The 55,736-nt window shown below is 70.7% G+C and carries 55 protein-coding genes and 2 pseudogenes (1 of these 57 running past the window's edge); 21 read left to right on the top strand and 36 right to left on the bottom strand.

Going from position 1 to position 55,736, the window contains the following annotated elements; genetic code table 11:
- Positions 1–509 precede the first annotated feature (509 nt).
- The 9 genes from ACJ9NR_RS41385 to ACJ9NR_RS41345 are packed head-to-tail and all read left to right on the top strand — an operon-like array spanning position 510 to position 12,388.
- Positions 510–1,370 (top strand): conjugal transfer protein, encoded by an 861-nt coding sequence (locus ACJ9NR_RS41385; RefSeq protein ID WP_412512959.1) that lies wholly within the window; start codon positions 510–512, stop codon positions 1,368–1,370.
- Positions 1,367–1,699 (top strand): hypothetical protein, encoded by a 333-nt coding sequence (locus ACJ9NR_RS41380; RefSeq protein ID WP_412512958.1) that lies wholly within the window; start codon positions 1,367–1,369, stop codon positions 1,697–1,699. The genes ACJ9NR_RS41385 and ACJ9NR_RS41380 overlap by 4 nt, the downstream gene beginning before the upstream one ends.
- Before the next feature lie 26 nt (positions 1,700–1,725).
- Entirely contained in the window at positions 1,726–2,268 is a 543-nt protein-coding gene (locus ACJ9NR_RS41375) for a hypothetical protein (RefSeq protein ID WP_412513010.1), read from the top strand.
- The gene (locus ACJ9NR_RS41370) at positions 2,265–4,943 is read left to right on the top strand and encodes an ATP-binding protein (protein ID WP_412512957.1); all 2,679 of its coding nucleotides are present in this window, start codon (positions 2,265–2,267) and stop codon (positions 4,941–4,943) included. Before ACJ9NR_RS41375 ends, ACJ9NR_RS41370 begins: the two co-directional genes overlap by 4 nt.
- A complete protein-coding gene (locus ACJ9NR_RS41365; RefSeq protein ID WP_412512956.1) occupies positions 4,940–5,332 on the top strand; it encodes a hypothetical protein in 393 nt (130 codons plus the stop codon). The genes ACJ9NR_RS41370 and ACJ9NR_RS41365 overlap by 4 nt, the downstream gene beginning before the upstream one ends.
- Positions 5,333–7,996, top strand: coding sequence for a hypothetical protein (locus ACJ9NR_RS41360; protein ID WP_412512955.1), 2,664 nt, complete (start codon positions 5,333–5,335; stop codon positions 7,994–7,996).
- Positions 7,997–8,031: 35 nt separating this feature from the next.
- Positions 8,032–9,150 (top strand): C40 family peptidase, encoded by a 1,119-nt coding sequence (locus ACJ9NR_RS41355; RefSeq protein WP_412512954.1) that lies wholly within the window; start codon positions 8,032–8,034, stop codon positions 9,148–9,150.
- Positions 9,147–9,782, top strand: a complete 636-nt coding sequence (locus ACJ9NR_RS41350) for a hypothetical protein (protein ID WP_412512953.1) — start codon at positions 9,147–9,149, stop codon at positions 9,780–9,782. The genes ACJ9NR_RS41355 and ACJ9NR_RS41350 overlap by 4 nt, the downstream gene beginning before the upstream one ends.
- Entirely contained in the window at positions 9,758–12,388 is a 2,631-nt protein-coding gene (locus ACJ9NR_RS41345; RefSeq protein ID WP_412512952.1) for a type IV secretory system conjugative DNA transfer family protein, read from the top strand. The genes ACJ9NR_RS41350 and ACJ9NR_RS41345 overlap by 25 nt, the downstream gene beginning before the upstream one ends.
- Positions 12,389–12,426: 38 nt before the next feature.
- Here the strand turns inward: ACJ9NR_RS41345 and ACJ9NR_RS41340 are convergent, their stop codons facing one another.
- Positions 12,427–13,671 carry a serine/threonine-protein kinase gene (locus tag ACJ9NR_RS41340; RefSeq protein ID WP_412512951.1) on the bottom strand — a complete coding sequence of 415 codons (1,245 nt, stop codon included), beginning with the start codon at positions 13,669–13,671 and terminating at the stop codon, positions 12,427–12,429.
- 386 nt (positions 13,672–14,057) lie between these two features.
- On the opposite strand from ACJ9NR_RS41340, the gene ACJ9NR_RS41335 reads away from it, so the two are divergent.
- The 12 genes from ACJ9NR_RS41335 to ACJ9NR_RS41280 all read left to right on the top strand — a co-directional run bounded on the left by ACJ9NR_RS41335 (position 14,058) and on the right by ACJ9NR_RS41280 (position 25,498).
- A complete protein-coding gene (locus tag ACJ9NR_RS41335) occupies positions 14,058–14,591 on the top strand; it encodes a hypothetical protein (RefSeq protein ID WP_412512950.1) in 534 nt (177 codons plus the stop codon).
- On the top strand, positions 14,537–15,436 hold the full coding sequence (locus ACJ9NR_RS41330) for an ATP/GTP-binding protein (protein WP_412512949.1): 900 nt from the start codon (positions 14,537–14,539) through the stop codon (positions 15,434–15,436). Before ACJ9NR_RS41335 ends, ACJ9NR_RS41330 begins: the two co-directional genes overlap by 55 nt.
- 32 nt (positions 15,437–15,468) lie before the next feature.
- Complete coding sequence (locus tag ACJ9NR_RS41325) at positions 15,469–16,176, top strand: SAF domain-containing protein (protein WP_412512948.1); 708 nt, start codon at positions 15,469–15,471, stop codon at positions 16,174–16,176.
- 2 nt (positions 16,177–16,178) lie between these two features.
- Positions 16,179–17,081 (top strand): hypothetical protein, encoded by a 903-nt coding sequence (locus tag ACJ9NR_RS41320; RefSeq protein WP_412512947.1) that lies wholly within the window; start codon positions 16,179–16,181, stop codon positions 17,079–17,081.
- Between the two features lie 205 nt (positions 17,082–17,286).
- On the top strand, positions 17,287–18,678 hold the full coding sequence (locus ACJ9NR_RS41315) for a TadA family conjugal transfer-associated ATPase (RefSeq protein WP_412512946.1): 1,392 nt from the start codon (positions 17,287–17,289) through the stop codon (positions 18,676–18,678).
- Positions 18,675–19,598, top strand: coding sequence for a type II secretion system F family protein (locus tag ACJ9NR_RS41310; protein ID WP_412512945.1), 924 nt, complete (start codon positions 18,675–18,677; stop codon positions 19,596–19,598). Before ACJ9NR_RS41315 ends, ACJ9NR_RS41310 begins: the two co-directional genes overlap by 4 nt.
- A complete protein-coding gene (locus tag ACJ9NR_RS41305) occupies positions 19,595–20,494 on the top strand; it encodes a type II secretion system F family protein (RefSeq protein ID WP_412512944.1) in 900 nt (299 codons plus the stop codon). Before ACJ9NR_RS41310 ends, ACJ9NR_RS41305 begins: the two co-directional genes overlap by 4 nt.
- A gap of 23 nt (positions 20,495–20,517) precedes the next feature.
- Complete coding sequence (locus tag ACJ9NR_RS41300; protein ID WP_412512943.1) at positions 20,518–20,754, top strand: hypothetical protein; 237 nt, start codon at positions 20,518–20,520, stop codon at positions 20,752–20,754.
- A gap of 2 nt (positions 20,755–20,756) precedes the next feature.
- Entirely contained in the window at positions 20,757–21,170 is a 414-nt protein-coding gene (locus tag ACJ9NR_RS41295) for a TadE family protein (RefSeq protein ID WP_412512942.1), read from the top strand.
- Positions 21,167–21,619, top strand: coding sequence for a TadE/TadG family type IV pilus assembly protein (locus tag ACJ9NR_RS41290; RefSeq protein WP_412512941.1), 453 nt, complete (start codon positions 21,167–21,169; stop codon positions 21,617–21,619). Before ACJ9NR_RS41295 ends, ACJ9NR_RS41290 begins: the two co-directional genes overlap by 4 nt.
- Positions 21,620–21,672: 53 nt before the next feature.
- A complete protein-coding gene (locus ACJ9NR_RS41285) occupies positions 21,673–22,059 on the top strand; it encodes a hypothetical protein (protein WP_412512940.1) in 387 nt (128 codons plus the stop codon).
- 109 nt (positions 22,060–22,168) lie between these two features.
- Positions 22,169–25,498 (top strand): AfsR/SARP family transcriptional regulator, encoded by a 3,330-nt coding sequence (locus ACJ9NR_RS41280; RefSeq protein WP_412512939.1) that lies wholly within the window; start codon positions 22,169–22,171, stop codon positions 25,496–25,498.
- A 27-nt stretch (positions 25,499–25,525) separates the two neighbouring features.
- Here ACJ9NR_RS41280 and ACJ9NR_RS41275 read toward each other — a convergent pair whose 3' ends face one another.
- The 35 genes and pseudogenes from ACJ9NR_RS41275 to ACJ9NR_RS41105 all read right to left on the bottom strand — a co-directional run.
- Positions 25,526–25,966, bottom strand: a complete 441-nt coding sequence (locus ACJ9NR_RS41275; protein WP_412512938.1) for a hypothetical protein — start codon at positions 25,964–25,966, stop codon at positions 25,526–25,528.
- A gap of 1,383 nt (positions 25,967–27,349) precedes the next feature.
- Positions 27,350–28,013 (bottom strand): annotated as a pseudogene (locus ACJ9NR_RS41270) (DUF2637 domain-containing protein); the annotation flags it as partial.
- Between the two features lie 260 nt (positions 28,014–28,273).
- A complete protein-coding gene (locus tag ACJ9NR_RS41265) occupies positions 28,274–29,122 on the bottom strand; it encodes a ParA family protein (protein ID WP_412512937.1) in 849 nt (282 codons plus the stop codon).
- Positions 29,123–29,137: 15 nt separating this feature from the next.
- Complete coding sequence (locus ACJ9NR_RS41260; RefSeq protein ID WP_412512936.1) at positions 29,138–30,391, bottom strand: ParB/RepB/Spo0J family partition protein; 1,254 nt, start codon at positions 30,389–30,391, stop codon at positions 29,138–29,140.
- A gap of 423 nt (positions 30,392–30,814) precedes the next feature.
- Positions 30,815–31,756, bottom strand: coding sequence for a DUF1643 domain-containing protein (locus tag ACJ9NR_RS41255; protein ID WP_412512935.1), 942 nt, complete (start codon positions 31,754–31,756; stop codon positions 30,815–30,817).
- Positions 31,757–32,083: 327 nt separating this feature from the next.
- A complete protein-coding gene (locus ACJ9NR_RS41250; protein WP_412512934.1) occupies positions 32,084–32,278 on the bottom strand; it encodes a hypothetical protein in 195 nt (64 codons plus the stop codon).
- A 222-nt stretch (positions 32,279–32,500) separates the two neighbouring features.
- Entirely contained in the window at positions 32,501–33,388 is an 888-nt protein-coding gene (locus ACJ9NR_RS41245) for a DUF5131 family protein (RefSeq protein ID WP_412512933.1), read from the bottom strand.
- A complete protein-coding gene (locus tag ACJ9NR_RS41240; RefSeq protein ID WP_412512932.1) occupies positions 33,381–34,004 on the bottom strand; it encodes a hypothetical protein in 624 nt (207 codons plus the stop codon). Before ACJ9NR_RS41240 ends, ACJ9NR_RS41245 begins: the two co-directional genes overlap by 8 nt.
- Positions 34,001–34,399: a DUF4326 domain-containing protein gene (locus ACJ9NR_RS41235; protein ID WP_412512931.1), complete on the bottom strand. Its 399-nt coding sequence runs from the start codon at positions 34,397–34,399 to the stop codon at positions 34,001–34,003. Before ACJ9NR_RS41235 ends, ACJ9NR_RS41240 begins: the two co-directional genes overlap by 4 nt.
- A 225-nt stretch (positions 34,400–34,624) precedes the next feature.
- Positions 34,625–35,757 (bottom strand): annotated as a pseudogene (gene dnaN / locus ACJ9NR_RS41230) (DNA polymerase III subunit beta).
- 102 nt (positions 35,758–35,859) lie between these two features.
- Positions 35,860–36,276: an ASCH domain-containing protein gene (locus ACJ9NR_RS41225; protein WP_412512930.1), complete on the bottom strand. Its 417-nt coding sequence runs from the start codon at positions 36,274–36,276 to the stop codon at positions 35,860–35,862.
- Positions 36,277–36,403: 127 nt separating this feature from the next.
- Positions 36,404–37,192, bottom strand: a complete 789-nt coding sequence (locus tag ACJ9NR_RS41220) for an NUDIX domain-containing protein (RefSeq protein ID WP_412512929.1) — start codon at positions 37,190–37,192, stop codon at positions 36,404–36,406.
- 118 nt (positions 37,193–37,310) lie between these two features.
- Positions 37,311–37,661 carry a hypothetical protein gene (locus ACJ9NR_RS41215; protein WP_412512928.1) on the bottom strand — a complete coding sequence of 117 codons (351 nt, stop codon included), beginning with the start codon at positions 37,659–37,661 and terminating at the stop codon, positions 37,311–37,313.
- 32 nt (positions 37,662–37,693) lie between these two features.
- Positions 37,694–38,089, bottom strand: coding sequence for a hypothetical protein (locus ACJ9NR_RS41210; RefSeq protein WP_412512927.1), 396 nt, complete (start codon positions 38,087–38,089; stop codon positions 37,694–37,696).
- Positions 38,086–38,238, bottom strand: coding sequence for a hypothetical protein (locus tag ACJ9NR_RS41205; protein WP_412512926.1), 153 nt, complete (start codon positions 38,236–38,238; stop codon positions 38,086–38,088). The genes ACJ9NR_RS41210 and ACJ9NR_RS41205 overlap by 4 nt, the downstream gene beginning before the upstream one ends.
- Positions 38,235–39,371 (bottom strand): GGDEF domain-containing protein, encoded by a 1,137-nt coding sequence (locus tag ACJ9NR_RS41200; protein ID WP_412512925.1) that lies wholly within the window; start codon positions 39,369–39,371, stop codon positions 38,235–38,237. Before ACJ9NR_RS41200 ends, ACJ9NR_RS41205 begins: the two co-directional genes overlap by 4 nt.
- On the bottom strand, positions 39,368–39,625 hold the full coding sequence (locus ACJ9NR_RS41195; RefSeq protein WP_412512924.1) for a hypothetical protein: 258 nt from the start codon (positions 39,623–39,625) through the stop codon (positions 39,368–39,370). Before ACJ9NR_RS41195 ends, ACJ9NR_RS41200 begins: the two co-directional genes overlap by 4 nt.
- A gap of 175 nt (positions 39,626–39,800) precedes the next feature.
- Complete coding sequence (gene kilB, locus ACJ9NR_RS41190; RefSeq protein WP_412512923.1) at positions 39,801–40,250, bottom strand: plasmid transfer protein KilB; 450 nt, start codon at positions 40,248–40,250, stop codon at positions 39,801–39,803.
- Positions 40,251–40,321: 71 nt separating this feature from the next.
- Entirely contained in the window at positions 40,322–40,642 is a 321-nt protein-coding gene (locus ACJ9NR_RS41185) for a hypothetical protein (RefSeq protein ID WP_412512922.1), read from the bottom strand.
- A 108-nt stretch (positions 40,643–40,750) separates the two neighbouring features.
- The gene (locus ACJ9NR_RS41180; protein ID WP_412512921.1) at positions 40,751–41,611 is read right to left on the bottom strand and encodes an AAA family ATPase; all 861 of its coding nucleotides are present in this window, start codon (positions 41,609–41,611) and stop codon (positions 40,751–40,753) included.
- A gap of 193 nt (positions 41,612–41,804) precedes the next feature.
- Complete coding sequence (locus ACJ9NR_RS41175) at positions 41,805–42,407, bottom strand: hypothetical protein (protein WP_412512920.1); 603 nt, start codon at positions 42,405–42,407, stop codon at positions 41,805–41,807.
- On the bottom strand, positions 42,404–42,997 hold the full coding sequence (locus ACJ9NR_RS41170; RefSeq protein ID WP_412512919.1) for a hypothetical protein: 594 nt from the start codon (positions 42,995–42,997) through the stop codon (positions 42,404–42,406). The genes ACJ9NR_RS41175 and ACJ9NR_RS41170 overlap by 4 nt, the downstream gene beginning before the upstream one ends.
- A gap of 323 nt (positions 42,998–43,320) precedes the next feature.
- On the bottom strand, positions 43,321–43,959 hold the full coding sequence (locus ACJ9NR_RS41165) for a hypothetical protein (protein ID WP_412512918.1): 639 nt from the start codon (positions 43,957–43,959) through the stop codon (positions 43,321–43,323).
- Between the two features lie 383 nt (positions 43,960–44,342).
- Entirely contained in the window at positions 44,343–46,934 is a 2,592-nt protein-coding gene (locus tag ACJ9NR_RS41160) for a DNA translocase FtsK (protein ID WP_412513009.1), read from the bottom strand.
- Positions 46,935–47,027: 93 nt separating this feature from the next.
- Entirely contained in the window at positions 47,028–47,522 is a 495-nt protein-coding gene (locus ACJ9NR_RS41155; RefSeq protein ID WP_412512917.1) for a Pycsar system effector family protein, read from the bottom strand.
- The gene (locus ACJ9NR_RS41150; RefSeq protein ID WP_412512916.1) at positions 47,519–47,746 is read right to left on the bottom strand and encodes a hypothetical protein; all 228 of its coding nucleotides are present in this window, start codon (positions 47,744–47,746) and stop codon (positions 47,519–47,521) included. The genes ACJ9NR_RS41155 and ACJ9NR_RS41150 overlap by 4 nt, the downstream gene beginning before the upstream one ends.
- Positions 47,747–47,974: 228 nt before the next feature.
- Positions 47,975–48,586 (bottom strand): hypothetical protein, encoded by a 612-nt coding sequence (locus ACJ9NR_RS41145; RefSeq protein ID WP_412512915.1) that lies wholly within the window; start codon positions 48,584–48,586, stop codon positions 47,975–47,977.
- Between the two features lie 44 nt (positions 48,587–48,630).
- Positions 48,631–48,984, bottom strand: coding sequence for a hypothetical protein (locus tag ACJ9NR_RS41140; RefSeq protein ID WP_412512914.1), 354 nt, complete (start codon positions 48,982–48,984; stop codon positions 48,631–48,633).
- The gene (locus tag ACJ9NR_RS41135) at positions 48,981–49,340 is read right to left on the bottom strand and encodes a hypothetical protein (RefSeq protein WP_412512913.1); all 360 of its coding nucleotides are present in this window, start codon (positions 49,338–49,340) and stop codon (positions 48,981–48,983) included. Before ACJ9NR_RS41135 ends, ACJ9NR_RS41140 begins: the two co-directional genes overlap by 4 nt.
- A 186-nt stretch (positions 49,341–49,526) precedes the next feature.
- A complete protein-coding gene (locus ACJ9NR_RS41130; protein WP_412512912.1) occupies positions 49,527–50,207 on the bottom strand; it encodes a hypothetical protein in 681 nt (226 codons plus the stop codon).
- 199 nt (positions 50,208–50,406) lie between these two features.
- Positions 50,407–50,931: a hypothetical protein gene (locus tag ACJ9NR_RS41125; RefSeq protein ID WP_412512911.1), complete on the bottom strand. Its 525-nt coding sequence runs from the start codon at positions 50,929–50,931 to the stop codon at positions 50,407–50,409.
- An 85-nt stretch (positions 50,932–51,016) separates the two neighbouring features.
- On the bottom strand, positions 51,017–51,244 hold the full coding sequence (locus ACJ9NR_RS41120) for a hypothetical protein (protein ID WP_393804519.1): 228 nt from the start codon (positions 51,242–51,244) through the stop codon (positions 51,017–51,019).
- Between the two features lie 39 nt (positions 51,245–51,283).
- Positions 51,284–53,848: a hypothetical protein gene (locus ACJ9NR_RS41115; protein WP_412512910.1), complete on the bottom strand. Its 2,565-nt coding sequence runs from the start codon at positions 53,846–53,848 to the stop codon at positions 51,284–51,286.
- Between the two features lie 83 nt (positions 53,849–53,931).
- Positions 53,932–54,324 carry a hypothetical protein gene (locus ACJ9NR_RS41110; RefSeq protein ID WP_412512909.1) on the bottom strand — a complete coding sequence of 131 codons (393 nt, stop codon included), beginning with the start codon at positions 54,322–54,324 and terminating at the stop codon, positions 53,932–53,934.
- A 2-nt stretch (positions 54,325–54,326) separates the two neighbouring features.
- Positions 54,327–55,736: the 3' portion of a hypothetical protein gene (locus tag ACJ9NR_RS41105; protein WP_412512908.1), read on the bottom strand. It continues 51 nt past the right edge of the window; only the last 1,410 of its 1,461 coding nucleotides appear in the window; its start codon lies beyond the right edge, outside the window; the stop codon is at positions 54,327–54,329.

Here is a 55,736-nt window from a genome sequence, read left to right as displayed (position 1 = left end):
TGCGCTCTGCCGACTGCGCAGCCGCGCGCGGGCCGTTGCGCAGACGTTGCGCACCGGGTCGCGGATCGTGCGCAATCGACGTGCGCGTGTGAGTGCGCAGCCTCCGCCCGGGTGATCGGGAGCCATCTGCGCATCCGTCTGCCGCTGCGCAGTCCCCCGGCGCGGGAGTCCGGGGGCTGCGCGCCCGCGGGCTTCACCCCGCGTTGCGCACTGGGCGCCGCCCGCACCGATCGCCGTGTGATCCGGCGCATCGGAGCTGGACTCCCTGGGGTGCGAAATGTCGTGGTCGGGTCTGTGGTCGGGGCGACCATGGCGCAGACCACGGGTTTGTGTCCCCTTCGTGATCGTGGTCGGGCCTTCGTGGTCGGTGGTCGGGTCGGGGTCGACGGGTTGCCTCGGGTCAGAAGCAACAACTCGCTCTGACCTGGGAGTTTGGAATGTCTCCTGCCATGCAGGCAGCGGAGGAGCACGCTGCTCCTCCGACCGCTGCGGGGGCTCGACTGCAGCAGATGCGGCGCCGGGTCCGCCTGGGCCGTCTGGGCGTGTGGGCTGCGGTGTCGGCCGGCCCCATCGCGCTGGCCGTCGCCGTGGCCACGCCCGCGACCGTGGTCCGTGCCGCCCCCGCGACGAAGCCGACCACCGTGAAGACGACCGTGTCGGCCAACCCATCCGGGTACGCCACGGTGTTCCTCGGCGCGTGGCTGCGCAGCCGCGCAGGCGCCGAGAGCACTGCGCAGGCCCGGCTTGCGCAGTCGATGGCCCCGGATGTCGATCTTCCCGAGACGGCGGCTGCGCAGCCCGAGCCGGACTCGGTCGTGGCGGTGCGCAGTGCGCAGCAGACCGGCACGGCGTGGTCGGTGACGGTGGCTGCGCAGTACGCCGACGGCTCGGTGCGCTACTTCGCGGTGCCGGTTGTCTCCGACTCAAGCGGCGCCTCGTTCACCGTGTCCGCTGCCCCCGGGGTGGTGGCCGGCCCGGCCCGTACCAAGGGGGTTCAGTCGCCGTACACGGTGACCGTCCCGACGGACAGCGATGTGTCGTCCACGGTTGGGGAGTTCCTGGCCGCGTATCTGGCGGGAGCTGGTGAGGTCGACCGTTACCTCGCGCCCGGCGTGAGTCTGTCGCCCGTCTCCCCCGCCCCGTACCAGACGGTCACGGTCCAGCAGATGCTGGCCGCCGACCTGGAGGCGGCCGCCGAGTCCGTCCCGGCGGACGGAACCCAGGTGCGGGTGATGGCCGAGGTCGAGGCCCGCGACAGTGCGGGGCGGTGGCCGCTGGCGTACGAGCTGACGCTCAAGGCCCGCTCGGGCCGCTGGGAAGTCACCGGGCTGGAGTCCGGCACCGCGAAGGCGGGGGGTGCCCGGTCATGACCGGTGTGCTGCTCGCCGGAAAGCTCGACGACCTTGGCAACTCGTGGATCAACATGTTCGAGACCTGGGCGACCAAGGGCCTGCAGGCCGGTCTGCTCGTGCTCGTCGTCGTCATCATGATCCAAAAGTTCTCGTTGAAGGCCGGGATCGGTGCGCTGATCCTGATGGTGATCGCGCTCGGCCTGTACAACTCGCGCAACAGCCTTGCCGACATGTTCGAGGACGAGGTCAAAAACCCGTCGAAGTCGGCGCCCGCTGTTCCCGGTGTCGTGCAGGGCGAGGATCCGGCCGCCCGTGAGCACTCCGCAGGCGTCGGGGGTTGGCTGTGAGCGCCGCGACCACCGCCTCCGTGCGGATGGGCCGCTTCTACACCTCGGCCCGCCGCCACCCGTGGGTGCTGGGCAAGGTGGCCGACTGGCGTATCCCGCTCGGCCCGTTCACGCCCGCGCAGATCCTGCTCGCCGTCGGCGGCGGCTTCGTTCTCATCAAGACGATTCCGCTGTGGTCCTGGCTGGGGCCCGTCCCGATCGCCGCCTGGCTGCTGGGCATATGGGCGGTGCGCCGTCCGAAGATCGGGGGGCGCGCGCCGCTCCCGGCCGCCCTGGGCTGGCTGCTGCTGTTCTGGCAGCCGCGCGGGGGCCGGATCGGCGGCCGCGCGGCCCGCGACCACGGCGCCCGACCCCTGACCGGTGGCTTCGTCATCGAGGGCAGCGCCCCGGCGGCGCCGATCACTTCGGCTCCCCGGCCGCGAGCCGCCGAGCGTACGCAGCGCCGGGAGCCGTCACGGTCGCGGCCGCGGCCGGGCCCTCGCCCTGCGGCCGTCGCCGCTCAACCGGTCCGGCCGGTGTCGGGTGTGCAGCAGTTGCTCGCGCGCGCCGAACAGGGGGGTGCGCGATGAGGGTGCCGATCCGTCATATCGCCGGGCACCTGGTGTGGTCGACGCACGGCAGTGTGTGGGCCGTCTACCGGCTGCACCCGGGTCCGGACGAGCAGGGCCGCCACGAGGAGACCGTGCAGGGCACCTATGTGCCGGCCGCTGTACGGGAAGAACAGCTCGCCAAGATCACTCATCTGGTGCGGTCCCTGACCGGTGCGCCGCGGCTGTTCGGCCTGTGCGCCCGGGTCGATCCGGGGGAAGTCGCGCTGCGCATGATCGAGGGCATCGAGCCCTCTGATACTCCGCCGGGTCAGACGCACCCGTGGGTGGAGAACGTCGAGGCCACGCTGGATCTGCTGGACGGGCAGGAAATGCACCGCCGCACCCTGTGGCTCGCGGTCCCGCTCCAGACCGAGGGCGCCGGCCTGCAGATGACCGCTCAGGTCGGCGCGATGTGGGCCGAGATCGCCCCGGCGCTGGGCATGCGGCCGACGCCGGTGGCGCGGCGGGAAGTGACCGCGTACCAGGAGCAGGCTGCGCGGGTGGAGGCCGCTCTCGCCGGCGGCGCCGCGTTCCGCCCCGCTCGCCCGGCGGAGATCGTGTGGATGGTCCAGCACGCTCTGCACCGCGGTATGGACGAGCCGCTGCTGGCCGAGGCCGAGAGCAGCGAGCTGTACGGCGGGCGGGTCCGTGATGGGGTGCTGCACTCCCCCAGCTACGCCGATCTCGGGCAGGTCCGCCTCCAGGAGGGCGGCATCGACCCGGACCTCGACGACGTCGACGAGCTCAAGAGCGCGGACCAGCTCACCCGGTCGGGCCGCAAGGCGTGGTGGCGGGTGAAGACGGCCTCGCCGCTGCGCAGGCGGTGGCTGCAGATCGAGTCCGACGCCGGCACCGGCTACCAGGCGCAGTTGGCGCTGGCGGAGTGCCCTCCCGCGGTCAGCGTGGATGCCGCCGACCTGTTCGCTCAGCTGGAGACGCTCGATTTTCCCGTCGACTACACCGTCGACCTGACGCTCGTGCCCGCGGAGAAGGCGCGGGAGCAGGTGCGGCGCAAGAAGAACGAACTCGTCGACCAGGCGGACCAGTACGACGCCCGGCCGACCGGCATGCCCGCCTCTCTCACGGACGCCGCCCGCGACCTGGGTGAGCTGGACGCCCGCCTGTCGCGCACTTCGGTCGAGGTCGAGGTGCAGTCCGTGACCGTGCTGAGCGTGTGGGGGCCGACCGCAGCGATCTGTGACGCCCGCGCCCGGGCGTTGGCCTCTCTGCTCGGCGGCGCGGACTACCGGGCCGTGCGCCCGGCCGGCCTGCAGGAGGCGCTGTTCCTGCTCGGTCTGCCGGGCACCACACGGCCGGGTGTGGTGCGGGAGTTCACGCAGCACCAGGTCTCGGAGGACTGGGCGTTGGGCGGTGCCTTCACCCTCGGGGAGGTCGGCGACCCCAACGGCATGTTCCTCGGTCTCGACCTGGACTGCGGGACCACCCGCCCCGTCATGATCAACGTGGCGGACGCGCCGAAGCACGACGCCAGCGCCTCCCTGGGCATCGTGGGTGATCTGGGGGCCGGGAAGAGCGTCCTGCAGAAGCTGATCGCGGAGGCGGTGTGGGCGCGCGGGGGCTGCGCGATCTGCATCGACCGCACCCCCGTGCGCGAGTGGGCGACCTTCGCCCGTACCGCCGCTAAGGGCCGTGTTCAGATCATCGACGCCGCTCAGGCCGAGGTGTCCATCGACCCGCTGCGCATGTTCGACGGGCCCGAGGGCCGCCACTACGCCCTGTCCTACCTGACCCTGCAGCTCGGCATCGGCCCGATGAGCACCAACGGCGAGGTCCTGCACCACGCGGTCGAGAAGGCCGCCGCCAGCGACGCCCCCTCCATGCGCCGCGTGCTGGAGGTCCTGGAGGAGATGGCCACGAGCGAGGTGGGCAAGCGGCAGGACGCGGCGTCCACGCTCGCCGGTCTCGTCCGCGTCGTCGCCACCAACTCCCTGGCCCGGATGGTGTTCGACCCCACCCTGCCCCCTGTGCGGCTGGACGCCTCCAGCACCTCCGACATGATCGTGATCACGACCGCAGGCCTGAAACTGCCGCCCAAGGCAGCGTTCGCCAATCCGGAGGTCCTGCACCAGCAGCCGCTGGAGGCCCTGATCGGCCGTGCGGTGCTCTACCTGATCGCGGCGCTTGCCAGGCAGACCGCGTTCGAGGACCCGGAGCGGTTCACCGCGGTGGTCGCGGACGAGCTGTACTGGCTCACCTCATCCGCCGAGGGCACCGCGCTGATCCACGAGATCCTCCACGACGGCCGCAAACACGGCGCCGGCTTGCTCGCTGCCTCCCACGACGCCGAGGAACTCGGCCCCGACCGCGGACTGATGGCGTACCGGGCGCTGGCCCGCACCGCCGACCGGGGACGCGCCCGCCGCGGCCTGGAGTTCGTCGGGCTTGACCCGAACGATCCAGAGCTGCTGCGGCTGGTGACCACCGGCCTGTCCCCCGTCGGGCAGCGCGGCCGCGAAGGGGAGTTCCTGCTGGCCTGCCCGCGGCAGAACACGGGCCGGATCAAGGCAGTCATCCCCCGCATCGACCGGATCACCACCTCCATCGCCACCACACCGGGCCGCCGTACGAGCGCGAGCACCGCGCCCACCTCCAGCGGGACCGACATGGCCCGACCGAAGGAACACGTCTCATGACCACGTCGTCGTTCACCTCATCCCGCACCCGGCGCATCGCCCGCGCGGTGGGCACCCTGATCGTGATCGCCCTCCCGGCCGTCCTGCTCGCCCTGGTCGTGGGCGCGGGCGTGCCCGACGCGTGGTGGCCGCAGACCGGACAGGCCTTCGCCGCCGACCAGCCTCACACCGAATCTGGCGCGCGCCGGGATCCGTGCGATCTGATCGTGGGCCCGGCCAAGGAGTACTGCGAGCGCGGCCACCACACCGCCACGACGTCGTCCGCCGCTGCTGGCAAGGCCCCCCATGAGGGCGCCGGGGCGGCATGGATGGTGATTCCGCCCGTGGCGGGCCTGGCCGCCGTCGTCGTGTGGCGGAGCCGGGGCGCTGCTCGACACGGGCGGCGCTGAATGTGGCGTCCAGACCGCGGCACGCTCCGCTCGGCCGGTGTCGTCGTCCTGCTCTCCGGCGTGTTCCTTCTGGTCAACAGCCAGGTCGTATACGCGGCGAGCAGCAGCAGTGAGACCGGTGACCTCCTCGCGCCGCTGAACATCTACTCCTCCGAGGGTCTGCCGATCAACGGCTACGAGTTGGGCTCGGACGGGGGCTCGATCGTCAGCTTCAAGACGCAGTCCCTCGCCTTCGCGCTGTCCGGCCTGTTCACGCTCATCCGGCTCCTGGTCGGACTGGCTGGCTGGTCCATCGAGGTCGCCCTGCGGTTTCCGCTGCTGAAGATCCTCACCGCCCCCGCGCAGAAGGTCGCCGACGCCTACAACAACGTGGTCGTCGACACCCTCGGCATCAAGGGGTTGTTGCTGGCCTGGGGTTTCGTTTTTGCCGGGTTCATGATTGTGCGCGGCCGGGTCGGCCGCGGTCTGGGCGAGATCTTCCTGACGTTGCTGATCGCGGCGTTCGCTGCCTCCACTTTCGTGCGCCCTGACTACTTGCTCGCCGAGAGCGGGCCGCTGGGGCAGACCCAGCAGGTGGCTGCCGAGGTCGCCCAGGAGAGCGTCAACTCCTACGACTGGGGCGGCAAGATCGCCAGCACCGACCCGTGCGCGGGCATGGCCGGCAACGCTGAGCTCAAGTGCCTGGAACGTGAAGAGGAAGCCCCCGTCTCCGCAGCGGACGTGGCCCGCCCTCTCCAGGACTCGGTCACCAATGCGCTGATCGTCAAGCCTTACATGCTGCTCGAGTACGGACGCATCCTCGACCCCGCCAAGAAGTCCGACCGCAAGGCGTACGCCGTCCATCTGAAATGGGTCGCCGGCGGATACAAGGCCTACAACAGCGACGACGGGGACGCCGACTGTTCCTCGGTCGCGGAACCGGCGCGGAAGTACTGCGAGGAGCAGAACGCGAAGCATAAGAAGGCGAAGGACGCCTGCTCGCTGGTCCACGGCCCGGCCAAGAAGTACTGCGAGCGCGACAAGGAGGAAGCGGGCAACAACTGCGATGGCCTTGACGGCGCAGCGAAATCGGTCTGCGAAAGCGACGGGCTACCTGGGCTGACCCCGGGCGGTGATCTGCTGGACACCGCCAGCCCGATTGTGTCCGAAGAGGACCAGGAGTTCGCCGCGTTCATGGCGGACATGAAGAAGGCCGGGGACGTTGGGAAGGCGTGCGCTGCCTACGCCGAGCAACCCACCTGGTGGCGGGTCGGCGGCGCATTCCTGCTGCTGATCGCCGCCCTGTTCATCTGCGGCATGCTCCTGTCCAGCGCGATCGTCCTGCTCGGTACCCAGGGCGTGTGTGCCGGGGCGGCGGCCGCCGGGGGCGTCACCTTCGTTGCGGGCATGCTGCCCGGTCCGGCCCGCCAGTCGGTGTGGAAGTGGCTGTCGATCTGGGGCATCGCGATCATGACCATGGTCGGCGTGTGCGCGTTCGTCCCGTTCTTCGGGATCGCCGTCGACGCCACCATCACCAATGGGCCCGACCTGATGGTGGAACGCATCCTGCTGATCGACGTGCTGGCCATCGCCGGCGCGGCCGGGCATCGCCGCCTGCTGACCGGGATCACATCCTTCGGCCAGCGCATGGCGATGCGGATGCGCTACGCCAAGGTCGGCGGCACCCACATGCCAGGCGACACCTCGGAGCTCGGCGCCGCTCTCGCCATGAACTCCCCTGCGGCGATGGGCGGATACGGCGGCGGACTGCGCGCCTTCACCGGAGGCGGGGGCGGCCGGTTCGGCATGCTCGGCACCCGCCAGCGGCTGATGGGCGCCCTCACCTCGCTGGTTGACGGGGCGGGCATGCCCGTCGACACCGGGCGGATGTTCGCAGATGCCACGGCGGAAGCCGGGCGGGGCCTCGCTCCGCTGACCGCGGCCGCGGCCGTGGGCGGGCTCGGCGCGCGCCTCGGCGCGAAGGGCGCGGGCTGGCTGCTGATCGGTAAGCGGCCGGACAAGGAGCAGCTGGCCAAGTGGCAAAAGCCCACCGGCGTCGAAGGTGAGGGCGACACCACAAGCAGCGGTGACGGCGACGGCCAGGGCAGCCGGCTCCGGCGCGGCGGCCCGCGGGACCGCTATCGCGATGACGAGGGCCAGGTCGTCGACCGTGACACCGGTGAGGTGCTGCACGACCAGAACACCGACCGTTCCCTGTTGTCCACGCGCGCCCACAACCGGCTGGTGCGTTTCCGGGGCTACCGCATCCTCAACCGCGGCGGCCGGACCGCCTACGGGGCGACCGCGGGTCTGCCGGCGAATGTGCGCCGGGCCCGGCAGGGCGGCTCGCGCTACACCCAGGACGCCCGCCAGCAGGTTCAGGTGTGGCGCAACACCGTGCGCGAAGACCGCCGTGCCTGGGGCGACGCGGGACGCAGCACTGCCCAGTGGATCCGAGATCACGGCGACGACAGGGGCGGAACGGGACCCTTCCGCAGCCGTCGCCTGCCCACCGGCGGCCCGACGGCACGGCCGGGCGGTTCCGGTTCGCCGGGCTCGGCGCCGACGCCGCGCCCGCCCCGGCGGCGGCTGACGGACGCTCCCTCCGAGGTGCGCCGCCGGATGCGGGACGCCTTCAACCGGGGGCGCGACGGCGGCTCCGGTGACGGTGGTGACGGTTCGTGAGCCGGCGTCGCGGGCGGAAGGCCAGGTGGGCCTTCATGGTGCTGATGCTGCTGTTCGCCGCCGTGTGCTGCGCGGCACCGGTGGGGAACGCGATCAGCGCGTACGTCGCACTGAAGACAGGTGTCTCCGCCAGCGACGACAGCGGGATCGCCGAAGGCGGTTCGGCGGCGGACATACCGCCGCGCATGCTCACCGCCTACAAGAAGGCGGTCCAGCAGGTCGGCAAGCACGTGCCCAAGTGCCAGGGCATGCGCTGGCCGATCCTCGCCGGGATCGCCAAGGTCGAGTCCAACCATGCCACTGGGCGCAACATCGCCGACAACGGCGACATCCGCCCGAAGATCTACGGAGTACTCCTCAACGGGTCCGGTGCCGGCGGCAACACGACCTCCTTCCCAGACACCGACGGCGGCAAGTGGGACGGCACATCTCAAGGTGAGCGGGCGGTGGGCCCCTTCCAGTTCCTGCCCTCCACCTGGGAAGGCGTCGGCGCGGACGCCAACGGTGACAAGAAGACGGACCCGCACAACGCGGACGATGCCGCGCTCGGAGCCGCGATCTACCTGTGCGGCAACGGGCGTGACCTTGCCCAGCGTGGCCAGCTCAAGGCGGCGATCCTGCAGTACAACCAATCGGGCGAGTACGTCTCCAACGTGCTCGGCTGGATCGACCAGTACACCGCGGCCGCCAAGGACCCGGACCTGAAGAGCGTGTCCGCGAAGGTCCGCATCGTGCTTGATGCGGCGCTGTCCCAGCGGGGGGTGCCCTACTCGTGGGGCGGCGGCAACGCGAACGGCAAGTCGACCGGGAGCTGCTGTTCACCGAAGGGGTTCAGCGGCGAGACCATCAAGGGCTTCGACTGCTCCGGGCTGACGCAGTACGCGTTCGCCCGGGCCGGGATCCGTCTGCCGCGCCTCGCGGCCGACCAGGCCGGTGTCGGAAAGCGGATCCCCGCCGCCCTGGGCACGTTCGCGCTCAAGCCGGGCGACTTGGTCTTCTTCGCGTACGTCCCCGGCCGCGACTCCAGTATCTATCACGTCGGCATCTACGTCGGCAGCGGCCAAATGATCAACGCCGCCCGCCCGAACACGGTGGTCCGGCTGGACGCGGTCGACGCAATGTCTGGATACGCGGGAGGAGCCCGCCTGCTATGACCGCCACCCCCCGATCCCCGCGCCTGCTCCTGATCACCACCGTCGTCCTGGCCGTCGCCGGGGGCGCGCTCCTGGCCGTGCCGCACGGCCAGGGCGCGAAGGTCTCGGTGATGCCGCCCAGCGCGACCGCGCCGACCACTCCCCCGCCGCTCACCTCGACCACCCCCCGTGAGCCGGCAGGCGGAGGACCGCGCTCCACCCCCACGACGTCCGCGTCCGCGCCCGCCTCGGCGCTGCCGCCGCACGGCGAGGGGGAGGCCGGCGACCCTGCGATCCAGCAGGTTCTGGAGAAGTCCTGGCCCGCCGACCTTCCCGCCGAAGACGAGCGCCAGATGCTCACCGACGGCAGGGCCCTGCTGCGCGCGGACGCCACCGGGATCGGCCGCTCCAAGTGGCCCCGTGTCTTCGGCGACTCCCATCAGGCAGTGGCTCCGGCCTTCGCCTCCGCCCGTTTCCGTGTCCAAGCCGCGATCGCCCGCCGTGACGGCAGCCCCACGAAGGCGGTCGTGCACCTGGTGTGGGCGGGCACCGACCGCGGCGGCACCTACACGGACGGCCGCATCACCGATCTGCACTTCACCCGCACCATTGAGAAGGGAAAGGCGACGTGGACTCCGCAGCCTCGTATCTGACGACTCAGGCCTCCGACGGCATCTACGGTCAGGTACTCGGACTGATCAACGGGCTCGTCGAAGCCGTCGACTGGCTCTACGCCCACTGGTACGTGCTCGCCCTCGCCGTCGCCATTCCCTGGGCAGTGGGCGAGCTGGTGGTGCGGCACCTCGCGGAGCGAGCCTACGCCGAGCGGATGGCCCTGGAGCTCACTCCCGCCCGGCACTTCGACCCGGGCTTCGAGGAGATCTTCCGCCGCGGTGTGCAGCTGTCGCGGGCCTCGACGAGCATGCCGTGGTGGGCGCCGCGCCGGTCGAAGACCGTGCAGATCAGGTTGCGCGCGGACGGCACCTCGCCGCTGCGCTACCGCGTCGAGGGCCCCGCGGGCGGCGAACGGCTGCTGTCCATCAGTCCCTTCGGGCCGAACGTCACCGTCGACCGGGCCCGGCCGATCGTGGACAAGCCACGCGACCACGTGGTGCGGGCCGAGTTCATCCTGCGCGGCAAGCTCACCTCTCCCCTGCGGGAGGTGCCGCTGGAGCCCGACCCGCTGCAGCCCCTTGTCGACGCCGTGTCCGACCTGCGCGCCGAACTGGGTGACCTCGCCGAGATCCGCCTCGACATCCAGCGCGCCCCCAAATGGGCGCTGCGCGCTCGCCGTCTGCAGCTCATGAGTGCCGCCCGCCGCCAGGAGCGCCGGGAGACCCAGCGCACGTCCCGCTGGGTGCGCCAGGACGCCACCGGGATCGAGGACTCACTCGCCTGGAACCTGCAGTCGCTGGTCACCGGCAAGGACGGATCCGCCGGGAGGCGGCTGGTGATGCCGCCGGTGCCGCGCCGGGTGGATCGGGATGAGGCGCTCGGCAAGCTCGCCGAGGACGACCACCTCGTACGCGTGCAGCTCCTCGTGATGTGCGCGTCCAACATCGAAGGCCGCGCGGAGGCCCGACTCGCCCAACTCCAGGCTGGTTTCGATGTGTTCGGCGGGCGGTCGCGGTGGGCGATGCGCGGCTGGCGGCTGGGGCCGTGGCGGCTCGGTGCCGATCACTGGCCCACCAAGCGCAGCTGGGAACGCCGCTGGCAGCTCGGGCAGTGTCAGCCGCCCCGCGCGAACTGGGTGCGTCTGGAGGAGTTGACCGGACTGCTCAAGCCGCCGACCGTCCACTGCCGGCTTCCGCTGCTCGCCGGTGATCTGCCGTCCTTCGAGTTCGGGAACCCGGATCTGCTGCTGCAGGGCATCCTCCGGGGGCCCGACGGCCGGAAGCGTCTGGTCGCCACGTACACGGCCGAGACGCTGTTCGAGTGCGGGGTGGGCAAGGCCGGTGGCGGGAAGACGGAGCGTGCTCTGGCGCAGGCGATCGGGCGGGCGCATGCCGGCGGCGGGCTGATGTTCATCGACCCGCACCGCGACTCCTGGCCGCGGGCCGCGACGTTCCTCGCCCACGACCACCTGATGCAGAAGATCGCGTTGATCGACCTCAACGCGGCAGGGCCCTCGCCGATGTTGAGCTCGTGGAATCCGATCGCCATGCACCACGGGCAGGCGCCGCACGACGTCGTCGAGGCGGTCACCGACGCCTTCGCGGCCATCCTCGGGTGGGACGATGCCGCCGCTCCCCGGGCGCTGACCATCCTGACGTCGTGCCTGGCGGTGCTGGTCGCCGTCAACCAGGCCGCCTGCCAGGCCGGACGCCGCGAGGACCAGGCCACCATCTTCCACGTACGGTCGCTGATCTCCGACCCGGGCTTCAGGGGTGCGGCGCTGGCCGCCGTGGCGGATCTGCTGGACGAGGAGACGCGGGCGTGGTGGAAGACGGTGTTTCCGACGTTCCCGCCGGATGCGTTCGGCGTGGTCCTCAACCCGCTCGCCCGGCTGGCCGCGAACCCGGTCACCCGCGCCTTTCTCGGTCAGCCGGTCGGCGTCTACAACAGCCGGGCCGCCATGGACAACGGGCTGATCGTGTGGGTGTGCCCGGCCGGGAACGGCCCCACCGACCGGCTGCTGACCGCGCTCATCGCGCGGGACCTGTTGCGGGCGGTGCGCTCGCGTCGTGACACACCTGAGGAGCAACGGCGGCCGTTCCGGCTGTACTTCGACGAACTGATCACCCTGACCGGAGCAGCGCCGGAGACCATTGCGTCGATGTTCGAGGACTTCCGCAAGTTCAGGGTCACAGTGCACGGGATGACCCAGTTGCTGGGCCGTCTGCCGGCCCCGGTGCGGATGTCGCTGACGCAGAACGCGTCCACGCTGGCGTCCACGGCGGGATCCAAAAGCGCGATCGCCCCGATCACCGCGGAGTGGGGGGACACGCCGAGCCCGGACGAGGTGGCCGTGCTCGACCGGTTCGAGCACTACGTCTCGTTCACCGTCGGCGGCCGCCGTGTCGGACCGGTCCGGATCACCGGCCCGCACCTGGACGAGGTGTTCGCCGAGTACGCCCGTCCCCGCAAGGTCGGCGCCCTGGAACGCGCCGCCCGGGCCACGGCGGGGGCGGCGCCACTCGACGAGCTCACCGCCACCGCTGCCGCCCAGCAGGGCCGGGTCGCCGACTTCCTCACCCAGCGCGCGCCCGCCACGACCGCGGACGTACGCCTGAGCAAGAACCCGGAGGGATACCAGTGATCACTGCAGCCGTGTACGGGTGCGCGTCGTACACCCGGTCAGATGCCGACTTTCCGCATGGGGGCGTAGCGGATCTGGAGCCGCTTGATCTTCTTCTGGGGGCCGAAGGAGACCCGGGCGACGGCATCAAGTCCTTCGCCCACGACTTCGATCACGGTGCCAATGCCGAAGTGGTCATGCTCGACGACATCGCCGTCCACCACGGCGTCGACGCGGGGCCCGGGCGCGTGGCCGCGTTCCGCCTGGTGCTCGGTCCGGTACTCCGTGACGGCCCGGGCTCCGGTCGCGAAGGCGGGGCCGGCGGGTTCGGGCACGGTGGCCTTGACCGACCACCAGGCCCCGTCGGGCGCAGGAGAGTCGTCGTACGGACGCTGCTCCGAGGGCAGGAGCGCGGTGTACCTCATGGTCGGGGCGGGCTGTTCCCACCACGCGGGGGTGCGGGCCGCCGGTGCGGGCTCGGGAGCTCGAGGCCGCCCGCCGTCGACGGGGGCGGGCGAGTTGGTCAGCAGAGCCAGCAGGGCCGCCGCGGTCGGGCGTCGTACGGACTCCTTGTGCAGGCAGGCAGCCAGGGCGGGCCGCAGCGCGTGTGGGATCACGGTGATGTCGGGATCGTGGTGCACCACCCGGTGCAGGACCGCCGGGAGCGGTCCCTGTCCGAACGGACTAGTGCCGGTGGCGGCGTAGTAGAGCGCGGCGCCGAGGGAGAAGACGTCGCTGGCCGGGCCGGTTCTCGCGCCGTTGGCCTGTTCCGGCGACATGTAGGCGGGTGTGCCGAGGATGCCGCCGACGGTGGTGAGGGTGGCAGCGGTGTCCGCGCGGGCGATCCCGAAGTCGATGATGCGGGGCCCGTCCTCGGTGATCAGGATGTTCGCCGGCTTGAGGTCGCGGTGGGTGAGGCCTGCGTCGTGGATGGCTGCCAGGGCTTCGGCCAGGCCGGCCGCGAGCACCAGGAGGTCGGTGGCCGGCAGTGGTCCGTGGCGTCGGACGTGCTCGCCGAGGTCGGGGGCGTCGAGGTACTCGGTGGCGACCCAGGGGGTGGCGGCGTCCGGGTCGGCGTCGACGACGGGCGCGGTCCAGAAGCCGCTGATGCGGCGGGCTGCGTCGATCTCGCGGCGGAAGCGTTCCCGTACTCCGGGGTCGGCGGCCTGGTCGGCGTGGAGGGTCTTGACCGCGACCCGGCGGCCGCCGGGCGACTGGGCGAGGTAGACGGTGCCCATGCCGCCGGCGCCGAGGCGTTCCAGGACGAGGAAGGGCCCGAACCGTTCGGGGTCTCCCGTGCTCACTGCCGGATTCACTCCTTGTGGCGTGTGTCGGTGGCCGGGTTTGGCGGCCTTTTCAACGTACCTGCCAGAGTGGGGTTATTAGCACATGTAATGAGCGAAGGGATAGAGCGATAAATCGACATCCAGTTTCGAATGTGACCGGGTACGTCCCGAGATGTGCGTGTGAACTCAAATATCGTACTGGGAAGTTGACTGGCATATGCGTAATCTTGCGGCTACGCAAACGCATAACCGCAGCTTGGATCAGGCCGCGGCTGTGGACTGCCGTACGCGGCATCTGGGGCAGCGGTCTGCCACACCGCGTCGTACGGGGAGACCACGTGACACGAGCACTACGCCGACCGACTGGGCTCACCGCTGTTCGCATCCGGAAGCACGCAACCGCCGTGCTCCTCGCGGGAAGTCTGGTGGCGCTGGCCGGGTGCAGTGACAACGGCTCGGAGGCGTCGCCCTCCGAGACCAGCAAGAGTCCGAGCACGAGAGCGTCCGCTTCTCCCAGTTCCACGCTTGATCCGGAGCAGGCCGCCGTCCTCGCCGCCTACACCCAGTCCTGGAAGGCCCAGACCGAGGCCTACGCCAAGGCGTCCTCCGCCGGCACTGACTTGCGGAAGACCACCACCCTGCGGGCCCTGGGACTCATCGAGAAGGACCTGGAGACCATGCGGAAGGCCGGACAGGTGACGACCGGGAAGCCGGTGATCCATCCCGGGGCTCCCAAGGTGACCGAGGGCGAGATTCCCAAGGCCACTCTCACGGACTGCGTCGACACCACGAACTGGACGCTGATCGACAAGGCCACGAAGAAGAAGGTCCCGCTGCCGTCAACGCGGCTCATCAAGTACGTCAGCATCGCAAAGTTCGAGAAGTGGGGGACGAAGTGGATGGTCACCGAGTTGACCGCTCAAACGCAGACCTGCTGATACGGCGCTCCGCCCTGATCGGCGCCGCCGTGGTCCTGGCCGCCGCGGGCACCGCCCACGCCGGCGACGACCCCGATGTCGGTGCGGGAAAGTGCCAGGTCGTCAGGTTCTGCGTCGACGTGAACGTGCCCGGCAAGACCGGCGGGGAAAACCAGCAGACCGGCTCGCAGGACAGCGGCAGCGACAGCAAGCTGAAGTGCGGCTACACCAAGATCGACCCGGAACCGCCGGCCAGCGCGAAGGAGCTCTGGAAAGGCGCCGACCCGAAGAAGAGCGACCTGTACTTCTACTCGTGCTCGGACGGCGGCCAGAACAACCCCGACGGGTTCGTCGTCGTGCCGAACGGCCAGCAGCCTCAGCAGCAGGTGAACCCGCAGCAGTTGGCGCAGCAGGCCGTCGACTCCATGACGCTGCTCGGCCCCGACATCGACATCAACCCCAAGCCCGGCGGCAAGGGGCTGGTGGGCATGCCGGTCTGGATGGCCGTGGGCCAGTCGCAGACGACATGGGGCCCGAACACGGCGACCGCCTCGGCCGGCGGGGTCACGGTGACCGCGACGGCGAAGGTGTCGAAGGTCGTGTGGTCGATGGGCGACGGCACCTCGGTGACCTGCACAACGCCCGGCACTGTCTACCAGAAGTCGTACGGGCTGAAGAAGTCGCCGGACTGCGGCCACGTGTACACCCAGCCGTCCTCCGAAGGGTCGGGCGGCACGTACAAGGTCACCGCGACCTCGACCTGGGTCATCAACTGGAACGGCGGCGGCGCGAACGGCCAGCTGACCGAGGTCCGCAACTCCTCGGTGAACGTGACCATCGTTGAGTCGCAGGCCGTCAACTCCTAAACGTCGCACGAGAGCGAAGGGCCTTCAGGCCGATGGACAGCACCAAGACCTCCTTTGCGCCGCGCACCGACGCACCGCGGCAGCCCGACCTCCCCGTCAGCACCGGCACGAAGAAACGATCAGGCCGCACGTGGTCGGTTCCCGTCCTGCTGGTGCTGGTCACGCTGATCGGCGCGCTCGGCGGCGCGGTCGTCGTAGCGCGGGCCGGCGACCGCACCGACGTTCTCGCCGTCGCACGGGACGTTCCGGTCGGCCAGCAGGTCACCGCGCAGGACGTGAAGGTCGTGTCGTTCGCCGACGACCCCGGCCTGTCCCCCATACCCGCCACCGACCGGGCCTCGATCGTGGGCCAGCGCGCGGCAGTTGACCTGCACCCCGGCGACCTGCTCACCCGCTCGCAGTTGAGCGCGCGCGGCGGACTGGGAGACACCGAGCAGGTGGTCGGGGTCGAACTCAAGCGGGGCTATGTGCCGCGCGACGAGCTGCGTCCGGGCGACAAGGTAGCCGCCGTCGTCCTTCCCGCCCAGGGAACGGACACGGGTTCCACCGGCTCCGGGTCCGCGGGCAGCGACACCCCGGACACGATCGACGCAACGGTGAAGTCGGTCGGCACCCCGGACTCCACCGGTGCCCTGGTCGTGAACCTGGTGGTGGCGCCCGCGGACGGGCCCCTGCTGGCGACGAAGGCCGCGGCCAAGCAGATCGCGCTGATACGGCAGCCCCGCCAGAGCGGGAGCTGACCGTGGCTCTGATCGCTTTGGTGTCCGCGAAGTCGGACGGCGTGACCACCTCGGCGGCGGCGCTGGCCCTGGCCAGCCGCAGGCCGGTGCTGCTCGCCGAACTCGACATGGCCGGCGGAACGTTGCGCCACGGCCTGTTGCGCGACGTTCCGCGCGGTGAATACCACGAACGTCTAGACGGGAACATCGGGCTGCACCGGCTGCCGCAGGCCGACTGGGAACGTGCCAGTGCCGAGCAGGACTTCACCCCGCAGGTCGCCCAGCACCTGTGGCCCCTGGACGACAGCGACTACCGGGTCGCGCTGCCCGGGCTGATCGATCCGCGGCAGGCCGCCTCACTGACGTCGACCTGGCCGACGCTGCTGAACGTGCTGCAGCTGACGGACCAGCAACTGCGCTGGGACGTCCTGGTCGACGGCGGCCGGATAGTCCTCGAGGGCGGCCGCCTGCATCCCGTGCTCTCCCCCGCGCCGGTATTGCGTGAGGCCGACCTGGTGCTGCTGGTCGTCCGCATGACCGAGGAATCCCAGGCGCTCGCCTACCCGATGGTGCGCGCGCTCCAAGACGATCTCGGCACGCACGGGTCCGGCGCCCGGGCCCTGGGGCTGCTCGTCCTCGGCGAGGGCTACCGGCCCGACGACATCGCCCGGGGCCTGGACGCGCCGGTGCTGGCCACCCTCCCTTGGGACGAGTCGGCCGCGGCCTATCTGCGCACGGGCGGGCGGATGCCGCGTGGGGTGACGCGCTCCCGGCTGATGCGCGCCGCGCGCGACACGATGACGCCGCTGCGTGAACACGCCGACCGCAGGCGCCTGCACCTGCAGATGCGGCAGGTACGGGCGGCCACCCCGGCGGTGGAGCGGATCGTCCAGCAGTTGGCCCAGCGGGGGGTGCGTCATGGCTGACCGGCGCCCCGCGAACGGCACCAACGGACAGAACGTGGCCACCCGGTTGGGGGGCCTGCTGTCCGAGCACGTCGCGACCCACCCGTCCGCACACCCCGCACCACCTGCCGCTGGGCCGGGGCCTGGCCCCCTGGCCCCTGCGGTGCCCCCTCCATCCGGGCCGTCGGCCCCGGTGCCGCCGGGCGTCGGACCTGCCGACTTCGGGGTGGCAACGGCCTTGCCCGGGGCGCTGCCTGTGCCCTGGGGGGAGATAACGAAGCTGCGGCAGCAGGTCGCCAACGACGTCGACCAGGTCAAGAAGGAACGGCGGCTGTCCGGCGCCCCGCTGGGCGAGAAGGACTTGGAAGAGGTGGTCCGCGCCCGGGTGCGCTCCCGGGTCGCGGAGTGGGCGCAGGCGTGGTCCCTGACGAACCCGCCGCTGTCGGGCGAGGAACTGGAGCGGGTCCGCACCGAGGTCTTCAACCTGATCTTCTTGGCGGGTGCGCTGCAGCGGGTCCTGGATCGGCCGGGCGTGGAGGACGTCCTGGTCGACGGCGACTGGATGTACATCGACTCCCACGGCAAGCCGCGCGAGCGGGTCCGCTCCCCGTTCTCCAGCAGGTCGCAGGCCATCGAGTGGGTCAACCAGATGGCCGCGACGTCCGGGCACGGCGAGCGGCTGCTGTCGTACGCCACCGGGAAGGTCGAGTTCGACCTGCCGGACGGCTCCCGTGTCGCGGCGACCCTGCTGACCGACGACGTGACGATCGCGATCCGCCGGCACGTGGCGGAGGCCGCCACCCTCGCCGACCTGCAGGCGTGGGGCGCCGTCGACCCGATCGTCGCCTCGTTCCTGTCGTCGGCGGTGAAAGCAGGCCTGTCCATCATCATCGCGGGTGACATGGCGACGGGTAAGACGACGCTGATGCGGGCCCTGGGCCGCGAAGTTCCCGCTCACGAACGGCTGGCGACGCTGGAGAGCGAACCCGAGCTGCGACTGAACCACGACGACCCGGACCGGCACGCGCACGTGCTGGCCTTCCGGACCCGGGAGGGCAACGGCGAGCGGGACGCCACCGGGCGGGTCACGCTCGCCGACCTGGTGCCGGTCTCCCTGCGCTACAAGGCCACCCGGGTCATGGTCGGCGAGGTCCGCGGCGATGAGGCCGTCGCCATGCTGGAGGCGATGATCGCGGGCGGTGCGGGCTCGATGTGCACCCTGCACGCCAAGGACCCCGAGGCCGTGATCGACCGGCTGATGGTGCCGCTGGCCCGGGCCGGGCTCAACGAGCAGGCCGCGTACCGGCTGATCGCGGCCGCCGTCGACCTCATCGTGTACGTGGACGCGATCGACGAGACCGACCGGGGCGGCCAGGTGCACCGCTTCGTGTCGCACGTGTGGGAGACGGCCGGTCGCAGCGAAGGCGGCGGGGTGGCGTTGTCGCAACTCTTCGCACCCCGCGAGGACCAGGACGAGCCGCGGGCCTTGCCCACCCGTACGCCGATGAACGAGCGCCGACTGCGCAAGCTGGAACGCAAGGGTTTCTACCGGCGCTGGCTGATCGACTACAAGGACGGGCAGTGGCTGCCGCTGCCCCGGGCGGGAGGTGCCGCGTGAGCCAGTCGTACTTGTCTGCACTCGGCATGGTCGCCGGCGCCGTGGTGGCCCTGAGCCTGGCCGGGCTCGTCGCCGCACTGCGCGGCTGGCGGCCGGCCGTGCGCGGTGTGCGGCCCGGCCGGGTGCGCGGCCGTCTGGTGCGGGCAGTTGAGGAACTGCCGCCCGCCTGGCGGGACAACTACCGGCTGCTGCTGGCCGCGGCCGCCGGTGCGGGCGTGCTGATGTGGGCGGTCACCGGGTGGCCGGTGCACGGGCTCCTCGCGTTCGCGACGGTGGCCGGACTTCCGTTCGTGCTGTATCCGGGTGGTTCGGGCCGCACCGAGGTGGCCCGGCTGGAGGCGATCGCGGAGTGGCTGCAGCAGCTCGCCAGTGTGCGGGCCGGTGGCAAGCCGCTGGAGGCCACGATCGTGGAACTGGACACGGTTCCGGTGCTGTTGGAGCGGCCGGTGGGCCGGCTGGCCGACCGGCTGAGCTCCGGGATGCCCGCGCGCTGGGCCTACCGGGGACTGGCCGATGACCTTGCCAGCCGCATCGGCGACGACCTGTCCCAGCTGTTCATGGACCATGTCACCAGCCGCGGCCCGGGACTTGCGCGTGCCCTGTCCGCGCAGGCCGCCCTGGTCGCGCGGCAGGCATCCGATCTGCGGGACATCGACGCCGAGCGCGCGAAGGCCCGCTCCGAAGCCCGACGGGTGTCCCTGTTCGCGATCGCCGTGGTCGCCGTGATCCTCGTCAACGGCAGCTACTCCGAACCGTTCGCGACCCCGATCGGCCAACTCGGGCTGCTGGTACTGGGCCTGCTGTTCGTCGCGTCGCTGCTGTGGCTGCGCAAGATGGCCGTGATGGAGGAGGAGCCGCGCACCCTGCTCACCGCCGAGGAACGCGCGAAGGAGCAGGAGAAAGAGGGTGAAGCGGCATGAGCCTGTCCGTCCCCGGAATGCTGCTGGGCGGGCTGACCGCGCTCGGTGGCACGCTCGCCGTGCGCAGTCTGCTGCCCAAGCGGACCCCGCTCGACCAGGTCCTGCGCCGTACCCACTCCCCCGCCCCGCGCGCCGCGTCCGCCAGGACGGCGGCGAAGGGGCCTGCGCAGTGGGCGGACCGCGTCGGGGCCCGGCTGATGGAGACCGACGCGTTCGTGACCCGGCTGCCCGCCCGGGACCTGAACCTGCTGGAGATGGCGCCCGCTTCGCTGCTGGGCCGCTGCGCCCTGTATGCGCTGGGCGGGTTCCTCATCCCGCAGTGGATCATCTTCCTGCTGCGGTTGGGCGGTCTGGCGCTGCCGTTCGTCGTCCCGGCGGCCGCCGGGCTCGGCGTCGCACTGTTCATGGTGTTCAAGTGCCTGGACGACGTCCGTGACAAGGCCACCGACGCCCGTCTCGAGTACCGCTACTACATCGCCTCGGTCCTGGAGCGCGTCGCTCTGGCCCGCAACTCCGACGCCGGCGCGGCCGAGGCCCTCGCCCGGGCCGTGGAGTCGGGGGACGGACGTGCCGCGGTCCGGATCCGGGACACCGTCGAGCACGCCCGGCTGGCCGGGGTCAGCCCCTGGGACGCGCTCGGCGGGCTCGGCAGCGAACTCGGCGTGCCCGACATCGCCCGCCTGTCCGCGAGCTTGTCTCTCGCGGGCGAGGAACAGGCGGCCGTCTACGACCAGTTGGAGTCCCAGGCCGAGGTCGTGCGGCGGGGTCTGCTGTCGGACCGCAAGGAGAAGGCGAACGTGGCCACCGAAAAAATGCATGTGCCGTCGCTGGCGATCGTCTTCCTGATGGCCGTCTTCCTGCTGGCACCAGCCCTCGTCCGCATCCTGTCGTTCTGACCCGCCCTGCACGGTGCCGTCCAGTGAGCACCGTGAACTTCTGGAGGAAAGTCATGCACACCGTACGAAGCCGCTTCTTTCTCGTGTTGGGCGCACTGCGTCGACGCGGCGCTGTGATCCGCGCCCAGGCGAAGGACCGTGGCGCTTCCGCGATGGAGTGGGGGCTGATCCTGGTCGCCGGGGGCACGATGGTCGGCGTCGTGTACGCGGCCGCCAACACCACGGTCGGCGAGAAAGTCACTCAGATCCTGGGCTTTTGAGCATGGCGACACGCATACGCCCGTGGCGGCAGTTGGCCGGCAGGCAGTGGTGGCGGGAGGACCGCGGCGCCACTGCGCTGGACATGTCGATGGTCGTCCCGCTCGCGTTCCTGTTGGTGTTCACGCTGATTCAGGGCGGCATCTGGTTCCACGGCCGCTCCGTGGCGCACCACGCTGCCCAGCAGGCCGTGGACGCACAGCGGGCCTATGACTCCGCACCAGGTGCCGGAGAGGCAGCGGCCGGCGAGTTCCTGGCCCGGATGGGCGGCTCGCTGAACGGTGCGGCGGTACGGGTCAGCGACGACGGCGAGACCGTCAGCGTCTCCGTGGAAGGCAACGTGATCAACCTGGTGCCGGGGTGGAGCGGGCACGTCAAGCAGAGCGTCCAGGCCCCCGTCGAGAAGTTCCGCCCATGAGGTGGCGACGGTGGCCCGGCCGGCTGGAGCGTGACCGCGGCAGCGCCGCCCTGAGCCTCGCGATCTTCGTGCCGGTGGCGCTGGTGCTGATCGGCTTCACGATCGCCTGCGGGCGGGTGGCGCTGGCCGAGGGCGCCGCCGACGCGGCCGCGCGAGACGCGGCGCGTACCGCCTCGCTGGCGAGCGACCCGGCCTCCGGCGAGGCTGACGCCCGCCAGGCCGCGCAGTCTAGTCTGGCCAACTCCGGTATCCACTGCGCCGGCATCAGCGTCGAGTTGGACACCAGCGGGCTGTCCGCGCCGGTGGGGCAGGCCGCCAGTGTGACGGCCACCGTGTCGTGCACGGCGCCGCTGAGTGAGCTCGCACTGCCCGGCGTGGGCGGGTCCAAGACGCTCACCAGCACTAAGACGTCCGTCGTGGACACGTGGGCAACTCGGGGTGGCTCATGACCAGGTGGCGCCGATGGCTTCGCGTCCCTTCCGGCCGCCGGGACCGGGGCGGGATGGAACTGTTTTACGCGGGAACCGTGCTGATCGCCTTCCTCATCGTCGGCCTGGTCATCGATGGCGGGCTGGCCCTGGACCGGATGTCGGATGCCGACTACGTCGCGCAGGAGGCCGCGCGGGCCGGCGCCCAGCAGATCGACCCGGGCCAGGCCATCACCGGCGAGGCGATCGTGGTCGACCCGGACGCCGCCCAAGCCGCCGCCCGCTCCTTCCTCGACAGCGAGGGCGTCGACGGTGATGTCGCCATCGCCGAGGACGGGCAGAGCCTCACGGTGACCGTGCGGGACAACTATCACCCCTACTTCGCGTCCCTGATCGGTGTCGGTGAGATGTCCGTGACGGGACACGGCACTGCCACGTTGCTTCACCAGCCCGGAGGCTGACCCCATGCCCCACTCCCCCGCTCGCGTGCGCCGCCGAGACCGCTCATGGCCACGGGCCGTCGTGCGCGGCCTGTTCGCGTTCGTCGCGCTGGCCGCTCTGGTCGTCGGTGTGCCCGCGCTGCTGCTCACCGTGGGCACACTGCCCGCGACGGTGCCGACGCTGGACGAGGCACGCGCGGTGCTGCTGAGCCCGGACGATGACGGCTCGGGGCTGCTGACCACGATGACCGTGGCGGCGTGGATCGCGTGGCTGTGGCTCGTGGTCCCCGTGCTGATCGAGATCGTCGCCGTTCTGGCGCGGCGTACGACCCCGCGGCTTCCGGGCATGGCGACCGGTCAGCGGCTGGCCGGGTTCCTGCTGGGCAGCATCGTGCTGGCGTCGCCCGCGGCCGCGGCCAGTGCCGCCACCCCGGCGGTCGCCGCCACCTCGACCCACGTACCGTCGGCCGGCCAGGCGACCAGCAGCCAGCCGAGCACCCCGGCCCCGAGTACGGTGGCGGAGAAGACGGCAACCGCCGGGAGCTCCCGGGAGTTCACCGTGGGGGCGGATGACACCACCTGGTGGGAACTGGCCGAGCAGCTGCTGGGGGACGGCACGCGCTACACCGAACTGCAGCGCCTCAATCCCGAAGTGCCCACCACGGCCACGGTGGTGCCGCAGGGCACGACTCTGCGCGTTCCCGGCAACGCCGAGGTGCCGAGTGAGGCGAGCGGCTCCGGCATCCGCACGCAGCTCGCCTCCAGCACGCGCGACGCTCCCGGCGCGGGTGGCGATGGGGACGTGGTCACCGTGGAGGCCGGCGACTCCCTCTCAAGGATCGCGGCCGAGGAACTCCACGACGGCAACAAGTGGCCGCAGTTGTTCGAGGCCAGCCGGGGCACGGCGCAGCCCGACGGCCTGCCGGAGATCACCGACCCGGACAAGATCTTCCCGGGGCAGCACGTCGCGGTGCCCGGGACGGCATCCGAGCAACCCGCGCATCCCCGCGAGGACACTGAGGACGGCTCCGGGACCGAACACTCCGCTCCCCCTGCTCCGGACGACACCGAGCGGGACTCGGGCACCGGCACTGGAGGTGGTGAGTCAACGGCTCCCAGTGGTTCCGCTGCCTCGGGAACGGAGACTCCGGCTCCCAGTGAGTCGAGCCGTCCGGCCGAGCAGCCGAGCCAGGGTGCCGGTGCTGGCGGGCCTTCCACCGGCAGCCGCGGGTCGGCCGCGCCCGAGTCGGGCGTGCCTTCGGCATCAGACACGCCCACGACGCCGGCGTCCGAGGATCCCTCTTCCGATGTGCCCGCGTCGTCGCCTGCGGGGCAAGTGCTGCAGCTGCGGATGGTGCTGGGCGCTGGTGCGCTGCTGGCAGCCGCCGTGACCGGTGCCCTCGCTACGCGCCGCATGCTGCAGCGCCGTCGCCGCAGGCCGGGTGAGACCATCGCGATTGCCTCGGAGACCTCCTCCGCGGAGGCGCAGTTGGCGGCCGCCGCCGAGCCCGACGGATCGGCCCGTCTGGACGTGGCCCTGCGCACGATGGCCCGCCAGTTGGAGGACGAAGCCAGCCTGCCCGGGCTGCGGGCCGCCCGGATCGGGGCCCGCACGCTGGAGGTGCTGCCCGAGGATCCGGTGCTGGAGCCGCTGGCGCCGTTCTCGGCAGGACGTGACGGTTGGTGGGTACTACCGGGGGACGCGGAGCTCCTGGACGAAGAGGACGCCCGTGAGGTGCCGGCACCGTATCCGGGGCTGGTGACTCTCGGCAGCACCGAGGATGGTGACCTGCTGCTGGTGAACTTGGCGCAGTTGCCTGCGCTGCTGCTCGACGGCGATCCGACGCGCATCACGGAAGTGTGCACGTCGCTCGCCGTAGAGATCGGGATGAGTCCGTGGGGCAGTGTGGTCGAGGTCGTCGCCGTCGGATTCGGTGAGGACCTGCCCCGGCTGCTGCCGACTTCACGGATCATGCACATGCGGGAGGCCGTGCACGCCCTGCGGGATCTCTCCGAGCGTCTGCTGGAGGTCCACCAGATGCCGGAGACCAGCCACCATCCGTATCTGCTGCTGTGCGCTGCCTCTCTCGACGGGGACATCGCGTGGCAGTTCGCCGACGTCATCGACAAGGCCCGGATCCCGGTCACGCTGATCGCGCCGGCGGCCGCGGCGGCTGCGCACTTTCCCGATGCTGAGATCCTCAACGCCGAGCTCGACGAGCCGCAGCAGTTGGACTGCGTCGGTGCCGAGATCACGGTGCAGCGGCTTGAGCGCGCCGCGTACCAGCAGATCGCCACGGCGCTCGCCGTTTCCGGGCAGCCCGCTGCGCCGGCCGAAGGGCCGTGGGAAGAGGTTCCGGACGAACTCGAGCCCGAGATGGCGCCACCACCCGCCGAGGAAGAGACCGATGACCAGGTCACCGGCGCCGGCACCTACGCCGCGAACAAGGCCCCCGTCGCACCGGTCGCGTCGGTGACGGTACACGACGGCGAGGGTGACAGCGAGGTGTTCCCCGCCCTGTTGGCCGCGTCGGCGGACCCGGCCGGGCTCCGCCTCCTGTCCCCCGCGCCGCCTCAGGGGCAGGACGATCCCGAGGACCAGGCGCTCACCGACAACCCGGCAGAAGATGAGGCGCCGGAGGAGCCGGCCGTTCAGCTCCCGGAGCCGAACGACGGCGGGGTTGCAGAGGAGCCGGAGGCACACGACCTGCATGCTCCTGAGATCCGTGTCTTGGGCCCGGTCGAGGTGGACGGCGTTGCCGCGTCGGGGCACGGCCCTAGGATCGCGCAACTGGCCTCATTGCTCTACTTCCGGCCGGGCCGCTCCGCCGATGCGCTGTGCAACGACATGGATCCGCTCGCCCCGTGGAGTTCGAGCACCCTCAACGCCCGGCTGCGCGGCCTGCGCAGCGCCCTGGGCAATGACCCTGCCGGGAACGCGTACGTTCCGCGCCGCCGCACGGGCGACGACCCCTACCGCCTCTCCCCCGCGGTGCGGTGCGACTGGACCAGGTTCCTCCAGCTCGCCGAGCGCGCACTGCCACAGGGACCAACGGGGCTGCCGGATCTGGAGAAGGCCCTCGGGCTGGTGCGGGGGCGGCCGTTCGGTTCGCGGCCGCTGCCCTGGGCGGGACCATTCCAGCAAGAGATGATCACGAGGATCATCGACGTCGCCCACACGGTGGCTACGCACCGCACGCCGCCGGGACCTCACCAGGACCTCACCGCGGCACGGCAGGCGATCTCGACCGGCCTCGAAGCTGACAACAGCGCCGAGCTCCTCTACAGGGACTGGATGAGGATCGAGCATGCGGCCGGGAACCGCTCCGGCCTGCATACCGCGATCACGCAAGTCCAGCAGGTCAACAGGTCATTGGACTGCGATCTTGAGATGGAGACGGAGCAGCTGATCAGCGATCTCCTCCACGGGAGCGGCTCGGCGCTGCGCAAGGCCCTGTAGCCGGGTGCGCAGGCTGCGCAGTGTCCTCTACCGGTGGGCGGCGACGTCCCGGACCGCGTAGGCGAGCAGTTCGTTCACGGCCGCCTCGTTCGACGCGGGCGGCCGGGTCTGCCAGGTCTCCCGCGTCTCCCGTACGGTCTGCGCAACCGCGTGCACGTGCGCGGCGAGAGTGTCGTCCAGGCCGCTCGTGTCTCCGTCCTGTGTGCGGCCGGTGACGACGACGGGCCCTTGGAACGGGTACAGGGGCATGCCGCGCCAGGCGCTCGCCAGGGCCCAGGCGGTGAGGTTGGCGTCGAGCCCGATCCGTTGCCCGTCGCCGTGTACGTGCAGCAGGGCGTGCGGGTGGTACCGGCCTTGATCGACCGCTCCGTCCGACCCGATGTGGTCGCGGATCGCGGAGGACACAGCGGACTCCGGGAGGTCGAGTTCGGTGACGGTGCCGTCGGGGGCGATGAGCAGGGCTCGCATGGTTCCTCCCGAGTTCGATGGTGGGGGTGCGCACTGCGCAGGGAGTTGAGTGCGCAGGTTGCCGGTTGCCCGGGCTGCGCAATGATCAAGAAAGCTGCGCAATGCATGGCTGAACTGGTGTTTCTTGCGATTGCGCAGCTTTCGAGGGCCGGCGCGGTCGGCCATTGCGCAGGTGCCGGAAGGGGTCTCACGGTTGGGCTTGCGCATGGTGTTGGGTCAGGGCCTGCCAACGCCGTTCGAAGTCCTCGACTTGTTCGGCGAGATAGGCGGTGGTGATGGGCTTGTTGTGCTGCGCAGTGATCCCGTGGGTTGCGCACTCCTGCGCAATGGCGTCGAGCGAAGGAGTGTCGCTGCGCACTCGGTGCTCGGCCCAGAGGTTGTAGATCCGGAAGGGCAGGAGGTAGCGGCGCAGGTTGGAGGGGCTGACCGGCTTTCCGGCGCGACCCGTCATGCCCTTCTCTTGCGCGAGGAAGGCCGACAGTTGCTCGGCTTCCTGCGTCGAGGACTGGAGTTCACCGCCGCGCTGCGTCTGGAATTCCGACCATGCCAGGTAGTACCGGTCGACGGTGGTGAGTTCGGCGGCCGTGGCGGCAGGCTCTTCTTCTTCACCGGGCGGCGAGGTGTCGATGGGGGCGTTCACGCAGGGCCCGCGCTGGTCCTTTGCCGGCTGCGCGCCCACGCCGGCGGCCGCCGTCTGGGGCTCCTCTTCACGTGGCAGCGGCTCGTCGGCCTGGTCCTCTTCGGGCTCGTTGGCTTCCTGTCCGACGGCCTGGTCCACTTCGTCGAACTCGCGCTGCTGAAAGGAGTCGACGAACGCCTTCAGGTCCTCGCCCGTGATGGGACGGCCGCCTTCGCCGGTGATGTTGTCCCGCTCGTAGACGTACGCGGCAAGCGCGGCCGCGTCAGGGTACGCCTCGTGCTCCTGCGCGTACATGAGCCAGGAGTTGTAGAAGTAGTCGTGCCAGGACAGGTCATCGTCCGCCTGATGCTCTTCGGCGGCGAGTTCGGGCGACGGACCGTAGCGCTGCTTGAGGACCTGGAGGAGAGGCTGCAGTTGTTCGTCGGTGAGCGGTCCGCCGGCTGCGGTGGTGATGCCGTGCGCCTGGAGCCAGTCCGCGAACTGGGCAGTGGTGGGCTCGGTCTGGAAGTTCGCGATCCAGGCCTGGTAGGCCTCGGCGAAGCCATCGGCCGTCTCCCCGTCCGTCGGCTCTGCCTCAGGTGACGGCTCCCACTCAGCGGGCGCCTGCGTCTCGGGCTGGACTTCTTCGGTGCGCAGTTGGCCCGGCTCTACTTCTGAGCCGGCCGCCGCCTCGAGCGCGGGATCCTCCGACTGGACGGGAGCGGGGGCTCGTTCGACGGTGAACGTGAACTCGATCGGCACCTCGTCGATTCCGGCTGCGGCAAGACCGGCGGGAGCCGTCTCGGCGAGCGGGACACCGTAGCGGGCCAGACGCAGCGGCATCAGGGCCTCGACCGGGGCCTTGCGGCGCCAGGCACGGCCGAACCGGGAGCGGAGGGACGTCTGGTAGACCAGGCGCTCCTGTTCGAGCCGGATGACCTGCTCGTAGGAGCGCAGCTCCCACAGCTTCATCCGCCGCCAGAGCAGGAAGGTGGGGACGGGGGAGAGAATCCAGCGGGTGAGGCGGACGCCCTCCATGTGCTTGTCGGCGGTGATGTCCGCGATCCGGCCGATAGCGTGCCGCGCCGCCTCAACGGCGACCACGAACAGCACGGGAATCACCGCGTGCATCGCGACGCCGAGCGGATCCCCCCAACTTGCTGCGCCGTTGAAGGCGATCGTCGAGGCCGTCAACACCCAGGCCGTCTGACGGAGCAAGAGGAAGGGGATTCGGATCCAGGTGAGCAGCAGGTCCAGAGCGAGGAGTACGCAGATTCCCGCGTCGATCCCGATGGGGAAGACGTAGGCGAAGGTCCCAAATCCCTTCTTCACCGCGAGTTCCCGGACGGCCGCGTACGATCCGGCGAAGCCGATCCCGGCGATGATGACCGCCCCGAAGACCACCACACCGATCAGGATCCGGTGCACTCGGGTCAGCGTGGGTATGTCGCCCTTCCCCGCGCTCACGTACCACTCCCCTGTTTGAGCCTCACTGATGAGCAGCTCTCACACTCCCACGATGTGCGGCAGGTTGTAGCGTCTCGCGGGCGTTGCGTTGGCGATCGTCAGCGAATAGTGATCACCCAGCGTCTCCCCGGCACCACCGGTCTTCTTTACGGCGTAAAGAAGAGACCCCCGGAGACGTGGGCTCCGGGGGTCGGGTGGGCGATCTTTACGGCGTAAAGCGCTCATCGGTAGAGCTTCATCTGCCGCCCGATCTTCGTGAAGGACTTGGCGGCTCGACAGTCCGGGGCGTACAGCGTCACGGGGCGCCCTGCCGTGTAAGCCTCGGGGACCTTGACGTCGTCTCCCACCGTCTCCAGGACGATGTCGCCGTACGCCTCCCGCAGCTGGTCCTCCATGTCCTTGTAGACCTTGCCTTGCGACTTGTGGTCGACACCTTCACTGATGACCACCCAGTCGATCCCCGTGGGCATGCCCGTGTGCCCGTACGACCTCGCGACGTCAGCGATCTTGTCCTCAAGCTCGGTGAGGCCTCGGGCTTCCTTTTCCTGGGACTTGGTGCAGCCGACGACCTCGTCACTGGCGATGATCGCTCCTATCGTCGCGAGCTTCACGTCGCCGGGGCAGTCGAAGATGACGAGGTCGAAGCGTCCTCGGAGCTCGCCGATCAGCCGGTGCAGCCAGAGCTCCCGCGCGGTCTCGGCCGCAAGCTTGAACTCCAGTTCATCAAGCCTCTTCGACTCAAGGACGACCCAGAGGTTCGGGATCACTTCCTTCGTCTTGGTGTCCTTGGCAGGGACGACCGCTTCGGCGAGCGAGCAGATCTTGTCCACCACGTCGTACATGGTGGGAAGGTCCTCGTCGCCGTCCGGGTCGTCGTACCCAAGCAGACGGGAGATGTCGCGCTGCTTGTCGAGGCCGATGACGCAGACGCGCTTCTTCTTCTTGGCTGCGGCGTAGGCCAGGGCGGCGGCGGTGGTCGACTTCCCGGATCCTGCGGACCCGTTGGTGCACACCAGGACGCGGGTCTCGCGTCCTGTGTCCTCGGGGAGGGTTGGAATGTCTGTGGTCACGAAAGGTCTCCGTCGTTACGCGCTGAGGGCGGATTCGGCTTCGTCGGCCTGCTGGTAGTTGGTGTGCGTGCCCAGCCAGTCCAGGTAGGCGCTGGCGTGTGCAGCGTCGTCGCCATTGCGAGCCATGTGGATCTCGCAGTGTGCGAGCGAGAGTGCGAGTGCTGCCCTCGCCTGCCGCCCCTTGCCCTCCTCGCCGGGGAGGGCAGGAAGGCTCAGAGCGGACGCACCGACGCCGGCTTCACTCAGCCAATGAGAGGCGAGCGCGACAGCTTCATCCGGGTCGGTTGATGCCTGCAGGGCGATGATGTGGAGCCGGGATGCATCCTCACTGAAGTCCAGGACAGCCTCCTGGCAGGCCGCTCGCCGCGCCTTCGTCGCCTCGTCAAGGCCGACGCCCTCGGTGCCACCCTGCTTGGGGAGCCCCTGCGGCTTCTTCCTCTCGCTGGCGTCCGACCCCTTGTCGACGTCCTTCTTTTCGCCGGCGTCCCTCTCCTCGGCGGTCTTCTTCTCACCGCCGTCGTTCGTCTGGCTCTTCGGCGGCTTCGGCTCGGCATCACGAGCCGCGGCCAGTGCCTTCACTTCTTCCCAGGCCTTGAGCTGTTTGTCGCGGTCCTTGATCTTCCCGAGGTCGCGAGCCAGCTCGATCGTCATGCCGTCGACGCGCTGTTCCAGGGCTGCGCGGATCTCAGGCTGCACGTGATGCAGCCGCCGTCGTTGAGAGACCCACCCGGCGGACTTCCCGAGGACTTTCGCGACGGCGTCGTACGTCCCGAACTCCTGCTTGAGCTCCTCGATCGTCGCGAGCTCCTCGAAGGGCTTGAGCTCTTCACGGGCGAGGTTCTCGGTGGCGGCTGCGACCAGGATGTCCTGGCGTGTCGTCGCCTTCCTGTTCACCAGGACCGGCAGCTTCTCCATGCCCGCGAGTCGGGCTGCAGCGAGTCGCCTGTTTCCGCCGATGACCACGAAGCGGGCGTCACCGATCGCATCCGCGTTTTCCGGGAAGGCCGCGATGAACACTTCGGCGGGGATAGCGGCGACCGACTGGAGCAGGCCGAAAGACTCGTAGGTGCTGGCGAGGCCTTCGAGTCCCTCAAGCTCCTCACGCGCGTTGCGGGGGTTGTGGGCGAGCTCTTCGATCGCCACTTCGAAGCCGTTGCCGGCGGCCTGCTGCTCGGATGCACGCCGCTGCCGCTCCTCCTCGGCCCGCCGCTCCGCTTCTCGCGCCTTCCGCCGCTCCGCCACGGACAGCTCGTTCTGCGCCCCGGCCATTCACACTCCTGAGGTGGTACTCGATGGGGGTTCTCGGGCTGGAGCTTAACGAGCGCAGCGGCCCCTGGCTCGCACTCCCCCGGTCTTTACGCCGTAAAGAGGGCGCGGCTGAGGCGGTGGCGGGCCTGGTATCCGCCACCGCATCCCTGCCCGTCGCGTCAACTCGCCAGTCGGCATCGTCCCGTTGGGCGCTACCTGGCACCGAAGGAGCTTCACCCGCACGGGGCTCCGTGTACTGCTCGGCGAAGGCTCTGCGGACGAGATCTCTCGCGGCCAGGGCCTGGGGCCTCTTTACGTCGTAAAGATCAGCCGTGAAACACGAAGAGCCCCGCACCCTGGAGGTTGTCCAGGGTGCGGGGCTCTTCGTGGCGCGGGCCGGCCGAGGAGGGCTGCGGGTTGCCGGGCAGGACGCGTGGTGGGCTCTCACTCGGAAAGGCCCTCGCCGTGCATGGCGTCGTACGTGGTGCAGGCACCGCGCCAGATGGCGCTCGCACGGTCGTATCCCTCTTGCGCGTGGAGTCGCGCCCAGAGATCAGGGAAGTCGTGCCCCATCACCCCGCTCGGTTTCTCTCCGTCCAGCATTTCGGCGATCTGGTAGGGGTCCGTGGGGACGTGAGGATCCTGGTAGGTGAGGTCCGGCCGGTACGGGTGAACAGTCACGGTGGAGCCGTCCACGTGCTGGGTGCTGTGCATCTGGAGGCGCAGGCTGCTGGCGAAGGAGAGCGCCTGGTGCGGATACGCGAATGGGCCCAGCCGGATGTCAGGGAGGCCCGGGCGCGTGATGACCACGGCGAGCGCAGGGCTGCTCTCGCTATGCGGCGTCGTGAGCGGTCCCTGCTCGTCCGGCGGCGTCCAGTGGACGGGTCTCCGGTTCTTGCTCAACCGGAGCGGATGGTGGGGCTGTCCCAGTCGGGTGACCTCGAGGGCACCGAGTCGGCGCATGTGAGGAAGGGCGAGCACCGCGGCGATGCGGTCGGGACGGGCGTGGGTGCCCCAGCCGCCGACGAGCGGGCCGCCGGAGTCCTCGGCGGTGGCGGCCGCGGCGTACAGGAAGGCGTCGTTCTCGGGGCCCACCGGGTCTGCGACGGTCCGCAACTCGAGCGGCTTGGTCGCGCGCCAGGCGTACAGGTTGACGATGAGCAGGGAGCCGCAGCCCCAGCTCCGGGCGTAGCGGATGCAGTGCCGGCTGGTGGCATCGTCGCTGGCTCCATCCGCGGTGCTGGGGTTCAGCAGTACGAACACGGCTGTGGGGCCGGTGTTCTGCCATTGCCGCACCAGGAGATAGCGGTACTGGCCGCAGTCCGAGATGACCGCGGCACGCCGTATGTCAGGGGCCGCAGCGGGTACCAGTTCAGGGGTGTCCATAGTTGTCCGTTCGTACAGCGGGTGTCGGGGAAGGCGCCTCAGCCTGGGTGAGGCCGCCGCCCAGCGGTCCGCTTGCCGGGGCCGGGCGAGGTGCGGCGACCGGGACGCTTCCCGCGGGGCTTCCGCTTCTGCCAGGCGGCCGGACTTCGGTGACCGGCCCGTGTTCGGCCAGGAGGACGCGCCACCGGATCCAGTGGGAGCCCGTGCAAGTCCACCGGGTGTGGCCGCGGGTCCAGACACGTCCATCGCGGTCCCGTACGGCGCGCACGTCGGCCGGGGCGAGGAACGATCCGGGCCCGTCCGGACACCAGGTACGGGCGGCGGCGGTCACTGGACGGGTGCAGCGGCCTCGCGCTGCACCGCTCCTTCGGCAGCGAGCAAGCAGTCGACTGTGGGTTCGTCGACGCAGAGGGCGTAGGCGATCTCATGGCGCGGCCAGTTCCGCGCTTCGTACTCTCGGGCCAAGGCCATCCAGGCGGCGGGGCGGTCGTCAGGTTCGATGTAGCTGGTGTCGTCGAGCATTGCTGCCTCCTTGAAGGCAGGTTGTCGGTGGGGGCGGTGATCTGATCGGTGGTGAGCCGTCTCCGTACGCGTGCGCTTTTGTCCCCGGTCTACCGGCGAGGGTCCTCGGAGTCTTTACGGCGTAAAGCCGGAGGAGCCTCCTGGTCCGCGGTGAGCCGAGCAGGAGACGGATCTGGTGTGCGGATGCGGGAGTTCTTTACGGCGTAAAGACCACCGGGGGAGTCAGGCTTCGGGCGCTGCGGGCCGGGCGACACTGAGGGGCGGCACCGCATCGTGCAGTCGGCCGTCCAGGAGCCGCCCGGCCTGCTTCTTGCCGAGGCGGACCATCTCGACCCGGTGACCGAGTTCATCGACGGGGTCACCCACGAGGGCACGGCCACGCCGGGTCCCGCCGATGGCGATACGGCCGGACGGTGCCCACTCTCCCCATTGCTTGAGGAAGTACGGCGTGCCCGCTGCGTCGCACTGGTCCCGGAGGGCTCGGGCCCAGGCCGGGTTCATCGGGCGGGCCTTCGCACCGGATTCGCCGCCGGCGATGACCCAGTGGATGCCCGCGCCGGTGGTGACGTCGGCCAGGTAGGGCTGCAGATCGATCTGCTCCACGAGCGGCTCGCACGACAGGAACCGGATCGGCGCGTTGATCTTCAGGAGGAGGGGGATGCGCTCTTCGGCGTAGCGCTGGTTTTCCACGCTGGTGCCGATCCACACGTGGTCCGGCCACGCATCGCCCCACGGGGCCATAGCGGCGATGTTCTCCGGCCGCTTGGTCAGAAGCTGCCAGCGCAGCCAGGGGGTCTGCTCGATGAGTTGCCAGAGCCGGTCGCGCGCTTCGGTGACCTGGGGGTGGTCCTCGAACACGTCGGCCATGGAGGCGCAGAAGACCCGGGTGGGGATGCCGGTCTGCTGGGCCGTCCGGTTCCACTTGAGGGGTGCGCGCCAGTATGCGTCGGAGAGCATCCGGCGCTCGCCGCGGAGGTGGAACACGTCGTGCCCCCAGCGGCGGGCGGTGTCGGCCGCGTAGCAGTTCCGGCAGGCGGGTGAGATCCGTGAGCATCCCCACCAGGGGTTGAAGGTAGCGTCCGTCCATTCGATGCCGGTGTTGTCACCCACGGGGCTGTTCTCCTGCGTGGCTAGGGGTCTTGGTGGTCTCGGTGTTGGGGGTGTGGCTGAGGTAGGAGGCGTACGCGGCCTCCGCGAAGCGCCAGGCGGCGGGTGTGTGCCGCTTCGGTCGCCACGGCTCGGGCTCGACGAGGGTCTCGACTCCACCGTCTCCGTGGTCGAGGAAGACGCCGACTCCCCAGTAGTTGGCCTCGGACAACAGGTACATACGGCGGGGCGGCGTGGGGGTGACGACGGCCCGGGTGCAGACCGGAGCGTAAGAAGTTGCGCGGCCGATGCTGTCTCGGGTGCAGGTGGCGTGGACGGTGGCGAGGTTGACGCGGCAGGGGCGGATTGCGTGCCGGGTGACGATGCCGAGGGTGAGGTCCAGGATCCCTGCCGGGGCGCGTCGTACGGCGTTCTGCTGCCGTTCGGTCAGGTCATCGTGGTCGACGGGAATGCCGGGCGGAAGGGCCATCAGGGTGTCCAGCAGGGCACAGTGCGAGTCGCGTATATGCCCGAGGCCGGCCGCCTGGCGGCGCGCGTGCTCGGCGTGGTCGATCGTCAGGTGCAGGGTGGCGGCGCGGTAGTAGCCGCGCGGCGACGGCACCTGTACGGGGCCGGTCACTTGCTGATCCTCTCGGTGTGGTTGGCCAGCTCCAGGAGCACGGTTGCGTGGCAGTGGTCGGGCTCGCCGTCGCCGGGCAGTGGGCACGTGCACGCCAGGTCCCGGTCCTTGAGGCGCCACAGGTCGGCGTGGACCCGGCGCCGGTCGAAGGTCCTCTTGCCGACGCGGTAGGTGTCGGGGCCTTCGCCGTGCAACCAGGCCCGGAAGCGGCTGCTGGCTTCCTTGCGGGCTTCGGTGGGCGAGGCCCGGCGCTGAGTGGTGCCGTCCGGGGCGAGGAGAACGACGTCGTCGACGATGCGCCACGGGTTGCCATAGCGGCTGCTTCGGTCGACGCACCTCGCACTTCCAGCGCGCCAGTTCTTGATGCGTTTGCGGCGGATGCGAGTTGGCCTCACGGCCTGTTGGGAGAGGAGCGCCATTGCGTCTCATCCTCCTGGTTCGGGCCCGGTCGGGAGGGGCGGATTGCCAACGCGCACAGTCCCGAGCGGGCGGAGTGGCAGGCGCAGTGGAGGGCCCTGCGGCGAGGCAGCGCGTCTCCGGGGGCAGCTCGTGGGTTCTTTACGGCGTAAAGAACCGGGCCTCGCGCCGGTCAGCCGCGAGGCCCGGGGAAGGGCTGGGGTTCAGCCGGTGAGGCGGACCGGCATGAGGAGATAGCGCAGCGCCTGGTCGTCGGTGTCGTGGCCGCGCAGGAGGGCGGGCTTGGTGGAGCTGACGAAGTTGAAGTCGACGGAGTCGGCGGTGAGGGCGTTGAGGCCGTCGAGCAGGAAGCCGGGGTTGAAGGCAACGGAGATGTCACCGCCTTCGAGGGTGGTGTCCACGGTGTCGACAGCCTGGGCCTCGTCGCTGGTGCCGGCCTCCAGCCGGAGGGTGTTGTCGGCGGTGAAGGTGAGCCGCACCGGGGATTCCTTGCTGGCGACCAGGGCGACGCGCTGGACCGCGGCCTTGAGCGCGGTGATCTCCACGGTTGCGGTGTGGTTGAACTCGCTGGGGAACAAGTCCTTGAACTTGGGCAGGTCGCCGTCCAGGGCGCGCAGGGTGGTGGTGCTGTGCTCGCCGCGCACCGTGAACAGGCTGTCGGCCCCTCGGCCCCGGCGACGCCGGCGAGGGTGAGGTCGATGGTGGTGTCGGCGGCGGCGGTCTTGGCGGCGTCCAGGAGGGCCTTGCCGGGGGCGAGTGCGGTGCAGTCGGCGGCGAGGTCGCTGTTCTTCCAGGGCACGGTGCGCACTGCGAACCGGTAGCGGTCGGTGGCGGCCAGGGTCAGGGTGCCGTCCTGTTGGTCGTGGCGCAGTTGAATGCCGGTGAGGACGGGAAGGGTGTCGTCCCGGCCGACCGCGCACGCGACTTGGGCGACGGCTTCGGCGAAGGCCGGGCCGGCCAGCGTGCCCGAGGGGCTGCCGGGTTTGGGGAGGGCCGGGTACTCACCGAGGGGCAGGGTGGGCAGCGTGAACCGCGCGGCTCCGGCGAGGAGCACCATGCGGGGGCCGGTGAGTTCGAGGTGCACGTCCCCGTGGACCTTGGCGACGATGTCGGACAACAGCCGCCCGCTGACCAGGGCACGCCCCTTCTTGGTGACGGTGGCGGCGACCGCGGTGTCTGCGGAGACCTCGTAGTTGAACCCGCTGACGCGCAGTTGGCCGTTGCTCGCGTCCAGCCGGAGCCCGGCAAGGACGGGGACGGGGGGTCGGGCGGGGAGGCCGCGGGAGGCGTAGCCGATAGCGGCGGCGAGGGCGGCGTGTTCCACGATGAGCTTCACGAACGGGTTCCTGTCTGTGGTGTTGCGGTCGGCAGAGTCAGGCCTGGACGGGGGTCGGCCCTCTGTGCGCTCTGGGCTGGTGGGCGTGGGGTGCGGCGAGGCCTAGGCGGCGAGCCGCATCGCGAGGGCCGGGTTGGCGGTGGCGATCTGGTCGAGCAGTGGCCGCTTCGGGGTCCACAGGCCCTGCATCCCGCGGGCCTTGACCGGCTGGAGGCGCTGCACGTTGGTGAGCTCCCAGTGGAAACAGCCTGGCTCCGACCACGGGGTGCACTGGCCGTCGTCGGGGTGGATGCCGGTGAGGTCGGCGATCGCGACGACGAATCCCTTCACCGGCTGGTAGTCGTCGGGCAGTGCCTCGCGTACGGCGGACAGTTCCAGAGCCGCATCGTCGAGGGTGAGCCCGCCGTGGATGAGCAGGGTGCCGCGCCAACTCCTGGTCCAGCTGCGGTTCTCGATCCGTTTGGCGATCGCCTCGTCCTGCAGGGCGATCAGGTCGGACCAGGGCGGATGGATGGTCATTGCGCGGATGGTGCTGGGTTCGTCATGCGGGGGCAGGCTGGCCTGACCGGGTGTGTTCCCCTCCGGCATTGCGTTCTCCTTCAGCAGGGTGATGGTCAGCGGCCTCGATGGAGCCGGTGCATGGGGGCTATGACTGCTGGTTGAGGTATGCGAGGGCGCGCTGCAGCAGCGGGCGATGCGCGGTGTAGAGGGTGCGTCCGGCTGCGGTGACCGCTGCCGTGAGCTCGTCGATGGAGTCGAACGGGAACCAGCCCGCGTCCGCTGCGTCATCACCGGCGGTCGCGGTGACCTGTCCAGGCAGCTGGAAGAGTGCGCTGGTGGAAGCAACCCAGGCGTGGTCGGTGGTGCGCCAGTCGTCGACGACCTGGCGGCCCAGGATGGTGGGCTGCTGGTCGGTGAGGTCGATGCCGGTTTCCTCGCGCAGCTCCCGCAGCAGGGCGGCCGGGGCCGTCTCGCCCGGGTCGACCATGCCGCCCGGGATGGCCTCCACCCCGATGTCGTCGCGGGTGATCAGCAGCACCCACCGCTGCTCACTGGTCCCGGCGACCACGATCGGGTCGGCGGCAGCATTCTCGCCCCATCGGCCGAGGTTGCGACCGGTGCGACCGGTGCGACCGAGCGGGTGCAGCGGCCTTCCGCGATCGTCGACCTCGAAGGGCACCACGGCGTCGGCCTGGCGCTGCTCCCAGTCGCGCACCAGATCCGGCGTGGCATGCCGCTCGGCCCAGCCGGGCACGTGCTGGCTCAGCGCCAGTGCCCGCAGCTCGGGCGGCGTGATGTCCACCGGCGCGTACTCCGGCCAGCGCACCGACCAGCAGCGCCGAACCTCGGGCACGGTCACGCCGGGGTGGTCGACTGGGGCGTAGCGGTCCGGCTCGAGGGCCACGGCGTCATCGGTGCAGCGGGTCTCGTTCATGATTCCTCCCGGTACAGGGGTTCAGAGGCAGGTACGTGAGCCGAGTGGCTCTGTCTGGGCGGAGGCATCCGGGGCGGCCGGGCCCGGAGGTCGACGGCCGCCCCGGGCCGGACGGGGGTTATGCGCGGGCGCGAGTGCTGCGGCGGCCGCGGCGGCCGGCGGGCTGCCGGTGAAGGGTGCGTTCGGCGTCTGCGATGCGCTGCCTGGCCCGGGCCTGGGCCTCGAAGCGGCCTTCGAGGGGTGCGCACTGCTCACAGGGTGATTCGCGGCGGGCCCGGTGGCAGCCGAAGCCCTCGACGGTGCCGTGCGGGCCGGGCACGTTGTGCAAGGCGGCGAGGCGGTAGAGGTCGTCGGGTGCGATGTCGGTGCGCAACTTGATGTCGTCGGCGGGGAAGCCGGCGCCCAGGAGGTGGAGGGCGACGGCGGTGGTGAGGTCCAGCGGGTTTGCGGGGGTGGCGGGTATCGCCATCGGAAGTCCTTCGGTCACGGGGCGCGTGGGGGTCAGTGGGCGGTCGTTGCGCTGGCTCGGACGAGGCGCAGCGCCGGGCGCTGCGAGGGAGAGGGTGCCGGGTCGGCGAAGGCCTCGTGCTCCGGGTCCTCGGGCTGGACCGTGAGCACGACCAGGCGCAGGGGCGTGGTCGGCTGGTCGGGCAGCGTGAGGTAGCCGGTGACCTTGAGTGGAGCTCCGGGTGGGAGCGCGGCGACGTCGGCCGCGTAGAAGGGATCGGCCAGGGAGCAGGGGAGGACCGCTTCCCGGACGTCGTGCTCCTGCGGGGTGAGCTCCTGGCCGTCGTCGCCGTCGGGTGCGAGCAGCAGACGGAATCGGGCCTGGCCATGGTCGAGGATGGCTCGCTCGGCGAGCGCGCCCGTGACGGTGATTTCCGGAGTGCTGTTCATTGGGGCCCTCCCTCTTCCTGGGCGAGGGGTTCGCTGGACTGGTCGCGCTTCTCGCCGGCGACCGCCGTGAGGGCTGCGCGCAGGGCGGCTGCGGTGAGCTGGTAGCCGGCCATGGGGTAGAGAGCGCAGGCGTATGCGAGGTCGATCACGTGGGTCCCCCTGTCTCGCCGGAGGCGCTGGGGTGCTCGTAGGCGTGGATGAGGTCGCTGATCTCCGACGGGTCGTCGGTTACTCCGAGCTGCTCGCCGCTCGCGTGCCACACGTGGGTGAGACCGTCGGGGTCGTAGATGACCACGTAGGAGGCGTAGCGCTCGAAGAACGGGGTGACCTCCTGGTCGTCGGGGTCGGTGAGCAGCGTGGGGTGGAGGACGTCGATGGTGTGGACCTGAAGCCACAGGGCGCCGTCCGGCGTCTCAGGGAGGCGGAGGTGGCCGGTGACGCGGAGCAGGTCTCCCCGCTGGTGTTCGGTCAGGACGGCTGCGGCGAGGGCCGGGTTGTCCACGACGCAGGGCAGCACGGCCTCGTCGACGCGGTCTTCGTCGGCCGCCAGATGGATGCGGAAGCGGGCGACGTCATCGCGGGTGCCGGGCAGCATCTCGTCGTCGAGGAAGCCGTCCAGGACCACGGTCTTGTCCTGTGAGGTCGTCGGCATGCCGCCCGTCGCCGGCTGGAGGTTCGCTTCGGTGCCGTGGATCGCGGTGGTGGTGCGGCGCGGGGCGCGGTGGCCGCGTCCACCGCGGGCCGTCTTGACTGCGTACATGGCCTCGTCGGCCTGCTTGAGGGCGGTGGAGGCGGACCGATCGTCCAGGTCGGTGATCGCGACGGTGCCGATGGACGCGGTGACGGTGAGGGGGCCGCCGGGCCACGGCACTGGCTGGGCGAGCTCGTGGGCCAGGCCCTCGGTGAAGGCCGCCACGTCGTTGCTGTCGAGGTTGAGGATGGCGACGAACTCGTCTCCGCCGAGGCGGGCGCACTCGGTGTGCCGTCCGCCGTGCTGGGCGGTGAACTCGGCCAGGCGTGCACCGGTTGCCCGTAGGACGGCGTCGCCGGCGGGGTGGCCGAACGTGTCGTTGACCGGCTTGAAGCCGTCCAGGTCGAGCATGAGCACGTGGCTTGCCTGGTTCCGTCGTATCAGCCGGTCGGTGCGGCGCATCCACGGCATGCGGGTCCACAGGCCACTGAGTGGGTCGCGGCGCGCGGCATACAGTTTGCGGCCCAGCAGTCCGGTGGTCAGGGCCCAGCCTGCGGTGGGGAGTGCGGCGGCGATGGCCTCGGTGATCACGGGGTCACCTCGTCCGTGTCGATGGCGCGGACGACGGCGAAGCAGTCGTCGGAGAGGTTGAAGTGGACGTGGGCGCCGTTGCCGAGGCGGATGGCGGCCATCTTGGCGGCGGCGTCGGCGCGCGGCTGGCCTCCGCCGTAGGAGGTGAGACGCCGGGCGCGGCGACCGCCGCAGGTCTTGCACCTGGGCGCTGTGTTGGTGGCGGCGACCTGCCCGGGGTGGGTGGTTGCGGTGCTGGTGCTGCCTGTGGTCATCTCGTTGGACCTCCTTCGTTGGGGGAGCAGGGCACGCCCGGTGCTTGCAGGCCAGGGGCGTGCCCTGCGCATGTGAGGTGCAAGGGCAGCCGGATCAAGTCCGGTGTGCGCGCGGCGGATTCATCACGCCGCGCCGGGTGCCGTGAGCGTCTTTACGGCGTAAAGACCAGAGGGTTCAGAGGGCGGCGGCCGCCGTGAGGAAGGCGTGGTCCGCGGCGATTCCTCGCTCGCGGCGCGCGTCCATCACGGCAGGGCTCACGGTCGCCAGGTCCTCGCCGCGCGGTTTCACTGCGTAGGCCGCGGCCGCCGCCGCGTCGGCGAGCCGCAGCAGCTCAGCGTTGCGGGTCAGGACGCGCAGCTCGTACAGGGCGAGCGTGACCTCGCTGCGGGATGCGTCGCTCAGGTCGTTGGCGGCCAGCATCTTCGCGGGGTCCGGGTTCGCCTGCCGGGCGAGGTCCCACCGGTCGTAGAGGTTCCCGCGGTGTGCGGAGAGCCGGTGGGCGAAGCGGGCGGCCGTGGTGCGCAGTTGGTCCTTGCGGGTGGTGTGCCATTGGATGAGGGGTCCGAGGACCGAGCCGAGCAGGCCTCCCATCACGCCGATGAGGGCGGCCAGTACGACGTCCATCGTTGACTCCGATCGACCAGGAGGGGACGTCCCCGGCCGCGATGGCCGGGGACGGAGGGCCGGGGTGGCACTCAGAAGGTGCTGTCCGCCGTGGTCGTACCGGGGTCGGCGGCCGCCGTGTACGGGGCGGTGAGCTGGTCCAGGACGCGGCGGATGCGCTCGGCGGCGCCGAGGACGTACTCGCGGTGCCGCTCGGACGTGATCGGCACGGTGTAGGCAGCGAGTTCCTCCTCGGGAGTGCCCACGACCTTCTGCAGGGCCTCCAGGTGGAACATGGCGCCGACCATCTCGGTGATCATCGGGGTCTCCATGCCGGAGACACGGTCGGCATGCGGGCAGCCGGTCTTCGGGCGCTCGCCGGTGCGGCCGAAGGTGGGCACGGACGTCGTCATTCGAGTTCTCCTTGCGGGTGAGGTCGCGAGCAGCCCCGGTCAGCAGGCGCTCGCCGTGGTTGCTGATCAGCTAGTGGCCATGAGCGGGCGGCTAGTTGAGGCCGCCGGTCAGCCGAGGCTGCGGCCGGTGCAGCCGTCGCACCACGGTTCGTCGGGTGCGCCACCGCGGTAGACGGACTGCAGGTCTGCCGCGCCGGTGACCTTCACCCACAGCGGGCCCGAGCAGCCGTCGGTGCAGGCCTCGCTGAGGCGGGCCTGCCAGTGGTGGTCGTACGGGTCGCCGTCGTCCATCCAGCGCACCGTGATCTCACGGCCGGCCACGGCGAAGGTGCCGGTAGCGAAGCCGTGTTCGCGCTCTTGGTGCCAGGCGAACACGGCGGCCACGTCCTCGCCGAAGGTGCGCCGTACCTCGGCGAGCGGGTCGGGGTCTGCGGTGGCCGCGCGCCGCAGCAGCAGGCCGAGCAGGTCGAGTTCGTCGGCGTAGCAGGCGTACTCGAAGCCCTCGTCGATCAGCTGGTCGGTGGTGGGCACGCCGGCCGCCTGGCGGGTGACGGCGTCGGGCGGCACCTGCTTGGCCTTCGTGCGCGTCTCCTGCCGGGCCAGGCATTCCTCCACCGGGACCCGGAAGACGATCGCGACGGTGGTCATCCCCCAGTGCCGGGCACGCCGGAGCAGGTAGGCGCGCACGTCGAGCTCGCTGTTCGTGCTGTCCGCAAGGACAGGCAATTTTCGGGTGAGGCGGGCGTCCAGCAGTTCACGGAAGACCACGCTCGCGATCGGGGTCGCGGTCTGATCGCCGGGCGACCCGGTGGCCCGCCAGCGGAAGTTGTCCAGTTCGAGCCGCCAGTCGGCCGGGAACGCCCGGGCGACGCGGCTCTTGCCGCTGCCGGCGGCGCCGATCAGCGCGAGCAGGAACGGGCCGTCGGGCAGGGAGTGCGGGGCGAGCACGAACTCGCTCTGGGAACGCACGCAGTCCTCCAAGAAGGGCGTCGAAGGCGCACGGAGGACTGGCGGCCACACCGCCTGTGACTCGTGCGCGGGATCAGGGGGCGGCAGTCGCCAGATGATGGGGCGCTGATCTGCCGTCCCATGGGGCCGTCCGGTCTGGCCGGTCCTCCGCGCCGCCCCGATCCGGGTTGGATCGGGGCGGCACAGGGAGCCGTCAGCAGCGGGGGGCGCTGTTGTCGGTGCGGATGTGGCCGCGCAGCAGGTCGACGCGGGTCGCGGTGCGCGCGGTCTGCCCGGCCAGCCGGAGCAGTCCCTTCGCGCCGGCCGCGACGGGCTTGCGGTAGATGAGCCGGGCGGTGAACTGGCTGGCCTGCCGGGCAAGTTCACCCGCCTGGCCCGCGAGGTGGCCGAGCTGCTGTTCGGCGGCGTCCGGGTCGACGAGCTCCCCGTCGTCCGTGAGGGGCGGGACCGAGTCGAGTTGGTCGAGCAGGTTCCGCATCAGCTTCTTCATGGCGTGGCCGGCGTCGGTGAGGTCTGCGCAGGACAGCCAGTGATCGAGGTGGTGGTGGCCCACCAGGTCGACCGTGAAGACGGTGGTCGGGGTCACCCAGTCCCAGTCGACCCAGGCCTGCAGGATGATGCGGTTGGCGACCGGGTCGGGGGTGGCACACATGGCGCGGCCGGTTCGGGTGCGCAGCAGTGCGCCGTAGCCGTCGGCGTCCGGCTCGGGGATCCAGGCTTCTCCGAAGCTCAGGCGCAGCAGGGAGGCGAGGCGTTCGACGGGATCGGGAGCGAGGCTGAGGTCGAGGTCCTTCATGAGCGGCCGCCCTTGCGGGTGGCGAGCCAGGTGGTGACCGCGGCGGCGCCGACGCCGATGACCCGGTGGAGCGCGGCATCGAGTTCGATCCACGCGGTGCCGGGCCCGTTGATCTCCTTGTGCGGGGTGTCGTTCTTGTCCAGGCGGACGGCCTGGCAGTGCTCGATGTAGCCGGTCTGGCCCGCCTTCTTCGCGAGCCACAGGAAGAGGGCGCCGCGGTCGATCGCGGCGTGGGTGAAGCCGTTGATGGCGGCCCCGGCCAGAAAGGCGGAGGGCGGAACGCGGTAGCCGAAGGCGCGGGTGAGAGCGGTGGCCGCGCCGGTCTGGATCGCCGTGTACGTGGCGACGTGCAGCGCGACGGCCCGCCGGCCCCGGGCGCTGGCGGTCATGGTCGGCTCGTCCCGGCGGGCGGCGTCCTCTGCGTCGACGGGGCAGCCGTCGCGGTAGACGCGTTGCGGACCGTAGAGGCGCTTACAGCGGGCGGTTTCCGATCCCTGCGCCCAGTGGTCGCAGAACGGGTGGATCTCGCCGAAGGCGGCGAGGAGGGTACCGAAGAGCGCCAGTCGCTCGATGGCGCGGGTTCGGATCATGGTCGGGTGTGCTCCTCAACTAAGAGTGTCGGTGCAGGGGTTGTCGGGCGGGGCGACGCCGGACCATAGGCGTGTGCTGGCCGCGCAGAGGACGGCTGATCAGCTCGCGGCTGGCGGGGTCGCCTGGTCGGGGAAGACGAGTCGAGTGCGCGGGTGCATCGGGGACCTCGTGACGGTCGACTCAACTCCGGGGCGGCATCGGTTCTTTACGGCGTAAAGAACCGCCGGGCCTCAGATGTGCGTGCTGGGCACGGTCCGTCCTGCCGGGCCTCCGCACCGTCCCGGCCTGTGAGGGGCCGGGGCGGCACAGGGGGCCGGCAGGGTCAGGCCGCGACCGGCTCGTCCTTGAGCTCGCGGGTGGCGTGCTGCTCCAGGAGGTCACGCACCTGCTCCAGGGAGGTGACGGGTACCGGCTCGTTCCCGGTCTCGGGGACGATGAAGGAGTACAGGTGGGTCGGGTGGCTCCCGCTCTCGTCCTTCTCGTAGTACACGTACGCGCCGTCAGCGAGACGGAACAGGGCGCTGGTGCCGTCGACGCCCGCCCACAGCTCCGTCCTGTCCAGCAGGGCGTGTGCAGGGTCGACCTTCCCCGAGTACATCGCGGCCTGGTGGGCGGCACCGGCCGCTGCCGCCTCGGTCAGGAGCTCCAGGACGTCGTCGGTGTTGTCGGGAAGCGTCGCCTTCTCCTCGCTCTGCTCGGACGCCGGTGCGGCCGGGGACGGCGAGGTCCGGGTGCGGGCGCGCAGCGAGGCCATGAACGAGGCGAGGAGGTCGTTGACTCCGGCAGCGAGGCCGAGCCCGAAGATGCCGGCGGACACTCCCGCCCAGGCGGGCGAAAGACCGGGCGTGTTGAAGCCGACCCAGCCGCCGATTCCGGCGACCACCGCCAGGAGGATGAACTCGAGGCCTTCCACTGCGATGGCACCGCCACGAGCGGCACCGGGTCGCGTGATCTTACTCATGAGGTTGTGCTCCTTCTGGGGTTGGAAACGCAGGGGCCGCCCGATCTGGGATCAGGCGGCCCCTGAGAGGTGTTGGAATCTGGAGCCCGGACGTCAGTCCGTCCGGTTCCGGGATGCGAAGACGTGCGGGGGTCCATGGAGGTACCGCACCTTGGGCCCCCGACCACGCGGGCGACCATCAGCCCCGACCAGGGGTCACGATGAGGCAACGTGTTCCCGGTACTGCCGTGGTCGGGGTGGCGGTCGGGCCGACCAGGACGGGCCCGGGCGCTGTCGTACTCGGTCCGGCTGGCGGCCGGGACACGGTCGGGTCGACGGGTCCGTTCGCTGATGCCCGGCTCCCGGCCGATGGGCAGGCCCGGGGTGTCGGCGGCGGGGGCGGCTCACTGGCCGCCCGCTGCGGTCTGAACCCGCTCCGGGAGGTCGCCGGTGTCCGCGTCTTCTGCTGGCGCACTGCCGGGGACGGAACGGAGCATGGCCAGCACTCCGTCCAGCTCGTCCGGCTTCACGAGAACCTTGCGCGCCTTGGAGCCCTCGCTGGGCCCGACGATGCCGCGGGACTCCATGAGGTCCATCAGCCGTCCGGCCTTGGCGAAGCCGACCCGGAGCTTGCGCTGAAGCATGGACGTCGAACCGAACTGGGTGGAGACGACCAGCTCGGCCGCCTCGCACAGCAGGTCCAGGTCGTCGCCGATGTCCTCGTCGATCTCCTTCTTCTGCTTGGTGTCCATGACGACGTCGTCCCGGAAGTCGGGCGTCATCTTGTCCTTGCAGTGCTGGACGACGGCCGCGATCTCGTCCTCGTTCACGAAGGCGCCCTGCATTCGGGCAGGCGTGTTCGCGCCCATCGGCAGGTATAGCCCGTCGCCCTTGCCGATCAGTTTCTCTGCGCCGGGCTGGTCGATGATGACGCGCGAGTCGGTGAGCGAGGCGGTGGCGAAGGCGAGCCGGGAGGGCACGTTCGCCTTGATCAGGCCGGTGACGACGTCCACCGATGGCCGCTGCGTGGCGAGCACGAGGTGGATGCCGGCCGCACGCGCGAGCTGCGTGATGCGCACGATCGCGTCCTCGACGTCACGCGGGGCGACCATCATCAGGTCGGCGAGCTCGTCGACGATCACGAGCAGGTACGGGTACGGCTGCAGCTCGCGCTCACTGCCTGCCGGCGCCTTCACTTTGCCGCTTCGTACGGCGGCGTTGAAGTCGTCGATGTGCCGGAAGCCGTAAGCCGCGAGGTCGTCGTAGCGGAGGTCCATCTCGCGTACGACCCACTGCAGGGCCTCGGCGGCCCGCTTCGGGTTGGTGATGATCGGTGTGATCAGGTGCGGGATGCCCTCGTAGGCGGTCAGCTCGACGCGCTTGGGGTCGATCAGGACCATGCGCACGTCCTCGGGGGTCGCGCGCACCATGATGGAGGTGATCAGGCAGTTGATGCACGAGGACTTGCCGGACCCGGTGGCTCCGGCGATCAGGATGTGCGGCATCTTCGCGAGGTTGGCCATGACGTAGCCGCCCTCGACGTCCTTGCCGAGCGCCACCAGGAGCGGATGGTTGTCCTCGGCGGCAGCCGCGAGGCGCAGCACGTCGCCGAGGTTGACCATCTCGCGGTCGGTGTTGGGGATTTCGATGCCGATCGCGGACTTGCCGGGGATCGGGTTGATGATCCGCACTTCCGGGCTGGCGACGGCGTAGGCGATGTTCTTGGTCAGCGCGGTGATCCGCTCGACCTTCACGGCGGGGCCGAGCTCGATCTCGTAGCGGGTGACCGTCGGCCCGCGCGTGAAGCCGGTGACGGCGGCGTCGACCTTGAACTCGGTGAAGAGGTTGGTCAGTGAGGTGACGACCGCGTCGTTGGCGGCGCTGCGTGCCTTGCCGGGGCCGCCGCGCGTGAGGAGGTCGAGGGCTGGCAGGGCGTAGGTCATGTCGCCCGACATCTGGAGCTGCTCCGTGCGCGCGGGCAGGTTGTGTTCCTCGCCCGCGGGCGGTGCCTTGGTGAGGTCGGGGACGGCCCGGGGGGACGGCACCATCCCGCGCGGCTGGGCGCCGACGGGCGGCCGCGTTGCTGCGGCCTTGGGGTGCTCGCGCCGTGGGGGGATCTCCTGCTGAACGCCGTCGGAGTCGTTCGCCTCACCGGCGGACCTGCTGCGGCTGGAGCGTGCGGGCATCGCCTCGGGCTTCTGTTCCGCGTGTCGCTCGTCGTTGCCGAGTGCGTCGGCCGATTGTCCCTGGATGACGCCGAGGTGCGCGCCGAGCGCCCGCAGGCGCTGTGGGATGGCGTTGACCGGGGTGGCCGTGACGACGAGCAGCCCGAAGGCGATGAGCAGCACCAGCAGCGGTACGGCCAGCACTTCGCCCATGCTGTAGGTCAGCGGGGTTGCGACGCCCCATCCGATGAGGCCGCCGGCGTCCCGTATGGCCTGCGTGCTGTCGCTGCGGGCCGGCGAGCCGCAGGCGATGTGGACCAGGCCGAGGACGCCGACGACCAGGACTGACAGGCCGATGAGGACACGGCCGTCGGCCTCGGACTTCCTGTGCCGGATGAAGCGCACGGCGATGGCGCCGAGCAGAACCGGCACCAGCAGGTCGAGGCGGCCGAAGCAGCCGGTCACCAGGATCTCGACGAGATCGCCGACCGGACCCTGCAGGTCGGCCCAGGTGCCCACGGCGACGATCAGCGCGCTGGCAAGCAGGAGCAGCGCGGCGCCGTCCTTGCGGTGTGCCGGGTCGAGGTTCCGGGCGCTCCGCCCCAGGCTGCGGAAGAGCCAGTACACGATCCTGGTGCTGGTCCCCGGCTTCGCCGCGGTCCTCCTGGCGGGTGTCCTCTTCGCGGCGGTCCTCTTGGCCGGGGCCCTTTTCGCCGCTGCCCTCTTCGCAGGGGGCTTTTTCGCGGCGGTCGTCTTGGCCGCTGCCCTCTTCGCGGAGGGCCTTTTCGCGGCCGGCTTCTTGGCGGGGGTCTTCTTCACAGCGGGCTCCAGGGAAGTTGGGCAGGCAGGCGGTGCAGGGTCGGGTGACGGGGCCGGGCGGAGCGGTCGTCTTCCGGCGTCGCCACGTGGCCGGGTCTGCTGCTGTCAGGCGAGCGCGGTCACGGTGAGCGTGAGGACGGCGATGACGATGAGGACGACGGCGGCCAGCGAGAGGCGGATGGCATGCCCCAGCCCCTGGAACTTGGGGAGGGCGATCTGGGAGAGGACACGAAGCCGGTCCGCCCGGCGGTCGTCGCTCATCTCGGCGAGGATCTGCTGGGTGTCGCATGTGGCCCAGTAGGGGAAGCTCGCGCGGTCCGCGCCGTGCAGTCGGGGCAGGACGACGAGCAGCAGCAAGATGGTGGAGGCGGCCAGGACGAGGACCGCGAGTCCGCCGGCGACGAGGCACAGCAGGGGGAGGTCCTTGTTGGCCGAGCCCACCAGGCCTGCGATGACTGCGCCGTTGAAGGCGAGGAGGAAGGAGGTCTTGCCGTCGGTGCGGCCGATCTCCGATGCCACGGTGGCGAGCGCGTCTTTGAGGTTCTGGTCGACGAGCGAGTGCTGAGTACCGGGCTCGGTGGTGGTCGGGGGCGGGTTCACCGGCTGGCCTCCTTCGTCTGCCGCGCGGCGGCGGGGGTCGGCGCGGGCAGGCCCAGGCTCAGGGCGAGCGCGTGGCGGGCCGCGAAGTCGTGGGCCGGGTTGTGGATGAACTCGGCGACCGTGCGGAGGCGGCCTCGCAGGGTCTGCAGGTCGTTCTCGGCTTCGCGCAGGGCGATGGAGTGGGGTAACGGCGTGGTGTCCGTGGCCTCGGAGCGGCTGGTCATCAGGATTCCTGTAGGGATCGGAGTGTGAGCGGGCGGCGGGCGCGGTGTACCTGCGCCCGCCGCCCGTGGGGTGTTTCCGTCGCCCGTCCCAGTCGTGGACGGGTGTTGGTGCGCCGGATCCGGGCACCGTCGCCCTCCTAGGTGGGATGGACGACGGTGCCGGGCGGCTCGCAGAGGGTCCGCGGAGATCTGTCGGCGGTGGCGCGCGAGGCCGGGTGGAGGGTCCGGTCAGCTCTCGGGCTGGCCCACGACGTAGTAGTAGAAGGTCGTGTGGTCGTAGGCGCTGCGCTGAACGACGAGGACGTCGGGGCGGTCCACGGCCAGTTGCTGGAGCTCGGCTTCGATCCACTCGTTGCTGCGCTGGAGGGTGAGCCGGTGGAGGTCGAGGTAGTTGAGCATGATCTGCGCGTTGTCGGCCTTGCGCGGCCGGCTGAGCACCCACTTGTGTAACTGTTCGCGGGCGCTGTCGTCGTCCGGGCGGTCGGGGATGGCGCGGGGCAGTGCCCGGCAGCTGGTGGCGTGCTGGGTGGCGATCCGGTTCGCGTCCGTCAGCTTCAGTCGGCCGAGGTGGCCTGGTTCCGGGTCCTGCTCGACGCTGAAGTGGCAGCCGAGGCAGGACACGACGTGGCAGTCGTTCTGGCCGGCGGAGTAGACGAGGACGATCGCGCTCATCGCCTGGTTCCAGTGCCGCTCGACGACGGTGACGCCTTCGGGCATCCAGGTCTCGCCGAGCTCCGGCCACGGCTCGCTGGCCGGTGGCTCGGCGGACGCACGACGGGCGCGGTTGAACAGCGCGAGGACCATGGGCTTGGGCTCCTTGTCGAGGCGGGGTGGCAGCACGCGGCAGGCCGGTAAGGCCGGAGGCGGCTGCCTGGTGGGGTCGTTCAGCGGGCGCGGCGGGCGGCCGCGCAGCGGGTGCAGAGGAAGCGGCACTCCGCGCTGGAGGTATCGGTGGTGCAGGTGCCGAGTTCGGTGAGCGCACCGCACTCGGCGCAGGCCGGTCCGAGCAGCGTGCGGAGTTCCTCGAGGTGGCCGGCCAAGTCGGCGCGCTCGTCGGGGAGCATCTCGGCGATGATCTGCTGGGCGGCTTCGCGGTTCCCGGTGCGTACGGCGGCCAGGGCCGCGTTCCCCGCGGCCTCCCGGGCGGTGGCGGCGGCGTCGACGTCGTGGACGGTGTCGTCCTGGAGCGTGTCCAGGGCCGTGGCCGCTGCGAGCGTGGTGTAGGTGGCGACCGTCATGCGTCGTCTCCGGCCGCGTCCGCGTGCTCCAGGACGAGCGTGGCGTAGGTGGAGTCGCCGCTGCCCAGGAGGCGTACCGCCTTGGAGAGCTCGATCCACCCCTCGGCCCGTCCCAAGTGGTAGGGGCACGGCTGCTCCAACAGGCCGCAGGCGGGGCACAGTTCGGGGTCGGTGTGGTGCTTGGGCAGCCCGTCCTTGAGCTGCTGGAAGCGGTCGCGCAACGCCAGGTACTCGCGGATGAGCGCGTCGACAGCTTCGGCGGCGTCGGCGGCATCGCCGTTGATTCCGGCGAGGATGCGCTGGCCGTCGCGTGCGGAGTCGAGCACGTACGACTCGTTGTTGGGGCCGAGGTGCATGGTCGAGAAGTCCTTTCCGGACAGAGCGTCCCGCCCCCTGTTCTCAGCCCGTGCCGGTCGTAGGCCGGGACGGGTCACGGGGCGGCCGGCAGCGGGGTGTGAGGGGCAGCGCGCGGTGGCTGTTCCGGCTCCCTGCCCGCCCCCGGCCCCCGTGGTGGCGGGAGCCGAGGGGCGGACAGGCAGACGTCAGTTCTTCGACGGCGGCTGGAATGGGAGGGGGTAGGGCAGGTACTGGGGCGGCTCGGCCCGCGCCATGCGGATCTCCGTGCGGACCTCAACATCGGGGAGGGGCGGCGCTTCGTTGTGCACGTCGACGTGGACGAACGCGAGCGGTGGGAGACGCAGTCCGCGGAGCGCCAAGCAGGACAGCGCGGCCCACGCCAGGAGGCCGACCGCCGTGGCGACGGGGCGGCCGGGCCCGGGAGTTTCGACCAACACCATGATCACGGTCGCGGCTCCCCAGAGCGTCCAGATGAGCCGGGCGGGGCCGTTGTGGAGGCCGCCTAGGACGAACGCGATGAGTCCGAGGGCCTTCCAGAGGCTGTAGGTGGCGCCGGCGGTGATGGGCAGTTCCTGCGTGTGGGCGACGAGGTAGCGGCGTACAGGGTCGTCGATGGTGGCGCCCACCGCGTCCACGGTCGTGGCCAGGCCGGGCATCCCGGGCAGGAACTGGTCCAGCAGCCAGGCGCCGAGGAGGGTGACTGCGGCGGTGAAGGCCAGGTGGCGGACGGTTTCGTGCCGCCACAGCTGCGCCAGCTTCGTGCGGGCCTGGCCGGTCCGGTGGCTGATCCAGCTGCGGGGCCGGTGTAAGGAGGGCCACCGGAGCGTGCGCTTGTGGCCGTTTCCAGCAGCGGGGTTGGTGGTCATGGCAGGTTGGCCTCTCTTCACGAAGGCGGGAAGGTGGGCAGCACCGCGCCCCGTGGCGAGGAGACAGCCGACGGGGCGGGAAGCGGTGGAGCTGTGCGGCTGTTCCGGCTCCCTGCCCGCCCCCGGCCCCCGTGGTGGGGTTCGGGAGTGGACAGGCAGACGTCAGCGTGAGGGCGTCGTGGACGGGCGGCGTCCGACGTCACTGCGTGCCGTCGGTGATCTGGTTGGTGGTCCGCCCGAACCCGCGGGTTTCGGTGTGCAGTTCGGTGTGCTGCACGTAGACGGTGCCGGTGTACTGGTTGACCGTGTGGTCGGGAAGCGCTGAGGCGCCGTCGCGGAAGGCCCGTCCGATCATGCGGGCGGCGGCGCCGATCGCGATGAACACTCCGGAGGCGCCGAGGCCGGCGAAGGTCAGCTGCATCGGGCTGACGCTGGACAACTGCCACAGCACCAGGGAGATGGCGCCGCCGACCGGCAGTGAACCCCAGGTGTAGACGATCACGAGGGCGGCGTGGTCGGTGGCTTTCTGGGACATGGGGGGCCGGCCGTGCGGGTCGAACGGCACGGTGCCCCCAACGGTGGGCGGTGTCGGCAGGGAAGCGGGGGCGACAGCTCTGGTTGTCGTGGGGACGCTGCTGCTGTACCAGTCGGCCAGCATGCGCGCCTCATCGAACGCTTCCTGAGCCGTCTGTCCCCGCCCACGGCCTGCGAGGTCGTCGGCCATGGTGTCTCTCCTAACTGATGGGTCGAGGGCGTGAACGCGGAAGAGGCGGCCCGCTCCGAGCGGGCCGCCTCTCGCGTGCGTGGGGCTACTTGGCGGAGACGTTGTTGACGGTGTCGCTGAAGCCCTTGGCGCCGTTGCCGAACATGTCCTGGACCTTCGCGACGCCGTCCGCGCCGAAGGGCGTCATCATCACGAGGATCCAGAAGATCGAGACGACGGCGACTTCCCGCTTGCGGAAGCTGCTGTCCTTCTTCATCCAGATGCCGATGCCGATGGCGACGAGCAGGGCGAGACCCGAGACGGTGAGTTCCATGGTTGATCTCCAACTTTCGTGAAGGGGAAGGGGTGGGGGTCAGGCGTCAAGGCGGTCGACGGTGTGCCAGTCACGGTCGATCTGGGTGAGCTTGCCGAGGCGTTCCAGCCGCTTCGTGGCGTTGGCGACGTTGGGCGGCTTCAGGGCGGTGACCTTGGCGATCTCGCCGTTGCGGCGGGCGCCGCGGTCGACGGCGTGCCAGACGAGTTCGGAGCGGCTGGGCGGCACCAGGTCGTCCAGGTCGTCGTCGTCCACGTCCGTGTCCATCCCGGCCGGCATGGCCGGGGCGGGGGCGAGGTCGATGACGGTGGTGTTGATGCCGCGCTTTTCCTGCTCCTGCTTGACCAGGTCGCGCAGGAACTCTTCTTCCTCGCCGGCGTCCATGTGCCGGTATTCGTCCCGCCGCAGGTAGGCGACGCCGGCGGGGCTCATGGCGGCCGCTGCGTCGGCTTCCTCCCAGGTGAGGGTCGGCCGCGGCAGTTCGCGGGCGGTGCGCACCGGGTTGGGGTGGAACATCATGCGGGACTGGGTGTACTGGTCGGAGCCGTCGGCGATGTAGCCCAGGCCGCCGGTGCCGGCGCCGTTCGGGAACGTCTCCGGGATCGGCTCCAGGCGGAACTTCGGGGTCCTGGAGCCGAGCGACATCACGTCGACGTCCGCACGGGCGGTGCGGAACAGGGCGATGTTGCCGGACTGGAGCATGTCGCGGATGGCGTTGGCGTGCTTGTTGGTGCCGATGGAGTCGAGGTTGGGGATCTGGACGTAGACCCGGGCGCCGATGCCGGCGGACCGGGTCTGGCGGCCGAGGTTGGACACGCTGGCGAGCAACGAGTTGACGTGGTCTTTGGCCGGGTCCATGACCATTTCGTTGAACTCGTCCGCGGTGAACTGCATGGGAGCGAACGGTTCGCCGGGGACGAAGAAGCTGCGGCCGTCCATGACGTAGCCGTCGGCGTCCTGCCACTGCATCTTCATCTGGGTGGAGAAGCGGAACTTGCCGACGTCGACGGCGGCCTGGGCCATGAGCATGGCGCCGTAGTGGCTCTTGACCAGCCAGTCGAGGACCTGGGTCCACGAGGCGAAACCGGCGCCGTACTTGCCGTCGGCCAGCCACCCGACGATCCCGTTGATCATCTGGGCGATCAGGAGGGTTTCTTCCAGCGAGCTCTTGCCCGAGCCGGTGGTGCCGGAGGAGAAGGAGTGCACCGCGGACATGCCCTGACGGCCGGTGAGCCCGAACTTCCCCTCGTTGGGGATCATCAGGCGCCAGCGGGCGGGCTCGCCGTAGATGTCCTTGCCGACCGTGACGTAGCCCCGGTCGTCCATGACGAGCGCGCTCGGGTCCAGCGGGACGCCGTCCTGGAGCGGGTTGACGCTCATCTCGTTGACCTCGATACGGCGGGCGTCGATCACCCGCAGGTGGAGGTGGGAGACGGCGTCCTCTCCGTCCATGTCCAGGGCCTGGGCAATGGCGAGGGGCTGCACATCGGCGACCGAGGAACCGCGGCGCGGCATCAAGAGCTTGAAGCGCCGGCCGAACTCGGTCTCCTCCGCGTCGTACAGCTCGCTGCCGTGGTAGGGGCTGTACTCCTCCCAGACGGCCGACAGGTCGTCCATGTCCAGCTCGCCGGTCCTGTTGCGCAGTTTGACGGTGAGCTTGGCGCGGGAGGCGGCCATGTCGTCGGGCCGGTAGATGTTGACCGCCCGCGGCGGTACCTCGAACGCGATCGAGACCGCGTCCTGGCCGACGCCGAGGGCGGGCCTGGCGGTGGTGGAGACGACGATCGCGGTCAGCCGGTCCTCGTCCAGACGGACGTCGGTGAGCTTGGAGGCGGGCAGCGGGCCCTGGTCGCAGGCGATCCACTCGTCCCACCGGGCCAGGTACCAGTCGACGCCGTCCGGGTGTTCGGCGGCCGCCGGCGTCGCCGAGTCCGGAAGGGCCCACATCCGTGCCCCCCAGGTCGCCGCGGTGGAGGCGACGAGGAGGCGGGCCCACCAGGGCACGTCGATGTAACTGCTGGCGGGTATCGCCGCGAGCGGGCCGGCCCGCAGCGCCATCTCCACGGGGCTGTAGCGGCGCCACCAGCCGCGCTCCCAGTCGGGAAGGCCCTTGGCCCAGATGGCTCGCAGGGTGGCGGACCGCCTGCGGTAGGCGTCGGCTTTCGCCGCGCGGACCAGGGCGGCACGGTCGTCGCGGTGGCGCCAGCCGTCGGCGATGCCGATGGTCGGCACGAGCATGCCGTCGGAGCCGACGGCCGGCCCGTACGCGTGGTCGAGGTCGAGGCGGCGGCGCATCCGGCGGACCCGGCGCCGGTAACCGCGCCGGCTGCTGCGGGCCATCCACTCCCACGGCTCGCCCTGCCCGGGCAGCCAGCGCCACGGACCGGGGTTCATGCCGAGCGCGGCCCAGCCGGCCGCGACGCCGGTGGTGCCAAGGGTGGTGAGCAGCAGGGGGTCACCGGACAGCCAGCCGGAGGCGATGCCGAGTCCGGAGCCGACGTACAGGCCCGGGTTGTGCATCTGGGCCATCCGCGCGCGCAGTCCGGTCAGCTCCTGGGGAGCGTTGTCTTCGGTCTCTTCCTGGGTCGGTGTGGTCGTGGCCATCCGGTCTTCTCCGTTTTCAGCGAAGACGAAGGGCGGGACCGCGGATTGCGGTCCCGCCCTTCGAGGTGGGGTGGTGTTGGTGCCTAGCGGGGCTGGATGAACTGCCGGTCGGCCATCTTCACGGTGTGGGTGCGGTTCGCTTCCCTCATCCGGCCGTGCTCAGCTTCGGTCGCTTCCGCCAGCCCCTGGGCGTTGGCCTGAAGGGAGTCGGCGCGGCCGACGATGCCGGCGACGTTGGCCGCCATGGCCTCGGACAGGGTGGCGACCTCCATGTAGGCGGTCGTGGTCGGCTCGTCGACCTCCAGCTTGCCCATCGCCTCGGACAGGTACCGGGCCGAGTCGGCGCGGTCGTGGTAGCGCTTCTCCAGCCGCTCGACGGCCCTCTTGGTCAAGGCGGCTCGGACCCCGTACGCCGTCGCCCTGGCCAGGATGGCGGCGACGGTGACGAACGAGCCAACTGCCTTAGCTGCGCCCATGGTCAGGCTCCCCTCGTCTCGTAGACCTCGGTGTGTGCGGAGGTGTCCTCGGAGTCGACGGCGTCGCTGATGTACGCCTCGCGTTCGGCGACCTGCTCCATGTCCAGGGCGATGTCGTAGTAGACGCCCTGGCCTGCGATCAGGTAGCCCTTGGCCTGCACGACCTTCTCGTCCTGGGCGATCGTGTTCTTCTTGAGCTCGTCGAGATGGGCGCCCATCCCCTGGTAGTCCTCCCGGCAGCGGGTGACCCAGGCCTTGAGGGACTGCCCGAAGCCCGTGGTCTCCATCTGCGCGAGCAGGGTGTCACCGCGCCCGACTTCCCTTTCGGCGCGGTTCTTGATCCGGTCGCAGCTCTGCGAGTCCTCCTTGCACATCAGGGAGAGCTCGTCGCTTTCCTCCGCGACGGATTCGTACGTGACCTCTGCTGCCATACGCCCAACTCCTCCACCGGCGGCAGCCGGTTCACTGTCTCGGATCGGTCCCGACGTGGTGCCCTCGGGCGCCGCAGCCGGGCTTTCGGGTTCAGCGGCCTGGGTTTCGGGCCCGGCCGCCGAGTTTTCGGGCGCCGCCGGGGTGGCTTCCGGCTCGGCCGGGGCCGGGGCGGGTTCCGTTTCGGCAGCGCCGGCGGGCTCCTCGGTGCTCTTCGGCTCCGCGGTGTCCTTGGTTTCGGCGGCGGCGGGCTCGGGTTCGGCCGCCGCGTCCTTGGTTTCGGGCCCGGCCGCCGCCTCTTCGGGACCCGGTGAGGCCTCCGGGGCGGGAGCCTCGGACTCCTTCGCCGGCGCATCTCCGGCCCCATCTGGCGGCGTTTCAGGGCCTGTTGAGGCCTCCGGGGCCCCGGGGGAGCCATCAGCGCCTGCGGGAGGCTCTGCGGCCCCCTCAGAGGGCTTCTCGGAGCCTTCCGGCTTCTCGGCCTCGGTCTCCTCCTTGGGCCTCTCCAGGGAGACGCCCTTCTTGCCGTCGCCGCTGTCGGTGCCCGCGACCGGCGGCGGGCCGGCCGGGAGGGGCGGAGCGTCCGGCGGCAGGGGCACGCGCTCGAGCACCGGCGCCGGGTCGTCATGGCCGGCGGCCCGGCGGCGCCTGCGGTACTCCCGCAGCGCGCCCCGGCCGGTGTCCTGGCCCCAGGCCACGCCCCGCGCGGCCCAGCCGCCGGCGCGGCGGCCCATCGGGGTCGCCAGACGCTCGACGCGGGTGTGCCCGCGGTAGCCCGAGCGGAACGCCTCCGGCAGCGTGAGCACCGGATCGCGCTCCGAGGCCGGCGGCTCCTTCCAGGGCGAGACGCCCGCCTTGCGGTCGGCCGGCGCAGCGACCCCGTGCTTGTCGGCGATCTTCTGCACGGCCTTCTCGTGCCGCGTCCGCTCCCTCAGGATGTCCCGCTGCGCCGGGGACAGCCCGACCTTTGCCTGCTCGCTCTG

The sequence above is a fragment of the Streptomyces sediminimaris genome, from assembly GCF_047049295.1.
GTDB lineage: Bacteria > Actinomycetota > Actinomycetes > Streptomycetales > Streptomycetaceae > Streptomyces > Streptomyces sediminimaris.
Note: the sequence above shows the minus strand (reverse complement) of the source record. Positions and strands in the feature narration are given on the sequence as shown.

What these genes read in the sequence shown, in the direction of transcription:
- ACJ9NR_RS41350 (WP_412512953.1), top strand. Translation starts at nt 9,147, where the DNA reads ATGACCGCCACCCCCCGATCCCCGCGCCTGCTCCTGATCACCACCGTC.
- ACJ9NR_RS41255 (WP_412512935.1), bottom strand. Translation starts at nt 31,756, where the DNA reads ATGGACACCCCTGAACTGGTACCCGCTGCGGCCCCTGACATACGGCGT.
- ACJ9NR_RS41115 (WP_412512910.1), bottom strand. Translation starts at nt 53,848, where the DNA reads ATGGCCACGACCACACCGACCCAGGAAGAGACCGAAGACAACGCTCCC.
- ACJ9NR_RS41250 (WP_412512934.1), bottom strand. Translation starts at nt 32,278, where the DNA reads ATGCTCGACGACACCAGCTACATCGAACCTGACGACCGCCCCGCCGCC.
- ACJ9NR_RS41375 (WP_412513010.1), top strand. Translation starts at nt 1,726, where the DNA reads ATGGGCCGCTTCTACACCTCGGCCCGCCGCCACCCGTGGGTGCTGGGC.
- ACJ9NR_RS41125 (WP_412512911.1), bottom strand. Translation starts at nt 50,931, where the DNA reads ATGGCCGACGACCTCGCAGGCCGTGGGCGGGGACAGACGGCTCAGGAA.
- kilB (WP_412512923.1), bottom strand. Translation starts at nt 40,250, where the DNA reads ATGGACGTCGTACTGGCCGCCCTCATCGGCGTGATGGGAGGCCTGCTC.
- ACJ9NR_RS41185 (WP_412512922.1), bottom strand. Translation starts at nt 40,642, where the DNA reads ATGACGACGTCCGTGCCCACCTTCGGCCGCACCGGCGAGCGCCCGAAG.
- ACJ9NR_RS41175 (WP_412512920.1), bottom strand. Translation starts at nt 42,407, where the DNA reads ATGAAGGACCTCGACCTCAGCCTCGCTCCCGATCCCGTCGAACGCCTC.
- ACJ9NR_RS41140 (WP_412512914.1), bottom strand. Translation starts at nt 48,984, where the DNA reads ATGACGGTCGCCACCTACACCACGCTCGCAGCGGCCACGGCCCTGGAC.
- ACJ9NR_RS41325 (WP_412512948.1), top strand. Translation starts at nt 15,469, where the DNA reads ATGGACAGCACCAAGACCTCCTTTGCGCCGCGCACCGACGCACCGCGG.
- ACJ9NR_RS41210 (WP_412512927.1), bottom strand. Translation starts at nt 38,089, where the DNA reads ATGAACAGCACTCCGGAAATCACCGTCACGGGCGCGCTCGCCGAGCGA.
- ACJ9NR_RS41110 (WP_412512909.1), bottom strand. Translation starts at nt 54,324, where the DNA reads ATGGGCGCAGCTAAGGCAGTTGGCTCGTTCGTCACCGTCGCCGCCATC.
- ACJ9NR_RS41135 (WP_412512913.1), bottom strand. Translation starts at nt 49,340, where the DNA reads ATGCACCTCGGCCCCAACAACGAGTCGTACGTGCTCGACTCCGCACGC.
- ACJ9NR_RS41305 (WP_412512944.1), top strand. Translation starts at nt 19,595, where the DNA reads ATGAGCCTGTCCGTCCCCGGAATGCTGCTGGGCGGGCTGACCGCGCTC.
- ACJ9NR_RS41385 (WP_412512959.1), top strand. Translation starts at nt 510, where the DNA reads ATGCGGCGCCGGGTCCGCCTGGGCCGTCTGGGCGTGTGGGCTGCGGTG.
- ACJ9NR_RS41290 (WP_412512941.1), top strand. Translation starts at nt 21,167, where the DNA reads ATGAGGTGGCGACGGTGGCCCGGCCGGCTGGAGCGTGACCGCGGCAGC.
- ACJ9NR_RS41150 (WP_412512916.1), bottom strand. Translation starts at nt 47,746, where the DNA reads ATGACCAGCCGCTCCGAGGCCACGGACACCACGCCGTTACCCCACTCC.
- ACJ9NR_RS41170 (WP_412512919.1), bottom strand. Translation starts at nt 42,997, where the DNA reads ATGATCCGAACCCGCGCCATCGAGCGACTGGCGCTCTTCGGTACCCTC.
- ACJ9NR_RS41295 (WP_412512942.1), top strand. Translation starts at nt 20,757, where the DNA reads ATGGCGACACGCATACGCCCGTGGCGGCAGTTGGCCGGCAGGCAGTGG.
- ACJ9NR_RS41260 (WP_412512936.1), bottom strand. Translation starts at nt 30,391, where the DNA reads ATGGCCGGGGCGCAGAACGAGCTGTCCGTGGCGGAGCGGCGGAAGGCG.
- ACJ9NR_RS41380 (WP_412512958.1), top strand. Translation starts at nt 1,367, where the DNA reads ATGACCGGTGTGCTGCTCGCCGGAAAGCTCGACGACCTTGGCAACTCG.
- ACJ9NR_RS41355 (WP_412512954.1), top strand. Translation starts at nt 8,032, where the DNA reads ATGGTGCTGATGCTGCTGTTCGCCGCCGTGTGCTGCGCGGCACCGGTG.
- ACJ9NR_RS41215 (WP_412512928.1), bottom strand. Translation starts at nt 37,661, where the DNA reads ATGGCGATACCCGCCACCCCCGCAAACCCGCTGGACCTCACCACCGCC.
- ACJ9NR_RS41360 (WP_412512955.1), top strand. Translation starts at nt 5,333, where the DNA reads ATGTGGCGTCCAGACCGCGGCACGCTCCGCTCGGCCGGTGTCGTCGTC.
- ACJ9NR_RS41220 (WP_412512929.1), bottom strand. Translation starts at nt 37,192, where the DNA reads ATGAACGAGACCCGCTGCACCGATGACGCCGTGGCCCTCGAGCCGGAC.
- ACJ9NR_RS41195 (WP_412512924.1), bottom strand. Translation starts at nt 39,625, where the DNA reads ATGACCACAGGCAGCACCAGCACCGCAACCACCCACCCCGGGCAGGTC.
- ACJ9NR_RS41365 (WP_412512956.1), top strand. Translation starts at nt 4,940, where the DNA reads ATGACCACGTCGTCGTTCACCTCATCCCGCACCCGGCGCATCGCCCGC.
- ACJ9NR_RS41120 (WP_393804519.1), bottom strand. Translation starts at nt 51,244, where the DNA reads ATGGAACTCACCGTCTCGGGTCTCGCCCTGCTCGTCGCCATCGGCATC.
- ACJ9NR_RS41225 (WP_412512930.1), bottom strand. Translation starts at nt 36,276, where the DNA reads ATGACCATCCATCCGCCCTGGTCCGACCTGATCGCCCTGCAGGACGAG.
- ACJ9NR_RS41130 (WP_412512912.1), bottom strand. Translation starts at nt 50,207, where the DNA reads ATGACCACCAACCCCGCTGCTGGAAACGGCCACAAGCGCACGCTCCGG.
- ACJ9NR_RS41370 (WP_412512957.1), top strand. Translation starts at nt 2,265, where the DNA reads ATGAGGGTGCCGATCCGTCATATCGCCGGGCACCTGGTGTGGTCGACG.
- ACJ9NR_RS41165 (WP_412512918.1), bottom strand. Translation starts at nt 43,959, where the DNA reads ATGAGTAAGATCACGCGACCCGGTGCCGCTCGTGGCGGTGCCATCGCA.
- ACJ9NR_RS41275 (WP_412512938.1), bottom strand. Translation starts at nt 25,966, where the DNA reads ATGCGAGCCCTGCTCATCGCCCCCGACGGCACCGTCACCGAACTCGAC.
- ACJ9NR_RS41285 (WP_412512940.1), top strand. Translation starts at nt 21,673, where the DNA reads ATGGAACTGTTTTACGCGGGAACCGTGCTGATCGCCTTCCTCATCGTC.